The sequence below is a fragment of the Streptomyces sp. CB02400 genome (assembly GCF_001905725.1).
In the GTDB taxonomy this organism is placed as follows: Bacteria; Actinomycetota; Actinomycetes; order Streptomycetales; family Streptomycetaceae; genus Streptomyces; species Streptomyces atrovirens.
Window position 1 is genome coordinate 147575 of record NZ_LIWB01000003.1, and the last position, 56924, is coordinate 204498.

Below are 56924 nucleotides of genomic sequence, written 5' to 3' on the forward strand. Positions count from 1 at the left end.
GGGGCGGTGCCGTTCGGGCCGTGCCGGTTACGGCAGCGCGTGGACGTGCGGGCCCACCGCGTTGGACCAGGCGTTTCCTGCCGTGGCGTCCCAGTTCGTGGACCAGGTCATCGCGCCCCGCAGGTCCGGGTAGGTCCTCGACGGCTTGAAGGAGCCGCAGCTGGTGCCCTTGGTGAGGCAGTCCAGGGCGTTGTTCACGACCGACGGGGAGACGTAGCCGCTGCCCGCGCCCCGCGTCGAGGCGGGCAGGCCCAGGCCGACCTGGGACGGGTCGAGACCACCCTCGAGCTGGATGCAGGCGAGCGCGGTCAGGAAGTCCACCGAGCCCTGGCTGTAGACCTTGCCGTCACAGCCCAGCATGGAACCGCTGTTGTAGTACTGCATGTTGACGACCGTGAGGATGTCCTTCACGTTCAGCGCGGTACGGAAGTACGAGCCGGACGTCGACTGCATGTCGATGGTCTGCGGCGCCATCGTCAGGATCATGTCCGGGCCCGCCTTCGCCGACAGCGAGCGCAGCGCCTGCGTCATGTAGGTCGCGTTGAGGCCGTTCTCCAGGTCGATGTCGACGCCGTCGAAGCCGTACTCCTGCATCAGCGCGTACACCGAGTTGGCGAAGTTCGTCGCGGAGGCGGAGTCGTTCACCGAGACGGTGCCCTTCTCGCCGCCGACCGAGATGATGACCTTCTTCCCGGCCGCCTGCTTGGTCCGGATGTCCGCCTTGAACTGGTCGACGGTGTAGCCGTTCAGGCCCGCCGAGTCCAGGTTGAAGGTGACGGCGCCCGGTGTGCCGGTGGCGTCCGCGAAGGCGACCGCGATGATGTCGTAGGCGTTCTGGACGTCGGAGACGCGCTGCACCGCCGCGCCGTTGTCGAAGTTCTGCCAGTAGCCGGTCACGGCGTGCTTGGGCAGGTCACCGCTCCCGCCGCCGTCGTCCTTCTGCTTCGTGCGGGCCGTCACCGCCGTCGACTTCGGCGACTCGCCCGCCGCGTTGGTCGCGGTGACCTGGAAGGAGTACGAGGTGTCGGCCGCGAGGCCGGTCACCGTCGCCGACGTGCCCGACACGGCCGTCACCTTCGTACCGTCGCGGTAGACGGTGTACCCGGTCGCCCCCGACACCGTGTTCCAGGCCAGCGACACCGACGACGACGTCGTACCGGAGACGGAAAGGCCGCCCGGTGTGCCCGGGACCGTCGGCTCCTCTTCACCGCCGCCGCCCCCGTCGGGGCCGAACACCGACAGGTCGTCCACGTGGTAGGCGGCCTGGCCGTACCAGCCGTGGGTGTAGACCGTCACCGAGGTGGTGGAGGAACCGGTGGAGAAGCTGGTCGAGAGCTGCTTCCAGCTGCCGGAGTCGGGGGTCCAGGTGGACACGTCCGTCGTGCCGGTGCCGGTGACGCCCAGGTAGGCGTACCCGCCCTGCACCCAGCCGCTCAGCCTGTACGTGGAGTTGGGCTGCACCGCGACCGTCTGGGAGCAGCGGGCGTTGTCCTGCCCGGCGGGCGTGGCCTTGAGCGCGGCCGTGCCGCCGTGCACCGGGGAGGAGACGGTCGTGCCGCTGTTCGCCGAACAGGTCCAGTTGCTCAGGCCCGCCTCGAAGCCGGCGTTCTTGGCGTTGTTGACGTCCGCCGCGGACGCCTGGCCCGCGCCGGCGAGGGGAAGGGCGAGGGCGAGGGCGGAGACGAAGGCTCCGGCCCAGAGACGTCTGCTGCGAACGGGCGTTCCTGGTGCGCGGTTCATGGGGCCTCCGGTGGGGGAGAAAGGGGCGGGGGAGAAGGGGAGACGAGGGGAAGAGGGAAGGGGAACGACGGTGGCCACCGTGTGCAGCACAAGGTGGTCCAGACCAATCACGTTGTCAATAGGTCCAGACCAGAATCGACCAGTGAACCGACCCCAGGGCGACGTCCGGCGTCAAGGCGGTGCACGAGATCCACACCTACGGGGCCCGATCGAGACCGGCAAGATGCTCAACGTGTCCCGTTTTGACGCACCTTGTGCACCGGCAGTTGCTGTTCGGCTGCCCAAACGCTGTTCTCCGGCCACAGGCCCGCGGATACAGTGCTGACGTAGTCACGCAGTGAAGTCACCAGGGTGCATCGGAGTGACGCCCGATGGGCCGAGGGGCCTGGGGAGAACGGGGAGCCGCGCGTGCCAACTGCCATTGCCGTGACCGGCGCCGACATGGCGCTGCCGGCCCAGGACGAACGAACCCTGCCCGCCGTGGTGCTGCGGGACATCGACACCCGCCCGCTCGAACAGGTCCTGACCGAACTGCAGTTGATCATCGAGCACCACGGGCACGTCATCGTCGTCTGCTCCCAGGCCACCCCCACCGCCGTCCAGCGACGCCTGCACACCCTGCGCTCCCTGCTGGAGAGCGACCGGATAGCCCTCTTCCGCCCCGACCTCCCACCGCTCGGACTGGCCGTCCTGGCCCGCCAGTTACGGCAGCTCGCCTCCTGCGACCTCAGCCCCGGCGTCCTCGCCTCCGCCGGCCGGCTGCTGATCCACTACATCCACTCCGGGGCCCTGCTCGGCTCCGTCGCCCGCCTCGACCGCGTCCCCGTCGACCTGAGGCAGCACGCCAAGTCCTGGATGCCCGGCAGCCAGTTCGCCGTACTCGCCCACCCGCAGCCGCAACTCGTCCGCCTCGGCCCCGAAGCCTCCCTCGACGGGCCCGAGTTCGGCACCTGGATGCTCGTCGCCAAGGGCCAGCTCCAGTCCGACTGGGTCACCACCACCCTGGCCCCCTCCTGGAAGGTCCAGGGCCTGCGCGAGACACCGCTCCCCGCCGATTCCCCGGACTGGTGGGGAACCGGCAAGCTCGTCGAGTTCTGCACCTACCTGCCCGACCTGTCCGTCCTGTACCAGCTCGTCACCTCCGTACGGCGCGGCGTCTGCCACTGGTGCGGCATCGACGTCATCGGCGACCGGTGCGTGTTCTGCTCCGCCGTACCACCCGCCCCCGAGGGCACGCCGGCCCTCACCCGAGGCCGCACCTGACCCGTTCGTCCACCGCACGCCCCGTCACGACCCCGCCCGATTCCGCTCGACCGATATCCCCGATGAGGTTGCACGGTTCATGAACTCCCGTCAGCGCCGCGGCGTGATACTCCTGCTTCTGTCGGTCCTGTGCGCCCTCGGCGCGTTCGCCGGCGTGCTCTCCGTCATCAGCGACGTGGAGTCCAAGGTCGGCCCCGAGGTCACCGCGTACCGGCTGAAGACGGACGTGGCGCCCTACACCCCCCTCAGCACGGGTCAGTTCGAGAAGATCGAGATGCCCGAGCGGTGGCTGTCGAAGAACGCCGTCACCGACCTGGACGAGATCCGGGGCAAGATCGCCGTGACCGATCTGCAGGAGGGCTCCCTGCTGCAGAGCGACATGATCGTGAACCAGCCCGCCCTGCAGCCGGGACAGCAGGAGGTCGCCATCATGATCGACGCGGCGACCGGCGTCGCCGGCAAGATCACACCGGGCTCCTCGGTCAACGTCTACGCCACCTTCGAGGGCGAGCGCGAGGGCGACCCCGACCAGTCCAGAATCATCGTGACCAACGCCAAGGTCCTCGACGTCGGCAAGCTCACCGCCCTCCAGCCCGACGAGAACGACCGCGGCCGGGAGCCCACCGACGCCGTCCCGATCACCTTCGCGCTGTCCGCCATCGACGCCCAGCGCATCACCTACGCCGAGTCGTTCGCCCAGCGGGTCCGCCTCGCGCTGGTCGCGCCCGGAACCGACAGCACCGTCCCGGACTCGCAGCGGACGTACGAACTCGCGAAGGACAAGTGAGAGGCCCGCATGCCCACGAGGATCCTGCCGGCAGTCGGCGACGCGGACGCGGTCCGGTCCCTCACCACACTGCTCAGCCAGCTCCCGGACGCCGAGCCGGTGGCCCCGGTGGTCGACTCCACCCAGCTCATCGACACCCTCGCCCGCCTGGCCGCCGAGTCCGTCGACGAACTGCCCGAGGTCGTGGTCGTGCACGAGCGGATCGGCCCCGTCCCCGCCCTGGAGCTGATCCGCGAAGTCGCCCTGCGCTTCCCCGCCGTCGGCGTCATCCTCGTCACCTCCGACGCGAGCCCCGGCCTCTTCCAGGCCGCCATGGACTACGGCGCCCGCGGCCTGGTCGCCCTCCCGCTCGGCTACGAGGAACTCGCCAGCCGCGTCCAGGCCGTCGCCCAGTGGTCCGCCGGCGTACGGCGCCACCTCGGCTCCGGCGGTGACGTGTTCACCGGTGTCGGCGGCACCGTCGTCACCGTCAGCGGCGCCAAGGGCGGCGTCGGCGCGACCCTGACCGCCATCCAGCTCGCCCTCGCCGCCCAGGCCTCCGGCCGCACCACCGCCCTCGTCGACATGGACCTCCAGACCGGCGACATCGCCGCCTACCTGGACGTCCAGTTCCGCCGCTCCGTCGTCGACCTCGCCGCCGTCAACGACATCTCCCCGCGCGTCCTCGCCGACGCCGTCTTCCGCCACGACACCGGCCTCGCCCTGCTGCTCGCCCCCGGCGAGGGCGAGCGCGGCGAGGACGTCACCGACCGCGCCACCCGCCAGATCGTCAGCGCCCTGCGCTCCCGCTACGAGGTCGTCGTCATCGACTGCGGCGCCCAGCTCGGCGGCGCCGGCGCGGCGGCCGTGGAGATGGCCGACACGGCCCTGCTGGTCACCACCCCCGACGTGGTCGCCGTACGGGGCGCCAAGCGGGCGGTGCGGATGTGGGACCGGCTGCAGATCCGCAAGGCGGAGGAGACCACCGTGGTCGTCAACCGGCACACCCGGTCCACGGAGATCCAGCCCCCGCTCATCCGGAAGATCACCGGCACCGCGGTCGCGGCCACCGTGATCCCCGCCCACTTCAAGGAACTCCAGGCCGTCGTGGACGCCGGCCGCGTCCACGAACTGGAGAACAAGAGCACGGTGAAGCAGGCCCTGTGGGGCCTGGCCGGCGAACTCGGCCTGGTCAAGGCCGCCGAGGGCGCCCACAAGGGCGGCAGGCCGCGCGGCGACCGGGGGTCGGTGAGCTTCCGGCGGCGCAGGGACGGAGGGGGACGACCATGAAGGCGGCATTACCCGCGCGTGGCCGCGACCGGGGTCAGGTGACCATCGAGTTCCTCGGCATGACCCCCACGATCCTCGTGACGCTGGTGGTGCTGTGGCAGCTCGTACTGGTGGGGTACGCGTTCACGCTCGCGGGGAATGCTGCGGACGAGGCCGTACGGGCGGGCACGGCGGCGGCACCGGGCGCACGCCAGGGCGCCTGCCGGGCGGCAGGGCTGGACAAGCTGTCGGGAGCGTGGGCGGAGGGAGCGACCGTGAACTGCACGACCTCGGGCGGCTTCGTCACCGCCGACGTGAAGCTGAACGTCCCCCTCCTCTTCCCCGGCGCCATCTCCCTCCCCCTCGACGTGGAGGGACACGCGGGCGCGGTCGAGGAGGAGACGGACTGACATGCCGTACAAGCCGCACAGGACGTACAAGCCGCACGGGACGTACAAGCCGCACGGGCCGTACCAGCCGTACAGGCCGCACGGGCCGTACAAGCCGCACAAGACATATAAGCCGCACGGGCCGACCGCACACCGGCTCCGCGACCGCGGCCAGGTCGCCATCGAATACCTCGGCTTCCTCCCGATCCTGCTCATCGTCGCCATGGCCGCCGTACAGCTCGGCCTGGTCGCCTACACCGCCCAGCAGGCCGGCACGGCGGCCCGCGCGGCGGCGCGCAGCGCGTCGCTGGGCGAGGCGTACGGCCACACCTGCAGGGCCGCCATCAGCGACTGGCTCGCCGACGGCACCTCCTGCGAGGGCTATCCGGGAGGCGACGAGGTCACCGTCACCGCCACGGTCGACATCCCCTCGATCGTGCCGGGCTGGGACTTCGGCCCCGCCCGCAAGTCCGCCACGATGCCGCGAGACCACTGAGGAGCGAGCGACCCATGAGCCTGCGGGCACGCATCAACTCCCCCGAGGAGACGGCCGGACGGGGCGAGGACGGCCACCTGGTCGCCTCCTACCGCGCCAAGCTCCTGGAGGAGATCGACCTCGCGGAGATGAGTTCGCTGGCGGCGGCCGAGCGCCGGGCCCGGCTGGAACGCGTCCTCGGCCACATCATCAGCCGCGAGGGCCCGGTCCTGTCGACCGTCGAACGCTCCCAGCTCATCCGCCGGGTCGTCGACGAGGCATTGGGCCTCGGCATCCTGGAACCCCTGCTGGAGGACGCGTCCATCACCGAGATCATGGTGAACGGCCCGGACGCCATCTTCGTGGAGCGCGGCGGCCGCGTGGAACAACTCCCGCTCCGCTTCGCCTCCAACGACCAGCTCATGCAGACGATCGAACGCATCGTCTCCACCGTCAACCGCCGCGTCGACGAGTCGAACCCCATGGTCGACGCCCGCCTCCCCTCCGGCGAGCGCGTCAACGTCATCATCCCGCCGCTCTCCCTGACCGGCGCCACCCTCACCATCCGCCGCTTCCCCCGCTCCTTCACCCTCCAGGAACTGATCGGCCTCGGTTCGCTGGACGACCACATGCTGTACCTGCTGGCCGGCCTGGTGCAGGCGCGCTTCAACGTCATCGTGTCCGGCGCGACGGGCACCGGGAAGACGACCCTCCTGAACGCCCTCTCCGGCCTGATCCCCGAGGGCGAACGCATCATCACCATCGAGGACTCCGCCGAACTCCAGCTCCAGCAGCCGCACGTCATCCGCCTGGAGTCCCGCCCGCCGAACGTCGAGGGCAAGGGCCAGGTCACCATCCGCGACCTGGTCCGCAACTCACTCCGTATGCGCCCCGACCGCATCGTCGTCGGTGAGGTCCGCGGCGGCGAGTCCCTGGACATGCTCCAGGCGATGTCGACGGGTCACGACGGCTCCCTCGCCACGGTCCACGCCAACAGTGCCGAGGACGCGCTGATGCGGCTCCAGACCCTCGCCTCCATGTCGGACGTGGAGATCCCCTTCGTCGCGCTCCACGACCAGATCAACAGCGCTGTCGACGTCATCGTCCAGCTCACCCGCTTCGCCGACGGCGCCCGCCGCATCACCGAGGTCGCCCTGCTGGAGAGCCACGGCTCGGAGCCGTACCGGCTGGCCACGGTCGCCCGCTTCCACGCACAGCCCATGACCGCCGACGGCCGCGTCCACGGCGTCTACGAGCACCACCCCCTCCCGCGCCGTACCGCCGACCGCCTCTACATGGCGAGCCAGCCCGTCCCCCAGGCGTTCGGCATCGCCCAGTCCTACGACCAGCTCGCCACCCGAGAAGCCAGGTAGGAACCGTCCCCATGGATCTGCAGAACCTGATCACGCTGACCACCGGCATCACGCTGCTGACCTGCGTCCTCGCGGTCGTCGGCGTGCACTCGTACGCCACCGGCAGGGCACAGCGGCAGGCGCTGGTGGACCGGCTGTCGGCCACCGGCCAGATCCCCGTCACCGGCCGCCGGCGCCACTTCCCCGCCCTGGACCGCCGCCTGCGCCGCACCGGACTCGGCAAGAAGCTCGAACTGCGCCTGACGGCCACCGGCCTGGACATCACCCCCGGCGAGTTCTTCGTCTACATGCTCGCCACGGTCGCCGGCCTGTGGCTCATCGGCCAGGCGACCCTCGCCCCCTTCTTCGGCCCCATCGCCGGCCTGCTCGGCGTCTGGGTGGCGCTGCAGTTCCTCAACTGGCAGCGGCAGAAACGCATCGAGAAGTTCATCAACCAGCTCCCGGAACTGGCCCGCATCCTCGCCAACGCCACCCAGGCCGGCCTCGCCCTCCGTACGGCCATCGGCATGGCGGCGGAGGAGCTGGAGGCCCCGGCGGGCGAGGAACTGTCCAAGGTGGCCAACCAGTTGGCGGTGGGCGCGTCGATGGACGACGCCCTCGGTGAACTCGCCGACCGCCTCCCGTCCCGCGAGCTGGTCGTCCTGGTCACCACCCTCGTGCTGTCCAACCGGGCGGGCGGCCAGGTGGTGAGCGCCCTGCGGAACCTGACCGAGACGCTGGAGGAGAGAAAAGAGACCCGCCGGGAGGTCCGTACGCAGCTCTCCCAGGTCAGCATGACGTCGTACGCCGTCCCCGTGCTCGGCGTCGGATCCCTCTTCCTGATGAACGGGGTGAAGGACGGAGCCCTGGAGCGCATGACCGGCTCCCCGGCCGGACAGGCCGCGGTGGTCATCGCGTTCGGCCTGTACGCCATCGGCTTCGTCCTCATCCGCCGCCTGTCCCGCATCGACGTCTGAGCGGCGAGGAGGCCGACCGACATGGCACTTCTGCTGGCCCTCCTGATGGGCCTCGCCGTCTACGGCGTCTTCGCCGGCGTCCGCATGTACCGGGCGGAGGCGAAACTCCCCAGCGACCTGGCCCTGGCCCTGGAGGTCGGCTCCACCCGCACGGGCGCGGTCGACTCCCTCGTCGACCGCATGGGCATGCGCTACGCCCCCGCCGTGCTGCGCGTCATGGGCCCCAAGCAGGTCGCCAAGTACCGCCGCAAGATCGACCTGGCGGGCAACCCCGGCGGTCTGACCATCGACCGCTACGCCGCCCGCCGAGCGGTGTACGGGGCGCTCGGCGGGCTGGGCTTCCTGGTGTTCCTGATGCGCGGCCAGCTCTTCATGGCCCTGTTGCTCCTGGCGTTCGGCGCGTTCTGGACGGAGGTCGGCATCTGGTCGGCGATCCGCGTCCGCAGGGACGTCATCGAGCGGACGCTGCCGGACTTCCTGGACGTGCTGGCGGTGGTGGTGAGCGCGGGTCTGGGCTTCCGGCAGGCCCTGGACCGGGTGTCGTCGAAGTACGAGGGTCCGTGGGCGGACGAACTGCGCATCACCCTGCGCCAGATGGACCTGGGCATGAGCCGCCGCCAGGCGTTCGCGGAACTGCGGCGCCGCAACGACTCGGAGCAGGTGGCGATGTTCGTCACGGCGTTGCAGCAGGGCGAGGAACTGGGTGCGCCGATCGTGGACACGCTGGTGTCCCTGGCGAAGGACATGCGCCGTACGGATTCCCAGAACGCCCGCCGCAAGGCGGCCCGCGCGGTTCCGAAGGCCACCATGATGATCACCACGTTCATGGTCCCGGCCACGATGATCCTCCTCGGCGCCGGCCTGATCCTCGGTTCCGGCATCGACTTCGGCGCGGTCACGGGCGAGTAGGGCAGGGGGCAGGGGGCGATGACGACGACCAGGGAACGCACGGGGCTGTTCCGCCGCGCGGCCAGACTGTCGGAGATCACCACCCCACCGGCAGGCACGGTCCTCCCACCCCACGCGAGAACGGGCGCCCCGGACATCCCGGTGACATCGGTGACCCCGGCACTGCCACCGGGCTGGGAACCGGCGGGGGGCACACAGCCGCGACTGCCCGAACCGTCAGCCGCGGAGGCCGCTGGACCCTCGCAGGGCCATGGTGCGTCAGCCGCCGAGGCCGCTGGGCTCCCACGGGACCATGAAGCGTCAGCCGCCGAGGCCGCTGGGCCACCACAGGACCACGGAGTGTCAGCCGCCGACGGTGCCGGGCCCCCACAGGGGCCACCCGTACCCGACAACGAAAGCCGCACGGGTGGTGCGGGTGGGAACCCGCATCCGGCCGAAGGCCGGACGCACCCCCCACAACCCGCACCGCGCCCAGACGTCCAAATCCAGATCAACGCCCTCCAAGCCCTGTGCCGGCAGGCATTCGGCTTCCGCCTGGCGATGATCGCGCTGGCGACCCCCTCCGCCCTCCTCAACGCCGCCCCCGGCTGGAGCACCCGCCTCGTCGCCATAGCGGTAGTGGCCACCTTCATGGCCTCCTACGTCCTCTTCAGGGACTGGGAACGCTTCGGCCCCCTCCTCCTCCGCCACCCCACCCTCCTCGCGGCGGACACCCTCTTCGGAGCCCTGCTCCTGATCTCGGCGGGCCCCGACACCACCCTCGCCTACGTCAGCGTCTGCACCCCCCTCCTCGCGGGCCTGATCTACGGCTGGCGCGGCGCGGCGGTCTTCGCCTCCCTCCAGGGCCTGATCCTCCTCCTGGTCCACGCGGCCCTGGACAACCCCCAGACGGACCCGGCGGAATCACTCCTCCTCCCCGGCCTCTGCGTGATCGCCGGCGCGGTCGGTTCCAGCCTCCGCAACCTCATGCTCCGCCTGGGCACGGCAACCCGGGCCTTGACCACGGTCCAGGCCCGCCTGGCCGTCACGGAAGCAGTCAGCGCCGAACGAGCCCGCCTCGCCCGCGAGATGCACGACTCGGTGGCCAAGACCCTCCACGGAGTGGCCCTGGCGGCGGACGGCCTGGCCGGCACGGCGGGCGCACGGCACATGGACACGGCCCTGGTGAAACAACAGGCGGAACTGGTGGCCCGCTCGGCCCGCAGAGCCGCCGCCGAGTCCCGCGAACTCCTGGCGGACCTGCGCAGGGAGTCGGACCCCGACCAGGGCACGGACGTACTGGTGGAACTGGCCGCCCGCACCCGCGACTTCACCACCCGCACCGGCGTCCCCGCGACCTACCGCCCCACCGGCGAGCACGCGGTCCCGCCCGTCCCGCCCGCCGTGGCCCGCCAACTCCTCACCATCGCCTCGGAGGCCATGGAGAACGCCCACCGCCACGGGAAACCGACCAAGGTCGACGTCCACGCCGGCGTCCACGGCGACCTGCTCCGCATCAGCGTGTACGACGACGGCACCGGCCTCCCGCCCGGCACCGACCTCGAACAACTCCGTCGCGCCGGTCACTTCGGCCTCGTCGGCATGGTCGAGCGGGCGGCCTCGGTCGGCGCCCGCATCCGTATAGGCCGGGGCGCGCACACACAAGGCACCGAAGTCCGCCTGGAACTGCCACTGGCGGCCGTGACGACCCCCACGGAGGCCACCCCATGACGACACCACCGAACCCCTTCGCGAACGTCCCGCCCCCGGCCCCGCTCCGAGTGGTCGTGGCGGACGACAACCCGGTGGTCCGCGCCGGCCTGACCGCCCTCCTCACCGGCCGCGAGGACATCACGGTGGTGGCGGAGGCGGCCGACGGCCGCGAGGCCTACGAGGCGGCCCACACCCACCGCCCCGACGTGGTCCTCCTGGACGTCCGAATGCCCGGCGTGGACGGCATCTCGGCACTCCCGTACCTGGTACGGATCGCCCCTGTGGTGATGCTGACGTACAGCAGGGAGTCGGAGATCGTCGAAGAGGCCCTGCGCAGGGGAGCGGGCGGCTACCTGGTCCACGGCGAGTTCACGGCGGACCAGTTGGTGTCGGCGATCCGGGACATCAAAGAGGGCAGGCCCCACTTCACCCCCACAGCGGCGGGAGCGTTGCTCTCGCAACTACGTCAGGATTCGCGACCGCCCAGGCCGCTACCAGAGGGACTGGGGACTACACGTACAACTAACCCCATCACAAACGGACTCGACCTGCCCCACATCCCGCCCCCACCTACTTCTGCGGAAAACCTTTCGCAACTGCAACCGGATATGGCACGATCGTCGTCTGGGTGGACAGGCGGCCGCCCGGCCGCTCCCGACAGGTCGAGGTACCAACTGAGCGCGAGGGAGGCGGAGATCATGGACCTCATCGCATCCGGCATGAACAACCAGCAGATCGCCGCCACGTGCTTCATCAGCGAGAAGACGGTCAAGAACCACATCAACCGCATCTTCGCGAAGCTCCATAGCACGAGCCGTTCCGAGGCCGCGGCGAAGTGGCTCGGCACGACAGGGGCGGGGTGACCTCCGGTGACGGCAAGGGGGACGAGGAGTTGGGCCCGCGATTGGGCCCGGGATTGGGCCCTGGGGCCCTCTGACGGACAGGTCACCCGCCCGTACGTTGCAGATGCCGAAAGCGGCCCCATGAAGCAGGCCGCTGTTGCGTCAGCCGGAGGGGAACACCATGAGCGACCTGATGATGAAGACCGCCGTCGCGACCAAGGTCCGTGTCAACGGCTGGAAGAACACGACGGTCGAGGCCATGCAGCGCCGCAACGCCGACAAGGGGCAGACCGCGGTCGAGTACCTGGGCATCATCGCGGTGGTCGTGCTGATCGTGCTCGCGATCACCGGCACCAGCATCGGTCAGACCATCCTCACCAAGATCAACGCGCAGATCGCCAAGGTCGCTCCTTGAGGCGATTCCGCCGGTACGGTGACGCAGGGCAGGCCTTCCCCATCTACATCACGGTGGTGGGAGGCCTGCTCTTTCTCGCGTTCGCGTACTTCGCGGTCGGCCAGGCCGCGGCGAATCGGAACGGTGCGCAGACCGCCGCTGACGCGGCGGCACTCGCGGCGGCACAGGACACGCGGGACGCCCTTGCGGACCGGTGGGTTCAGGACCTGCTCGACCCGGCGAAGTGGCAGGCCATCTTCAACGGCAACGTCGACGGCATCGGTCTCACCTGCGGGCGGGCGTACGAGCTTGCCGCGAGGAACGACGCCAGCGTGGTCGGATGCGGTCTGGAGGGCCTCCTCGGTTACAAGGTCGAGGTCGAGACCAACAAGACCGTTGGAGACTCAGTGGTCCCCGGCACGGAAAACCGCCGCTCCAACGCGACCGCCACCGCTGTGATCGAACCCCGCTGCACTTTCCAGCTCCCGTCCGAGGACGCTGGAGAAGACGTACTGCCGCTGCTCACCTGCGAGGGCGAGGAATGGGACCTGGACCCGAAGGGGCCCGTCGAACTCCTCCCCAAGCCCGAGGACCTGTTCGAAGTCCACCTGGCCGACTGACAAGCGAACGACGAGTGATGAAGGAAGCAGAGAGATGAGCATTCGGATCACTGCGCAGGCCCGCAGGGGGATGGTCGCGTTGGCCATCGCGGCCGGACTGGCCGTGGGCGCCGTGGGCTGTGGCGGTGGAGGCGGTGACGACAAGCCGAGCCCTTCGACGTCGGCCTCCAAGGACAGTGGTTCCAAGCCGAGTGCCCAGGAGGGGCAGACGGAGACTCCTCTGGCCGAGCTCAAAGGCACAGACGGGCTGCTCCTTCAGATCACCTCTGCCGTACGGGATTCCGGCGGTTTCGTCACCGTGAGCGGGAATCTCAAGAACGACGGCGCGGAATCGGTGGCCATCCCGGCCCAGACGAGCGGGGACGAGACCGAGGTCGTCAAGCACGGTCAATCGCTGGGCGGGGCGACGCTTGTGGATTCCAAGGGGAAGAAGCGCTACTACGTGCTGCGGGACACGGACGGCCGCCCGCTGACGACGACGGGTCTCACCACCCTCAACGCAGGTCAGACCCTTCCTGTGTTCATGCAGTTCCCCGCCCCACCGGCCGACACGACTGACGTGAGCCTTCAGATGCCGACGTTCTCCAGCGGCACGATCAAGATCTCCGGGTGAGGCCGGCCATGACTCGCACCCCGACCCGCCTGGCGCCGTCGCGCCTGGCCCTGGTCCTCTCGGCCGCCACGGTCATGGTCACCACCAACCTGTACGGCGCGGCGCCGGCCCACGCGGACGACGGCCCCAGCGTTCCACCGGGAACCGAGGCGTCCGCGTCCGCCCCCGTCGAAGTCGACCCGAACGACCCCGACCTCAAGCTCCCGGAGGGCGCCACCCTCACCGAGCCCAAGGTCCTGGACATCAAACAGATCGTGGAGGACAAGAGCGGCGACGAACGCCGTGAGGACACCAACTCCGACGTGACGTTCGCGCTCCAGGCCGAGGTGCTGTTCGGCAAGGACAGCGCGAAGCTCGGCGCGGAGGCGAAGGCCCGTATCGCCACGATCGCGGGCGAGATCAAGACGCAGAACGCGACGAAGGTCCGCGTCTTCGGCTTCACCGACAACCTGGGCTCGTCCGCGCACGGCGACGTCCTGTCCCGTCAGCGCGCCAACGCCGTACAGGCCGTCCTCGGCCAGGAGCTGAGCGACGCGAACATCACCTACGAGGTGCGCGGATACGGCGAGCAGTACCCGATCGCCGACAACTCCACGGAGGCCGGCCGCAAGAAGAACCGCAGGGTCGAGATCACCTTCCCGCGCACGGGGAGCTGAGCCGGAACCGCAGGCACACCAGCGGCGTGTCCTCGTCCACCGGAGTGCCGATGCCTTCCCAGAAGCGCCTGTGTCCGGTCCGCCACTCGTCCAGCGACCGGTCGCCCTCTCCTTCGGCGGTGGCGTGTTCCCACGTGACACCGCCGAAGGAAGTCAGCTCGACGCCGGTGATCTCGATCGTGGCGACGCGGTCTCCGTCGTTCCCGAGAAGCGCCAGGCGCTCACCCTCGAACTCCAGGCCCTCCGTCTCCTCGACGTACTCGGCCAGCAGCCCGGTGGTGGCGGTCTTCCTCCCGGCCAGGACGAGAGCGTTGAGTCGCTCCCGCATCTCACCGATGGTGCCGAGCTCCAGTGCCCGCATGCCGTTCACCCGTGGCCACACGGTTCCACTTCCCTTCCGGCGCCTGTCTCCGCACCGATCATCCCTCAGCTCCCGGAGCAGGTGGTCGGCCCTACCCGCTTTGATCTCCGGGATGAGGGTGCGCAGGGCTTCTCCGCTGTCGGTGAGGGGGTGTCCTCCTGCCCGGCGGCGGCGCCCTAAAGGCCCACTTCCACCCGGGCCCCGACCCGCAGCCCCCACCCCTCCATCGCCCCGGCCTCGGCTTCGAGCACATGCCGTGCCCGGAGCCGGGGCAGACCGAGCCGCCCCGGCGGCATGGTGCGTACGGCGACGACCCGGAGCCGCCGGTCGAGGTAGGCGACGTCGATGGGCATGCGCATACGGAAGGTGTGCACGCTGTTGGCGGGGGAGAGCAGCAGGGCCCCGTCGAGGGAGTCACGCCCGAGCAGCCCTTTGGTGCGGGCCCGGTAGGAGGTGGCGATCTCCAGGGGGACGCGCACCGGCACCCCCGCACCGTCCCCCCGTACGACGGTCAACTCCCCCCGCCCGTCCCGCCAGCGCGCCATCCCGACCGACCCCCTCGACCCCGACCGACGAACCGTCCGCCCCGAACGTATCTCCGCGGTCCCCTCGAAATCAGTGCTTGCGGAGTTGTGCGGCCAGGGCGGCGAGGGTCTGGGCGGTCTCGGACAGGCTCGCGACGGCGGCCTGGAGCTCCGAGGCGACGCGGGGAGCGGCGGGAAGGGCGGCGGACGTGGCGGCGACCGGCGTGCCGCGGTAGCCGATGGGACCCTCGTTCCAGCGCTGGTAGTAGCCGGTGAACGCCTGCCCGGCGGGCGCTTCCGCGAACCGGACCTGGGCGAGCTGGACCTCGGTCCCGCCGGAGTTGCGGGTGATGTCGAGACGGTAGTGGCGGTAGGCCCGGGCGTGGGAGCGGAGGTGGAACTCGCGGGTCTGGAACCGCTCGGTGAACTTCTCACCGCTCCGCGTGTCCAGCGGCGTCCACGTCCGGCCGTCGTGGGAGCCGAGGAGGGTCCAGTCGCGGGGGTCGCGCTCGGCGAAGTCGTTCGCCGACGTCAGGGAGTACGAGGCGACGGCGGTGGGACGGGCGAGGGTGAAGTCGAGGTGGGCGGTCTCCTCGAACGTCAGCCACTTGCTCCGCCGGTCCTCGAGGAGGTTGTCGGCCCCCTCGCCCCCTTCGTCGTACTCGTCGCTCGCCTCGACGTCGGTCACCTCGACCTCGGCGGCGGCGGTGTGCAGCACGGCCACCCCGGAGTTGCCCCGCTGGTCGCGCCAGGTGAACCGCTCGACGGGCGCCCCGCCGTCGTCGACCAGCAGCCGCAGTTCGTGGGAGGTGTGCCAGCGACCGCCCCACCCCTCCTCCGTGCGGAAGCGGTGCAGGGGGGACGCCGAGAGGTTCCGGGTGTCGTCCGAGAACGGCCGGCGGTCGGTGAGCCGCCCCCGGTACTCGTACGCCGTACCGTCCGCGGCGCGGTACACGCCGTGGAAGTCGGACATGTTGGACTGGAAACTGATGGCGGCCTCGGCGCCGTCCTCGCCGCGCCAGCCGAGCTGGGCGGGCAGGGAGTGCTCGTCCCGGTCGATGTGGAAGAGCAGCCGCGGGGCCGCCTGCCAGGAAGCGGAGGAGGAGTGGGCGGGGCGCAGCTCCGTACGGTAGGCGAAGACCGAGTCGCGGGCGGCCTCGGCGGTCCGCGCACGCTCGGAGCGGCCACGCTCCCGGACGGGGTCCAGGGTGATCCGGTAGAGCCAGAGCATGCTGCCGGCCTTGGCCGAGGAACGTATCTCCAGGGTGTTGGTGCCGGGCTTCAGCAGACGCCCCGGCACGGCGAAGACGTTGTCCTGCGGGAGGTCACCGCCGCCGGGCACGGTGAGGTCCTCGGCCACCACCTCACCCTGGACCAGTACGTCCATCGGCGCGTACCCGAGGTCGGAGCCGAGCTTGGAGACGAGGGCCGTGACGGTGAGCGTCACCTGGGGGACGTCCTCCGGGTCCGCCACCTCGAAGTCCAGCGTCACACTCCCGCCCGCGCTCAACGCCAGGTGCGACCCGGCGAACCGGGCCCGCTGATACCTGACATCGGCGTTGGCCAGCCGAGCCGGATCGACGGAGAAGTCGGCGTAGGTGGGCTCAAACCCCATGGCTGCTCCAGAGTGTGACGGTGCGTCAGTAGTCGTCGCCACGCGATGGCGACTGTGATCAGGACCCTAGTGGGCCGGACTGACAACGCCGGGTGGCACGCGTGATGGTTGGGTGCCGCTTTGGGCCCACGGGCCCATGTCCCGACCACCTGACCCTCCCTACCCTCGGGGCCTGCCGCGAACCAAACACGGTTGCGAACCGGGGGACTTGAGGAGGGGCGGTATGGCCTCGAACGGGGGAGGAGCGGGGGCGGGGGTGGCGCGGGGCGCGCCCGGGTACGGGGGAGGGCGGCGGGACATGCCCCGGTCCCTGTCCCGGGCCCTGCTGCTCGTGCACGCGCTGTTCGCGCTCACGGTGCTCGGGGGCCTGGGGCTGTTCCTCACAGCGGCGTCGTTCGACGCGGTGGACGGCACACTGCTCGCCCACGTGGCGTACGCCGCCGCTCCCGGAGTCCTCGGCTGGTGGCTGGCCCGCCGCACCCGGCAGGGCGGAGCCGGCGTCTGGGCCGGGCTGATCGTCGTACAGGCATGGCTGATCCTCGGCTCCGTATCCAACCTCGCCGACGGATCGGCCCGCGGTCTCACCCAGCTCCTCCTCCCCCTCCTGATCCTCTGCCTCCTGACCCGCCCCGAGAGCCGCGACTGGTACCGCCTCGCGGAATCGGACCGGCGTGAGCACCGCCCCTTCTCCCTGCCCCGGATGATCCGGTGGCGCCGGGACGACGGCCAGACGGCGGTGGAGTACGCGGGCCTGGTCGCGGTCGTCGCGGCGATCATCGCCGCGCTGGTCGTCAGCGGCCTGGGCACCCAGATCCTCACCGGCATCCAGGCCCAGGTCTGCCGCGTCACCGGCACGGCGTGTCCGGCACCCGGTGGGACCGACGACCGCCAGGTCACGGCGGAGGGCGACGGCGAGGGCACCGACGGTCCCGGCGGCACGGGGAACCCCGGCACGGGAAACCCCGGCGGCGACCCGGACGGTACGGGGAACCCCGGCGGCGACCCGGACGGCACGGGCCCCGGCCCCCGGGACTCCGACGGCACGCCCGCCGAGCCGGAGGACGCCCCCTCCGTCGTGGACCCGGTGGCCGCCGAGGACGAGATCGACGAGCCACCGTACGAGGACCCGACCACCGAAGACGAGGACGGCGGCGGCGACGGCGGCGACGAGGGCTGCTTCTCCGGCTTCGGCGCCTTCTTCGGCTGTGCCGGCGACCAGCTCGGCCAAGTGGGCGGAGGCCTCTTCGTCGACGGCGTCTGGGGCGACGTCACCGGCATCTGGGACGTCGTCACCAGCCCCGTCGACACCTGGAACGGCCTGATGGACTACGGCGGTTCCCTCGGCGGCGAGTGGTGGGACGACACCGCCGACGCCCGCGAGATGTGGGACGACGGCGACTACCTCGGCGCGATCCTGGACTGGGGCGGCGCCTCGCTCGGCACCGGCGGCACGGTCCTGTTCGACTCGTTCATCGGCGACGACGTCGTGGACCAGTGGAACAGCGGCAACGAGACCCGGGCCGTCACCACCGTCATCTGGAACATCGGCTCCCTCTTCATCCCCGGCTACGGCGAGGCGAAGATAGTCGAGAAGGTCGGCTCGCTCGGCCGGCTCAGCCGGGTCGTCGACGACGCCACCGAGGCCGCCCAGGACGCACGGCGCGCGGCCGAGGCCGGCGACCTCGACGCGCTGGAGGACGCCGCCCGGCGCGCCGACGAGGCGGCGGACGAGGCCGAGGACGCGGCCCGCCGCACCGGCTGCACCATCTCCGCACCGCCCCGCAGGACCCCGTACGGCGAGGTCCCGCACGGCGGACCCGGCACCGGCACCACCGTGCTCGCGGCGGTCGGCAGCCCGTACGTCGTCCTGGCGGAGGGCGGCTGTGACGAGGAAGCCCGCGAACAGGCCGAGGAGGCCCGCGCGGCCGAACGCCAGGCCTACCTGGAACGCAAACGCGCCGAGGAACCGGAACGCGCCCGGCAGGCCCTGGAGAACAGGAAGCAGTGGCCGGACCCCGAGCGCAACGCCACCAGCGACCCGCGCAACTACAACCCGCCGGACTGGGCCGACGACCTCGACAGCCGCACGTACGGCGACGCCGACAAGGGCGACGGCTTCTGGGCGAGCCGCGACCGCAACCCCCAGCCCAACTGGCGCAACGAGTCCTGGCTGCGCTACCAGGAACAGGTCACCGGCACGCAGCGCGGTCACGAGTACGTCGTCCCGCACACCGACCCGGACGTACCGGACGTCGAGTTCGACGGCTGGGACTCCTCCCGCCAGACCTACCTGGAGGCCAAGAACGGCTACGACAGCTTCCTGGGCGCCGACCGCACGGAACTCACCCCGTCGGGCCGGGAACGGCTGCTGACCGAGGCCCGCAGGCAGGTCACGGCGGCGCGGGGCAAGGACATCGAGTGGCACTTCTCCAACGAGGAGGTCGCCGACGCGGCCCGCGACGCCTTCGAGGACGCGGGCCTGGACATCGAGGTCGTCCACACGGCGCCCGAACCGGTCGCGGGCGACCGCCGCCCCGAGGCCTTCGACTGACGGGGCGGCAGACCGCGTACGACCTAGGGTGTGAAGCCGGACACGGGAAGAGAGGGAACGGGACATGCGACGCGTGGTGCGGGGCTTCTGGGGCCCCCGGCAGGAGTCGGCGGAGGAACTCGCCGCACGGTGGAGCACGATGCTGGACCGGTTCGCCCGACTGCTGCCACAGGTGACGGGAACATGGCGCACCGCTCCCGCCTCCGGACCGGCCGAGGTACTCCAGCCGGACGAGTCGTCCCTGCTCACCGCCCTGCGCACGGCCCGGACGGCCGACGACTGGTCGGCGGCGAACGGCACCTCACTCCGACTGCTCGCCGAGAACGCCGCCCCCGGCTGGAAGGTGGAGATCGCCGCACTCGCGGGCGGAACCCCGGAGTACCTGCTCCAGTCACTGGTGGCCACGATCGTGTCCCCCGACGAGGCGTCGGACCTCCCGGACGCCGAACTCCTCGCGGCAGTGGCGGAGTCATGGGTTCCGGACTACGGAGACGTGAGCGACCGGGCGGTGACGTCCGCGCTGAAGAAGGAAGCGGGCTTCAGGATCGGTACGCCGTCGGTCGGCTGGGTGGGCTACCTGTCCGCCGGCCGCGCGGCCCGCACCCCCACCGCCTCATTCCCCGACAGCAGGACACTCCCCACCGGTGGCACACTCCTGACCCTCGCACCCCCCGGAGACACGGCGACCGTGGTCAAGGCGTACCAGGCCCTCAGGGACTCAGGCGCACTGGACCCACTGCCCCACCCCATGACCAGGCCGGCACTGTGACGCCCCGCGCAGACGCCGCCTTCGACCTGCCCTCCGCCGTATCCACCATCGAGACCGCCCTGTCGTCTCCCCTCCCGACCTCCGGCCCCACCACCGACCAGGGCGAACCACTGACCGGCGAATGGACGTCGACGCGCGGCGAAGGCTTCCTGCTCCTCCCTCTTTGGCAGAGCGAAACCCTCACGGGTGTGTACGGCCGCGAATGGAACGAGGCGGAGGCGAGGGCGGAGTCGCACCTGGCCGCACTGACTTCGCACCTGGACGCCCACTGGGGCCCCCACCGCACGCTGAACATGCGAGCCCCCCTGCTCCGACGAGGCTCCGACGAACGGTTCCCCGAACCCTTCCGCACCCTCTTCGCCAAGGACTGCTACGGCGACCTGACGCTCTGGGGCCCGCTGCCCACCCGGCTCCCGTCCCCCCGCTGGGCCGCCCTCGCCCTCAACCAGTCCGACGGCGACGCCCCCTTGATCCTCACGGCCCTGATCACCGACCACCCGCTCACGGAACCGTCGAGCCCCGCAAGTTGACCCCGTTCACTCTGGTGCCTCGACTTACGCACCGGATAGCTTTGACTTCGCTGAAGCCAAGCCTCGCGCCACTGGGAGCCGACTGTGACCCGCCGCCCACCCTGCTCGCAGCGCTCGCGCTGACCGCCACCGCGGCCCTGACGCTGTCCGCATGCGGAAGCGACGACGACAGCCCGACGAAGGACAACGACAAGATCGCGGGCGCGGACACGGGCACCGAGAAGTCGGCCTCCCCGAGCGAATCGGCCCCCGCCTCGGCAGACCGCCCGAAGATCTAGCTGCCGTCCGACCTCAAGCTGACCTTTGAGGATTCCGAGACGGGGGATCCTGTTAAGGACGCGGTCCTGTCCGACAGCGCTGAACGGATGCGCGCTGTCGACGCCGCCATCACGGAAACAGATCCCAAGGGCGAGGCGATCGCCTACTACAACACGGGCAAGGCTCTGGAAGCCGCGCTGAACTGGGTTGCTCAGTTCGAGAAGGCCGGAGCCACCCTGACGGGTGAAGCTCGCTATTACGACCGCGAGGTGACGCTCAAGAGGAAGACCTCCGCCATTCTCATCTTCTGCGCGGATGAGAGTAAGGGGTTCAGCAAGGACAAGAAGACCAACGAGGTACACAAGACCCCGGTCACCAAGAACAGCTACGTGCTGTACAACACCAGGCTCGACAAGAACTCCGAAGGCGTTTGGCAGACATCTCAGATCGTCTCCACCAGGGGGGCTGCTCAGTGCCAGCCGTAACGAGGGTCTGGGCGGGTGCGACATGCATGCCTGCTATTGCGGTGCTGGCCTCCAGTCCGGTAGCACGAGCCGACTTTGTGCCAGGAGGTAAGGGCACGGGATCCGAGACCCAGGTGGAAGGCAGCCAGAGCGATGGGGGAATCTCGGCAACGGCGGGAGCAGTGGTGTTCAACCGGTCCAATAACGGCTCAGGCCCGAAGGCCGGCCCCGTAGCCTCCGCCACCAACTGGACCCCGCCCGCCTGCTATTACGCGCCCAAGTACACCCCGGAGCAATTGCAGAAGCACCTGGAGCCGATCTGGGAGGCCGGGTCCACGGGATATGAGTGGGACGCCGAGCAGCGCGACCGGTATGTCGAGGGCCACCCCTACAAGGACTTCAACAAGGACAAGACCGGCGAAGGCTACTGGTGGGACTCCTATGTCACGCCCGGTCGGGAGGGCGATCCGAGCGCGCTGGATTGTGACAAGCCCACCTTCTGGGTGGACGAGAACGACGATCCGCCGGCCGATATCCCGCAGGCGATCACCGCGGAGGTCCTCGCGCAACTCGCCTACGCGGAGATCCGTGTTCCCACGACGGAAGTGGATCTCGCTCCGAACGGGACAACCAAGGTGAATCTCCCCACCTGGGCGTGGTTGGATGCGGTGGATTTCAAACCGGTGTCGGTCACGGCTTCCGTTCCGCTGCTGGGCATCGAGGCGACTACGACGGCCGAACCGGTGTCCGTTCAGATAGACCCGGGCACGCCGGATGCCGAGACCTACCCCGCTTCCGGAGTCTGTGAGATCCAGAACGGACGCATCGGCGAGCCGTACGCCAAGGGCAAGGCGGACGAGACGCCTCCGTGCGGGGTGAAGTACCTGCGCTCCTCGGGCGGTGACCCGTATCAGCTCGAGGCCACGGTCACCTGGAAAATCCACTGGACGGGTACCGGCGTCGCCGGCGAACAGGGCTTGCCGGACGGCACGTTCGGTGGAGAGCAGGAAGTCGTGGTCCAGGAGATCCAGGCCATCAACCGCTGACCCCGAGCTTCGCCCCGCCGGGAGCCGACTGTGAACCGTCACCCGGCGGGAACGGGACCGGGGGCGCTGCGTACGTTCCGCTCGCCGACGTCCGGCAGGAAACGGGCGACGGTGACGAAATCGGCGTAGTCATGCCGCACGCCCAGACGTTCGAGGTCAAGACCGACTACCCGGCGAATCACGTTTCCCCGCCCACTCCCCGGTGGGTAGGAACACCCCCATGACCACACTTGGCGCAGTCTTCCGCCCCCAGCTCGCCCCCGAGCGTCTCCGTGCCGTTGCCGAGCTCGCCGATGAGGTGGGGCTCGAGGAGCTCTGGTTGTGGGAGGACTGTTTCCGGGAGGGTGGGATTTCGACCGCCGCTGCCGCGTTGGCGTGGACCGAGCGGGTCCGGGTGGGGGTCGGGCTGCTGCCGGTGCCGTTGCGGAACGTCGCCATGACGGCGATGGAGGCCGCCAGTCTGCACCGGATGTTCCCGGGGCGCGCGATCCTCGGTGTCGGGCACGGGGTGCAGGACTGGATGGGGCAGGTCGGGGCGCGGGCCGAGTCGCCGCTCACCCTGCTGCGGGAGCATCTCGTCGCGCTGCGGGCGTTGTTGGGAGGGGAGAGGGTCACCACCGAGGGGCGGTACGTCAGGCTCGACGACGTCGCCCTCGACTGGCCGCCGCAGGGGCCGGTGGAGGTGCTCGCCGGTGCCACCGGGCCCCGTACCGTGCGGCTCACCGGGGAGGCCGCCGACGGGACCGTCCTCACCGCCGACACCTCACCCGAGGGGGTGCGGCGGGCGCGCCGGCTCATCGATGAGGGGCGGGCCGCGGCGGGGCGTACCGGCGAATCCCACCAGGTCGTCGTCTATCTGCTCGCCGCCACGGGGGTCGGGGCCGGTGAGCGGGTGCGGGCCGATCTGGTCGCCGAGGGGGTGGGCGGGGAAGCGGAAGTCGGGGTCGCCGGGGACGCGGGGGCCGTCGCCAAGGCCGTACAGCGGCTCGCCGAGGCCGGGGCCGACTCGGTGATTCTCCAGCCGACCAGTGATGAACCGGACCCGGAGGGCTTCGTGCGGTTCGTGGCGGAGGAGGTGCGGCCGTTGGTGCCGTAAAGCCGGAGGACAGGTGATGGTTCCTTTGTGCATGATCGGTGCATGACGGACAAGGCAGCCCGCCGTACCTTCGACGACCTGATCGCGGAAGGCGCCTCCGTGCCCACCGAGGGGTGGGACTTCTCCTGGTTCGAGGGGCGGGCCAGCGAGGCCCGGCCCTCGTGGGGGTACGCCAAGGCGATGGCCGGCCGGCTGGGCGGGGCCGGTGCCGTGCTCGACATCCAGACCGGGGGAGGGGAGGTCCTGGACTTCGCCCTCGACAACGCTCCCCGGCGGCCCCGGCTCGCCGTCGCCACCGAGGGCTGGCCGCCCAACGTGGCCAAGGCCACCGCCCTGCTCCGGCCGCGCGGTGTCGCCGTCGTCGCCTCGCCCGAGGACGCGCCGCTGCCCTTCGCGGACGGAGCCTTCGACCTCGTCGTCAGCCGGCACCCCGTCGAGGCCCGCTGGGAGGAGATCGCGCGGGTCCTCGAGCCCGGTGGCGTCTACTTCGCCCAGCATGTCGGGCCCGGCAGCGTCCACGAGCTCGTCGAGTACTTCCTCGGGGCGCAGCCGGACGAGCGGCGCAACGTGCGGCATCCGGACCGTGAGCGGCGCGCGGCCGAGGCCGCCGGGTTGGAGATCGTCGAACTGCGGGCCGAACGGCTGCGCGTGGAGTTCTACGACGTCGCCGCCGTCGTTCATTTCCTGCGGAAAGTGATCTGGATGGTCCCCGGATTCACCGTCGAGGCATATCTGCCGCGGCTGCGCGCCCTGCACGAGCGGATCGAGAGCGAGGGGGCCTTCGTGGCCCACAGCACCCGGCATCTCTTCCGCGCCCGCAAGGGCGGAGCCGGCCGCACCTCGCGTCCGTGAGTTTCCTCATCGTTATGGGGTGCGGCTGGTTCGCGGAGCAGGGGATCACATAGGTTCGGACCAAGATGATTCGCGTCGGCAAAGCTGCGCGGGGCGGCGGTACCGCGCAGCGGAGGGGGCTGCGCGGTGCCCGATCCGGCCTTCCCGGGTCGATCCGGCCTCCTCAGGTCAATCCGGCGTCCGCGCCCGGGTCACCCGTCGGAGGGATGGCCGGAAGTGTGGTCATCCTGTCGGCGGGTGGTGTCACATCCGGCACAGGGTCCCCTCACCGCTCGATTTTCGCACGATTTCGCCGGTTTTCAGCCACCTCGGGGCCCTGAACGGAGCCTTCCAGGGCCGTCTGCGCGTTGTCGGGCGGTTTCGGAGAGTAGTTGTGGCGCGCCGATGTACGCAGCATCACTTACGAAGGGTTATGGTGGAAACCCCCCCTCGGGCCGGTCCGTCTCCCCCCCCACGGACCGGCCCGTTTTTTCTTGGCCCCGGCACGGGCGGGGCGAGCGGCCGACGGGACGGTGGTCCGGGACGGCGGTCCGGACGGTGGTCCGGGACGGCGGGCAAACGCAATCACCCCGGAAAACGCAACCACCCGAACTTCAAACCCGGACTTTGGGGGCCTCCGCCCCGGCAGGGGTACGCTTCGCCTTCGGGGACCGCCATACGGACAGGGGTCGCCCGCGGCCGAGACCGGGCCGCTTGCCGCGCCACGCGGCGGGGAGCGCCGCGCCTGTCCGATCCGTACGGAGGGGCTGACGATCACGTGAACCTGCGCGACAAGCTGCGGGGCCTGCTGGTCAGGCTGTACGCACGCCGGGTGGAAGGTCACCTGGACACCGCTCAGGTGCCCAAGCACATCGGCGTCATCATGGATGGCAACCGCCGCTGGGCGAAGGCCGCGGGTTCCAGCACCGTCCACGGCCACCGGGCCGGCGCGGACAAGATCGGGGAGTTCCTCGGCTGGTGCAGCGAGACGGACGTCGAGGTCGTCACCCTCTGGCTGCTGTCGACGGACAACTTCGACCGGCCGAAGGAGGAGCTCGTCCCGCTCCTCGGCATCATCGAGGACGTGGTGCGCACCCTCGCCGCCGACGGACGCTGGCGCGTCCATCACGTCGGCACGCGCGACCTGCTGCCGTCCGGGATGCAGACCACCCTGAAGGAGGCCGAGCAGGCCACCGCGGACGTCGACGGGATAGTGGTCAACGTCGCCATCGGATACGGCGGCCGCCAGGAGATCGCCGACGCGGTGCGGTCCATGCTGCTGGACGCCCACGAGCAGGGCACGTCGATGGACGAGCTCGCCGAGGCCGTCGACATCGACATGATCGGGCGTCACCTCTACACCCGCGCCCAGCCCGACCCGGACCTCGTCATCCGCACCAGCGGTGAGCAGCGGCTGTCCGGATTCATGCTCTGGCAGACCGCGCATTCGGAGTACTACTTCTGCGACGTGTTCTGGCCGGCCTTCCGCAAGGTCGACTTCCTGCGCGCGATGCGCGACTACGCCGCCCGCCACCGGCGCTACGGCGGCTGAGCACCCCGCACATCCTCCGCAGGTCACACGGAGTTCACCGGCACGCCGTCATATGCCGTGGCATGGCGGCGCTCGTTCGAGGGCATAAGCCAGACAGGTCGACACCCGAACCACGGGTGTCGGATCTCAGCGGGCGGCGCGGAGCCGTCCGCCCGGGAGGCCCTTTTGCAGCAGCCCGACCGTGCGGTCACGGCACGGAAGAAGCGGCGGAGGGCCGGTTTCCGGCCCGCTGCGCATGAGGGCCGTCGACCGGTCCAGTCTCGCCTCGTCGCTCCCCGACCTCATCCGAGGGGGTACGTCCTTCCGTGGTGACCAGCGCAAAGCGCCACAAGCCCGACCGGCGCACCTATGTTCTCGACACCAGTGTCCTGCTGGCCGATCCCAACGCCCTGAGCCGCTTCGACGAGCACGAGGTCGTGCTCCCCGTCGTCGTGGTGACAGAGCTGGAGGCCAAGCGGAACCATCCCGAACTCGGCTATTTCGCCCGGCAGGCGCTGCGCCTGCTGGACGACTACCGGGTGCGGTACGGCCGTCTCGACGCCCCCATTCCGACCGGGGACCTCGGCGGGACCGTGCGGGTCGAGCTCAACCACTCGGACCCCAGCGTGCTGCCCAGTGGCTACCGCCTGGGGGACAACGACTCCCGCATCCTCGCGGTCGCCCGCAATCTGCAGGCCGAGGGGTTCGACGTCACCGTCGTGTCGAAGGACCTTCCGCTCAGGATCAAGGCGTCCTCCGTGGGCCTCCTCGCCGAGGAGTACCGCGCGGAGCTCGCCATCACGGACTCCTCCGGCTGGACCGGAATGTCCGAACTGACCCTGCCCGGAGAGCAGGTGGACGTCCTCTTCGAAGAGGGGCACGTGTATGTGCCCGAGGCCTCCCGCCTGCCCGTGCACACGGGGCTGACCATCCAGTCGGAGCGCGGCAAGGCGCTGGGGCGGGTCACGCCCGAGGGCAACGTCCGGCTGGTGCGCGGCGACCGGGAGGCGTTCGGCATCAAGGGCCGCAGCGCCGAGCAGCGGATCGCGCTCGACCTGCTGCTCGACCCGGACGTCGGGATCGTCTCCATGGGCGGTCGGGCCGGCACCGGCAAGTCGGCGCTGGCCCTGTGCGCCGGCCTGGAGGCGGTGCTGGAGCGCCGTCAGCACCAGAAGGTGATGGTCTTCCGCCCGCTGTACGCGGTGGGCGGGCAGGAGCTCGGCTATCTGCCGGGTTCCGAGGCGGAGAAGATGAGCCCCTGGGCGCAGGCGGTGTTCGACACGCTGTCGGCGGTCACCAGCCGGGAGGTCATCGAGGAGGTCACCGCGCGCGGCATGCTGGAGGTCCTGCCGCTCACCCACATCCGGGGCCGCTCGCTGCACGACGCGTTCGTGATCGTGGACGAGGCCCAGTCGCTGGAACGGAACGTGCTGCTGACCGTTCTGTCCCGTATCGGCGCCAACTCGCGGGTCGTTCTGACCCATGATGTCGCCCAGCGGGACAATCTGAGGGTCGGTCGGTACGACGGTGTGGTCGCCGTCGTCGAGAAGCTGAAGGGGCATCCGCTGTTCGCGCACGTCACCCTGACGCGGTCCGAGAGGTCCCAGATCGCCGCGCTTGTGACCGAAATGCTCGAAGACGGGCAGATCTGACCCACACGCTCCAACAAGGGTCGGTTACCCAGTAGTTGGCGCCGTCCGGAAAGGCGTAGAGCCTAGCCGGGCGGCGTCGGCGTGTGTGCGGATTTCCGGGATTCCCCGGGGCCAAACGGGATGTGAGCTTTCACACGCAACGGAGAATTGCCTTGCGGCGTCGGGTTACGGCAGAGTCTCACTCCTGTCAGGCCCCGCATACGACACACCTGTATCCCCAGCGGTGCAGAACCCCAGTCTTAACTCCATAGCGTCGTCGTATGCCGCCCGAAGCACCACGCGGCGCTCCTTCCGTAGGAGTTGCCCACCGGGCCCGTGCCTCCCGTGACCCGTAGTTGGGGAGGCCAGTGCCAGGGGCACGATTGCGTCCGCGAGGGTCACCGAAGCGGGCGATGCTGGAAGGAAACCGTGTGAGCCGGATCTCGGTCCGGGGATTCGCAGTGGCCTCGGCCACGGCGGTCACCGCTGTCGGAAGTGTCGTCGGCGTTGCCTCGGGCAGCACCGCGCAGAACAACGACGCCGAAGCGACGGCAAGCGGCACCACGCTGCTCGCGGACATCCCCGCGGGCCAGCAGGCCCAGGTGCAGACCGCGTCCCTGACGCAGCAGGCCGAAACGATGGCCATCGCGGCGGACGCGAGCGCCAAGAAGGACGCCGAGGAGGCCGCCCGCAAGGCCGCCGCCGCGACCGCGGTCGCGAAGAAGGAAGCGGCCGAGAAGGCGGAGCAGGAGGCCAAGGAGGAGCGCGCGGAGGCCAAGGCCGCCGCCAGCCGCTCCGCGACCCGCGACGCGTCCAGCTTCCCGGTCCAGTCGTCCTACACGATCGCCGAAGTGCAGGCGATGGCCCGGCAGATCGTCCCGGCGGACCAGTTCCAGTGCTTCAGCACCATCGTGCAGCGCGAGTCGAGCTGGAACTACATGGCCGACAATCCGACCTCCGACGCCTACGGCCTGATGCAGGCGCTCCCGGGCTCCAAGATGTCCTCCGCCGGAGCCGACTGGGCGACGAACCCGGCCACCCAGATCAAGTGGGGTCTGGGCTACATGAACGAACGCTACGGCAGCCCGTGCGAGGCCTGGACGTTCTGGCAGGCCAACCACTACTACTAGAAGCACCGGGCGACCGTCGCCCCGGCCCCGCTCAACCACGGCACAGCCCCACACCGTCCTACGGTGCGGGGCTTTCGCCATGTACGGTCTGACCGACGACTCCAGGGGTGAGTGGTGGGGAGAAACGGGGGAAGAGGACGGATCATGTCGCGAGTGCCAGGATGGCTCGGCCGGGTCGGAGCCGGGCTGACCGAGGTCAGCAAGCGGTTGGAGGAGCGCCGCGCCGAGGTGGAGCGGGACCGTCCGTCGGACGCCGACCCCGACCCCGAGCCCGGACGGGTGAAGACCCCGAACCCCGCCCCCGAGCCGCCGCTCGAGTTCACGGCCGCCGTCGTCCCGGCCCGCCCCGACCCGGCGCAGGCCGTGCCCTGGGGGGTACGGGTCGCGGCCGAGGCCGGCTGGCGGCTGCTGGTGCTGGCCGGCACGGTCTGGGTGCTCATGCGGGTCATCAGCGCCGTACAGCTCGTGGTGCTGGCGTTCGTGGCCTCGCTGCTGATCACCGCGCTGCTGCAGCCTACGGTGGCGCGGCTGAAGCGGATCGGTGTGCCGCGCGGGCCGGCCACCGCGCTGACGGCGCTGTTCGGGTTCGTCGTGATCGGCCTCATCGGCTGGTTCGTGACCTGGCAGGTCATGGAGAACATCGACCACCTCTCCGACCAGATCCAGGACGGCATCGACGAGCTGCGCAACTGGCTGCTGAACAGTCCCTTCCACGTCACCGACAAGCAGATCAACGAGATCGCCAAGAACCTGCGGGAGGCGGTCGGCGCCAACACCGAGCAGATCACCTCGGCGGGCCTGGAGGGCGTGACCGTCGTGGTCGAGGCGCTCACCGGCATCCTGCTGGCGGTCTTCTCGACGCTGTTCCTGCTCTACGACGGCAAGCGGATCTGGCAGTGGTCGCTGAAGCTCGTTCCGGCCGCGGCCCGTCCGGGTGTCGCCGGGGCGGGTCCTGCGGCGTGGCGGACGCTGACGGCGTATGTGCGCGGCACGGTGATAGTGGCTCTGATCGACGCGATCTTCATCGGTCTCGGGATCTACTTCCTCGATGTGCCGATGGCGGTGCCGCTCGCCGTGTTCATCTTCCTGTTCTCGTTCATCCCGCTCGTGGGTGCGGTGGTGTCGGGAGCGCTCGCGGTGGTCGTCGCGCTCGTCACCCAGGGGGTGTTCACGGGCGTCATGACGCTGGTGGTGGTGCTGGCGGTGCAGCAGATCGAGGGGCACATCCTCCAGCCGTTCATCCTGGGGCGCGCGGTCCGGGTCCATCCGCTCGCGGTGGTGCTGGCGGTCGCCTCGGGCGGGATGGTGGCCGGTATCGGGGGAGCGGTGGTGGCTGTGCCGCTGGTCGCGGTCACCAATACCGTCGTCGGCTATCTGCGTGCGTACACGCACGAGACGGCCGTGGTCCAGGCTCCCCGGCCGCGGGGGGCGACGGCGATGTCCGAACCGGACGCCCCGCTGCCGGCGGTGTCGGAGGCCCGGCCTCCGACACCGGATACGGAGAGGCGGCCGGGGGGTGCCGACGAGGAGTAGGCGCGGCTGCACGCGGTGGGCGGGGTGCGCGGAACGTGGGGTGTCGGGTGTGCCGGGCACGTGGGGTGTATGGGTCGGGCCCGGCCACCGGGTGGGGTGGGCGGGCCCGAGAGGTGGGGGCGGAGTCAGTCCGCGAGGGCCGCTTCCGCGTCCAGCGTCGCGGCGACCGCCTGGATCACCGCGGCGATCTTGAACGCCTCCTGGACGACCTCACGCTCCACGCCGGCCTTGCGCAGCACCTGCTCGTGCGAGTCGAGGCACATGCCGCAGCCGTTGATCGCGGAGACCGCGAAGGACCAGAACTCGAAGTCGACCTTGTCGACGCCCGGGTTGCCGATGACGTTCATCCGCAGGCCGGCGCGCAGGTTGCCGTACTCGTGGTCCGACAGCAGATGACGCGTCCGGTAGAAGACGTTGTTCATCGCCATCACCGCGGCGGCGGCCTTCGCGGCCGTGTACGCCTCCGGCGACAGGTTCGCCTTCGCCTCCGGCTCCAGCTCGCGCAGCACGATGGCCGAGCGCGAGGCGATCGCCGTCGACAGCACCGTGCCCCAGAGCTGCTGGGCCGGCAGGTCGGAGTTGCCGATGACCGAGCCCAGGTTGAGCTTCAGGTCCTTGGCGTAGTCCGGTATGCGGGACTTCAGGGAGTCGAGGGACATGTCAGCTCACTCCCCGGACAGCAGCGCGACCGGGTCCAGGGTCTCGTCGCCCTTGGACCAGTTGCACGGGCAGAGCTCGTCGGTCTGCAGGGCGTCCAGGACCCGCAGGACCTCCTTGGGGTTACGGCCGACGGAGCCGGCGGTCACCATGGAGAACTGGATCTCGTTGTTCTGGTCCACGATGAACACGGCGCGCTTGGCGAAGCCGTCCTCGCCCTCGATGCCGAGGTCGCGCATCAGCTCGTGCTTGGAGTCCGCCATCATCGGGAACGGCAGGTCGCGCAGGTCGTCGTGGTCCTTGCGCCAGGCGTGGTGGACGAACTCGGAGTCGCCGGAGAAGCCGAGGACCTGGGCGTCACGGTCGGCGAACTCGTCGTTCAGCTTGCCGAAGGCGGCGATCTCGGTCGGGCACACGAAGGTGAAGTCCTTGGGCCACGCGAACACGATCTTCCACTTGCCCTCGTAGGTCTTGTGGTCGATCGTCTCGAACTCCTTGCCCTTCTCCAGCGAGACGCAGGCGGTCAGTTCGAAATCGGGGAACTTGTCACCGACAGTGAGCACAGGCTCTCCTTGCAGCGAGGAAACGCCCGGATTACGGGCATTTCCCATGGGTTGGACCTTGTTGATGTTGGCACATCGCGCATTGATTAGTGAAATAGCTACACTCGGTCGTGTTGATCGGAGGTAGCTATCAGTGACCGTGGGCAAGAGGCGCAGGCAGCCCAGTTTCGCTCAGCTCCGCGCGTTCGCCGCGGTGGCCGAGCATCTGCACTTCCGGGACGCCGCCTCGGCGATCGGGATGAGCCAGCCGGCGCTGTCGGGCGCCGTGTCGACGCTGGAGGAGACGCTCGGTGTCACCCTCGTGGAGCGTACGACGCGCAAGGTGCTGCTCTCACCGGCCGGTGAGCGGCTCGCCGCCCGCGCCAAGGCCGTACTCGGGGAAGTCGACGCGCTGATGGAGGAGGCGGACGCGCTGCGGGCGCCGTTCACCGGGGTGCTGCGGCTCGGCGTCATCCCGACCGTCGCGCCCTATCTGCTGCCGACGATCCTGCGGCTGGTCCGCGGCCGCTATCCGCTCCTCGACCTCCAGGTGCACGAGGAGCAGACCGCGAACCTGCTGGACGGACTGGCCGGCGGCCGGCTCGACCTGCTGCTGCTCGCGGTGCCCCTCGGTGTCCCCGGCGTGACCGAGATCCCCCTCTTCGACGAGGACTTCGTGCTGGTCACCCCGCTCGGCCACCGGCTCGGCGGCCGGGAGGGCATCCCCCGCGCGGTGCTGCGCGAGCTGAACCTGCTGCTGCTCGACGAGGGTCACTGCCTGCGCGACCAGGCCCTGGACATCTGCCGGGAGGCCGGGCGGGCCGACGTCCCGGCCACGACGACGGCGGCCGGACTGGCCACACTCGTCCAGCTGGTCGCGGGCGGCCTCGGGGTGACCCTGCTGCCGCGCACCGCCGTCCAGGTCGAGACCGCCCGCTCCAACCGGCTGCTCACCGCCCGCTTCACCGATCCGGCTCCCAGCCGCCGCATCGCCCTCGCCATGCGCACGGGCACGGTGAGGGCGGCGGAGCACAAGGAACTGGCGGCGGCCCTGCGCGCGGCGATGCGGGACCTTCCGGTGCGGATAGTGGGGAACTGAGCGCCCCCGCGGCCCGTACGGTTCGCTCACTCCGTCCGGAGGCCGTCCGGGCGCATCATGCGCAGCAGCGGGGGCAGGCTCAGCAGCGTCACCGCGAGGACCACGCCCGCGCCCATGCCGGTCATCCGCAACACGCTCGGCCAGTCCACACCGACCGGTGTCGAGGTCATCTTCAGCAGCACCGTGCCCAGGGCCACGCCCACCACCGAGGCCAGCAGCAGACCCAGGCCGATCGGGATCGCCGTCTGCCACAGCACCGACAGGCTCAGCGTGCGGCGCCGGGTGCCGAAGGCGACCAGGGCCGACAGCAGCTTGCGGCGTTCCCGCAACTGCTCAAGCTGGGAGACCAGCAGACTCGCCCCGATCAGCGCCAGTACGGCGGCGGCGCCGACGAACAGGCCCGTACGGATGGAGTCGTAGCGCTCGGAACGCTCGACGGAGTTCCACGTCATCGGATAGGCCAGCGGGTCGACCGCGGCCGCCGTGTTGCGTATGTACTCGTCGGCGTACGGCACCGAGTCGTCGACCGACAGATACAGCTGGCCGGTGACCGCCTCCGCCATGTCCGCGGGCACCGCGGCCGGGGTCACGAGGAAGCCGCCGCGCCTGGTCCCGGTCGGATCCTCGACGGAGTCGGCCTGCTTCAGGCCCTCGGGGAGGGTCCAGACGACGTTCTCCCTGCTGCTGTCGCTGATGGACTTCTCCAGGTACAGCTTCTGGCCCGGCCTGCTCAGCGACGGGGTGTCGGTGTCGTACTCGCCGCCCCGGACCGCGAACACGTCGCCGTCCGCGCACGAGGGCAGCTTCGCCACCTCGCGCAGGGTCGCGCAGTCACCGATGGTCAGCTGGGCGGTGCGCTGCGGATCCTTGTTCCAGGGCCGGTCGCCGAAGTACCCCTCGGACAGCGGGTAGACCTTGCGGACGCCCTTGGTCTCCTCGAACTTCGCGGTGGCCGCGGCGAGTTCGGAGCCCTCCGGCACCCGTACCTGCATCTGCGCCAGCGACATGTCGTAGCCGGTCTCCTCGGTGTAGTCGCCCTCCACCCCGGCGAACAGCATCTGCAGCGCGATCGCGCCGGCCACGGCCACCGCGATGCCGTTGACCATGCGGGCCGCCGCACCGCTGCTCAACTGAAGGCGGCGCACCGCCAGTTGCCAGGAGACGCTGCCCGGTCCGAGCCGGGCGACGACCGTCTCCACGATCCACGGCAGCAGCGCGGTGACCCCGACGAGCAGACAGATGACACCGCCGGTGACCAGGTACTGGTTGAAGTCCCCGTTCTCCCGGCCCTGGCCGAGCATGGGGAACAGCATGCCGATCCCGGCCAGCGGCAGCAGCAGCCGCCACCACAGCCGGCGGCGGGCGGGCCGCGCCGTGCGCACCACGCCCAGCGGTTCGATGACCACCCCGCGCAGCGCCAGCAGCGTCACCAGCACCGCGGCCCCCGGAACCGCCACCGCGACCAGCAGCGCCAGCAGCGGCGAGGGGTTCAGGTAGCTCGGGAAGACACTGATGTGGAACACCTCGACGGACGCCGCGAACTCGCGCCCCGCCAGGAAGAACCCGGCGCCGAACACCAGCCCGAGCAGTGCCCCGGCGAGCGCCTCGCCCGCGGCGATCCGCCGGGTCATGCCACCGTCGGAGCCGACCAGCCGCAGCGCGGCCAGCCTGCGGTCGCGCCGCTCGCCGCCGAACCGTACGGCCGCGGCGATGAACACGGCGACCGGCATCAGCAGCACCACGAAGACGACCAGGACCAGCAGCATGAGGACCGGGTCCATCTCCTCGACCACCGGGTCGGGGTTCCCGAAGGAGTCGATACGGCCCACCATCCCGTCGCCGGCCCGCCCCGCGAGGCCCTCGGCGCCCGCGTAGTAGGCGAGCTCCTGCGAGCCGATCAGCCCCTGCTCACCGATCGTCCCCACGATGTCGTACGACAGCCGCTCCCGCAGCAGCTCGCCGCCGTCCGAGTCGAGGAGTTCCCTCAGCGCGGGGGAGACCACCATGTCGCCCGGCGCCGGGAACTCCCGCAGGCCGGGCGGCAGCGGGGCCTTGTCGCCCTCCGGCTCCAGCAGCCGGCCGCGGACGTCCCGGCCGTCGAACTCGGTGTCGGTGTCCGCGGTCATCAGGGTGTCGTCGGCGCGCTCGATCTGCTCGCCGAAGGTGTAGTTGAGCCGTGCCTCCTCCCGCCGGTCCCGCTCCGCCAGCGCGCCGGGCAGGGCGGTGGTGAGCAGCAGCAGCGCCACCCCCAGCCCGACGCCGACGGCGGTGAGCAGAGCCCGGATCCACCCCTCGCGTCCGCCGGCGAAGGCGAACCGGGTTCCCATGGTCAGATCGCGGGCCCACTGCTTGGCGGTACTCATACGACGCGCTCCATGTCCCGGGACTTCCCGTCGCGCACGACGACCTCGCGGTCGGAGTACGCGGCCACCCGCGCCTCGTGCGTGACCAGGACGACGGCGGCGTTGGTGGACCGGGCGGCGTCGGTGAGCAGCTCCATCACCCGCTCGCCGTTGAGGGAGTCCAGCGCGCCGGTCGGCTCGTCGGCGAACAGCACCCGCGGGCCGGTGACCAGCGACCGGGCCACGGCGACCCGCTGCCCCTGACCGCCGGACACCTCGCCGGGCCGCTTCTTGCGGACGTCGTCCACCTCGAGCCGCTCCATCCAGGTCAGCGCGGCCCGCTCGGCCTCCTTGCGGGACGTGCCGTTCAGCCGCAGCGGCAGGGCGACGTTCTCCACACAGGTGAGCTCCGGGACGAGCTGCCCGAACTGGAAGACGAAGCCGAACTCCGAGCGCCTGAGCGCACTGCGCTCGGCGTCGCTCATGGCGGTCAGCTCGCGCCCGTCGTACGTGATCGACCCGGAGTCGGGGGTGACGATCCCGGCGAGGCAGTGCAGCAGCGTCGACTTGCCCGACCCGGAGGGCCCCATCACGGCGACGACCTCGCCGGGGTGGATGGAGAAGGCGGCGCCGTCGAGCGCGGTGGTGGGGCCGTAGGCCTTGCGCAGGTCCTGGGCGGTGAGCAGCGAACCGGGAGGAACGGGCGCGGTCATCGGGTCACCGCCGCACGGAGCTTGTCGAGACGCGCCGCGGTCAGCTCCAGCCAGCGCAGATCGGCCTCGAGGTGGAACAGGGCGTGGTCGCAGATGAGCTGGTCGGCGAGGTCGCCCTTGCGCTTGCGGTCGGTGAGGATCCGCATGCCGCGCAGATGCTCCGAGCGCTGGGTGTCGAGGATGTCGGCGGCGTCCCGGCTGGTGAGGAGAGCGAGGACGACCTTGGTGTAGAGCGTCGACTGGAGGTACGGCTCCGGCTTCTCCGGCGTGGCGAGCCAGCGCTCGACATCGGTGATGCCGGCCTCGGTGATCGCGTACCGCTTCCGCTCGGGGCCGCCGCCGGCCTCGATGCCGTCGACCTCGACGAGCCCGTTCTTCAGCAGCCGGGACATCGTCGAATAGACCTGGCCGTAGTGCAGCGGCCGATCGTGACCGAACTTCTCGTCGAAGGCCCGCTTCAGGTCGTAACCGTGACGCGGACCGGACTCCAGGAGCCCCAGGAGGGTGTGACCGATGGACATGCGGAGCACTCTACACACGGTGTATACGCGGTATGTATACACGGAGTGTGCAGGTCGTGCCGGGGCGTACGGAGACGCAGGTGGGGGCCGATTGTCACGGTTCTGCTACCAGCCAGCCCGTCTGGGGGCGCCCCCTCCGGGAGGGTTTGAGGACGAGGCCGTTCAGGCCGACGGGGGTCTGGGGGCGGAGCCCCCGGGCGGCCGACCACGACGAGGCAGAGGCCCCGCCTCACCGGGCAACCGCCCCGCCTCCGCGAGAGCACGTCGCAGCAGAAACTCGATCTGCGCATTGGCCGAGCGCAGCTCATCGTTCGCCCACCGCGCCAGCGCCTCGTACACCGACGGGTCCAGCCGCAGCAGCACCTGCTTGCGCTGCGGCCGGCCCTGGGGGGCCGGGCCCCCGGACGGAGTCGTCACTGGTAGAGCGTCCCGGTGTTGAGGACCGGCTGCGCGGAGCGGTCACCGCACAGCACCACCATCAGGTTGGACACCATCGCCGCCTTCCGTTCGGGGTCCAGCTCCACGATGTCCTGCTCGGCGATCCGGGCCAGCGCCGACTCCACCATGCCCACGGCACCCTCCACGATCTTCTGCCGAGCCGCCACGACGGCACCCGCCTGCTGCCGCTGGAGCATCGCCGAGGCGATCTCGGGAGCGTACGCGAGGTGCGTGAACCGGGACTCGATGATCTGCACCCCGGCCGCCTCCACGCGCGCGTGCAGTTCGACGGCGAGCTTCTCGGTGATCTCCTCGGCGTTGCCGCGCAGCGAGAGGCCGTCCTCGTCGTGGGCGTCGTAGGGGTACTCGATGGCGATGTGCCGCACGGCCGCCTCGGTCTGGGTGGAGACGAACTCGATGTAGTCGTCGACCTCGAAGGTGGCCTGGGCGGTGTCCTCCACCCGCCACACCACGACCGCGGCCAGCTCGATCGGGTTGCCGTAGGCGTCGTTCACCTTCAGGACGGCGGTCTCGTGGTTGCGTACCCGCGTCGAGATCTTGGTGCGTGAGGTGAGGGGGTTCACCCAGCGCAGTCCGTCCTGCCGGATCGTGCCCCGGTAGCGGCCGAAGAGCTGCACCACCCGCGCCTCGCCCGGCGCCACCATGTTCAGCCCGCACATCGCGAGGAACGCGGCGATGGCGACCAGGATGCCGCCGATGATCAGTACGGCCTTGGCCCCGGCCCCGCTGACCGCCGTGGCGACGACGATCATCCCAATGCCGACCAGCAGGCCGACGAGGCCGAGCAGCAGCGCCAGTCCGCCGCCGATGCTGTGCGCCGCGAACTCCCGCACGCGCGGGGCCGGCATCTCGGGCACATCGGCCGTGACCTGCGTGTCGTGTGTGGACATGGGTGATCCCCCGTTTCTCCGGGCGCCCGCCGAGCGGCTAGCGCCTGTCTAGCTAAGTGATATCACTTTACCCCGCCCCGGCAACCTCACACCCCTCTCGAACGTCGGTTCCGTTGGAGCGGGTGCTGATTGTCACGCCCGTAAAGGCCGGATCGGCGGCTCTTTGTCATAGCTCCCGGTGTTAGCTTTCTGAGCTGACCCGAGCGGCGAACTGGTGTGGCTGAAGAGCACACACGAACGAAGCGGAGCGGAACGGACGCATGGGACGAGCGGAAGAAAGACGCGCACGACAGCGCGGTGGGCGCCGTGCGGCACCCAAGGGCCGCCGTTCGTCGGGCGCGGCCGGACGCGGCGGCATACGCCGCCTCTTCACCTGGAAGAAGATCCTCGGCACGTTCTTCGGCCTCTGCCTGCTCGGCATGGGCGCCTTCATCGTGCTGTACATGGTGATCGACATCCCCGAGGGGAACGCCGACGCCGAACTGCAGGGCAACGTCTACGAGTACAGCGACGGCTCGATCATGGCCCGCCGGGGCTACAACCGTGAGATCGTCGACCTCGCCAAGGTGCCCAAGGACGTCCAGCGCACCTTCGTCGCCGCCGAGAACAAGTCCTTCTACAAGGACTCCGGCGTCGACCTCAAGGGCACCGCGCGCGGTCTGCTCAACACGGTCTCCGGCAAGGGCGCGCAGGGCGGTTCGACGATCACCCAGCAGTACGTCAAGAACTACTACCTGACCCAGGAACAGACGGTCACCCGCAAGCTGAAGGAACTGGTCATCTCCCTGAAGCTGGACCGGGAGAAGTCCAAGGACTACATCCTCGCCGGCTACATCAACACCAGCTACTACGGCCGCGGCGCCTACGGGATCCAGGCCGCCGCGCAGGCCTACTACCGCGTCGACGCCGAGGACCTCACCGTCGAGCAGGGCGCGTACCTCGCCGCGCTGCTCCAGGCGCCGAACCAGTACGACTGGGCGATCGCCAGCGACACCGGCAAGAAGCTCGCCCAGGAGCGCTGGAACTACGTCCTGGACAACATGGTCGAGGAGAAGTGGCTGGACCGGGCCGACCGCCAGGGCATGAAGTTCCCGGTCCCCAAGGAACCCAAGGCCGTTCCCGGGATGGAGGGCCAGACCGGGTACCTGGTCGAGGCGGCCAACGCCGCGCTCAAGCAGCAGCTCGTCGCCCAGGGCGTCGCCGAGGACACGAAGCAGGCCGACGCCATGCTGGACCTCGGCGGCTACACCATCACGCTGAACATCGACAAGAAGAAGCAGAAGGCGCTGGAAGAGGCGGTCAAGACCAAGCTCACCAGCAGGCTCGACCCCGACAAGCGCGAGGTCGACGCCGACGTCCAGGCCGGAGCCGCCTCCGTCGACCCGAAGACGGGCGCGGTCCTGGCGATGTACGGCGGCGTGGACTACGTGAAGCACTTCAGGAACAACGCCACCCGCGACGACTACCAGGCCGCCTCCACCTTCAAGCCGGTGATCCTCGCCGCGGCCGTGGACCAGGACGCCGAGACCCAGGACGGCGTGCCGATCACGGCGAACACCATCTACGACGGCACGAGCGAGCGCCCCGTGATGGACGGCGACAAGGAGGTCGGCTTCGCGCCGCCCAACGAGGACGACCGGAGTTACGGCGACATCACCGTCCAGGAGGCGATGAACAAGTCCGTCAACTCGGTCTTCGCGCAGATGGGCATCGACGTCGGCATGACCGAGGTGGTCGAGACCGCGGGCGAACTCGGCATGGAGACCGAGGGCATGGACCCCGTGCCCGCGCAGACGCTGGGCAGTATGGGCGCGAGCCCGCTGGAGATGTCCGGCGTCTACGCCACCCTCGCCAACCACGGCAAGAAGGTCACCCCGGCGATCGTGAAGTCGGTCGAGCACAAGGACCGCGCGGTCGAGTTCCCGGACCCGATCGGTGAGCAGGTCATCAGCCGCGAGGCCGCCGACACGGTGACCTCCGTGCTCACCGGCGTGGTCGACGACGGTACGGCCCGGGTGTCCGTGAAGGAGAACCCGCTGCGCGACGGCCAGGACGTCGCCGGCAAGACGGGTACGTCCGACAACAACAAGTCGGCCTGGTTCACCGGGTTCACCCCCGAGCTGGTCACCTCGGTCGGCCTGTTCGGCGAGGACGACAAGAGCGGCAAGCAGGTCCCGATGTACCGGGCGGCCGGCGTCGACTACCGCGTCAACGGCGGTGGCCCCCCGGCGGAGATCTGGGCCGCGTACACCTTCGGCGTCATGGACGAGGTCACCGAGTTCGACCTGGACACCAAGCAGGGCAACGCGGTGAAGAAGCCGAGCAGCTCGCCGTCGGTCTCGCAGTCGCCCTCGCAGAGCCCGAGCGACGAGCCGACGAGCGAGGCGCCGACCACCGAGGCGCCGCCGGAGACCTCCGCGCCGCCGTCGTCCGCGCCGCCGAGCAGCCGGCCGCCGACGTCGGAGCCGCCGACGCTCCCGACCACCTCCACATCGCCGACGTTCGAGCTTCCGGGGGGCCCGGAGGACCCGGGAGGCGACGAGGAGCAGCAGTAGACGGAGAACAGAGGGGCGCCCGGTGACCGCACCGGGCGCCCCTCGTCATGTCGTACGACGGTTCAACTGCGGTTCAGTTCGAACCACACCACCTTGCCGGTGCTCAGCCGGGTCGCGCCCCAGCGCCGGGCCAGCCGGTTCACCAGGTACAGCCCGCGCCCGCCCTCGTCGGTGGCCCGCGCCTGCCGCAGCCGCGGGAGCTGCGGCACGTCGTCACCGACCTCGCAGCGCAGCACGTCGGTGCGCAGCAGCCGCAGGGTGACCGGCCGCGTGGCATAGCGCACGGCGTTGGTCACCACCTCGCTGACCAGCAGCTCGACGGAGTCGCTCAGCTCCTCCATGCCCCAGCGGGACAGCGCCCGCCGGGCCAGCCGGCGGGCCCGGCCGGGGGCCGCGTCCTCCGGCTCCAGGAACCAGTACGCCACGTCGCTCGGCGCGATCCCGTCGAAGCGGGCGGCGAGCAGCGCGATGTCGTCGTCCCGGTCGCCCGGGCCGAGCATGTCCAGCACCTCGTCGCAGAGCGCCTCCAGCGGCGGCGGATGGTCAGGACCGGTGAGCTGCGCGGTCGCGGCGAGCTTCTCCCGCAGCTGCTCGATGCCGGTCCACACGTCCCGCAGCCGGGACTCCACCAGGCCGTCGGTGTACAGCAGGAGGGTCGCCCCGGCGGGTGCGTCCAGCTCGACGGCCTCGAAGTCCACCCCGCCCACGCCGATCGGGGCGCCGGCCGGCACCCGCAGCACCTCGGCGCGTCCGCCCAGCTCCAGCAGGACGGGCGGCGGGTGGCCGGCGTTGGCGATGGTGATGCGGTGCGCCACCGGGTCGTACACCGCGTAGAGGCAGGTCGCCATGCGGTCCACGCCGAGCCGCTGGGCCTGCTCGTCGAGGTGGTGCAGCACCTCCTGCGGGGGCAGGTCGAGCCCGGCGAGGGTCTGCGCGGTGGTACGGAGCTGGCCCATGATCGCCGCCGAGGTCATGGAGTGGCCCATGACGTCACCGACGACCAGCGCGACCCGGCTGCCGGGCAGCGGGATGGCGTCGTACCAGTCACCGCCGACCCGCGCGGTCTCCGCGGCCGGGAGGTAACGCGAGGCGAGCCGTACGCCGGTGCAGCGCGGCAGGTTCTCCGGCAGCATCGTGCGCTGCAGCTCGTCGGCGATGTACGCCTCCCGCCCGTACAGCACCGCCTTGTCGATGCCGAGGGCGCTGTGCGTGGCGAGCTGGGCTGCGACCAGCAGGTCGTCGGCCTCGAACGGGATGCGTTCCGGGCGGCGCAGGAACAGGGCCGCGCCGATCACCCGCCGTCGGCCGCGCAGCGGCGCGAGGACCGCCCGCTGCCCGTCCGGTACGGCCGACGCGCCCTCCTCGCCGAGGAGTTCGGGCAGCGCGGCGCGGGCCGCCGGCGCGTCCGTGAACACCGGCCGTACGCCGCGCAGCACCTCGGCGAGCGCGCTGCCGGGCCGTACGGTGCACAGCTCCGCGCCGACCGAGTCCAGCTCGGACGGCTCCGGCGGGGCGACCGGGGTGAACCCGCCCTCGGTGTCCCGCTCGGCCGGGATCCGGTCGGTGCGGCGCAGCCGCAGCACCAGCGGGCCGGTGGGCCGCTCGTCGCCGACCGGCAGGGGATCGCGCAGATAGACCAGGATCGCGTCGGAGAAGGTGGGCACGGTGGCCCGGCACAGCCCCATCACGATCTCGTCCAGGTCGATGCCGCGGGCGATCCGCCGGGTCGCGGCACCGACGAACCGCAGCCGGTCGCCGTCCCTGCGCATCGGCGTGGGCCGTCCGGGCTGCGCCTGCTGCCCGGTACGGCGCTCCGTGCCGTCGGGCCCCTGGACCGGCCGGCCGTGGTCCGCGGCCGGCTGCACCGGGATGCCCTCGGGCGCGGGACGCGGCCGGTGCGTGTCCGGCTCGGCGACCTGCCCGGCACCCGGCTGGGAGTGCTCGGAGCCGGACCCGGCGGCCGGGTCCTGGCCGGTGCCGTCCGGCGTCACCGTGCTGCCCGGCGACGTGGCTTCCGACGCTCCCGGGGACGCGGCCCCGGACGCGGGAGGCTCACCGCCGGAGCGGCTCTGTACGGGTAAGGCGGCCCCCGTGCCCGGCACACGCGCCGGTGGCGGGGTACGCAGGAGCGCCCCGCGGGGATCCGCGGGGTCGACGCCCGGCTGCGGGCGTTCGAAGGAGGTCGGCTGCTCCGTCACGCGTGTCGAGTCCATCCGTCCGGCGCACGCCGTGCGCGCGGTTCGTCCCGCCGAAACTCCGATACCCGGAATACGTGCCCCCGGAACGGATTTCCCGCGTGGTCAGAGGTTGTTCCTGTGCCGCAGGCCGGCCGTTCCCGGCCGGTGCCGGTGTTTCCGTACCCCTCGCTCACGTCCTGCCGCCCCTCGGTGACGATCGGTCAAGCCCGGCGCGTACTCCGGTGGTTGCTGCCCCGCGCCCTTGCGGAGGACGATCCTACGTTTCCCGACCGGGGGCGCAGCAAGGGTCTCACGAGGACAGATGCGCGGGAGTGCGGTCCCAGTCCTGTGGCAGTGACGGTACCGTCCACGACGGATCGGGGCGCCAGTTCTCCCACCCGTCCGCGAACGGCGATCCCCAGGCCTCGATCACCTCCACCGCGGCCCGCCCGGCCCCCCGCACCCTCTTGGCCAGCGCGGAGTCCACCAGACCGTCCCGCCGGGCCTGTGCGAACTCGTCCTCGTCCCGCCAGTACCAGGTGCGGTCCGGGTGCACGGAGATGTCCAGGAAGTGATCCTCGGAGTCCACCCCGCCGGCCCAGCGGGCCAGCGGCTCCTCCAGGTTCACGTACCAGTTCTTGAACCGCCAGCCCGGATCCCAGAACAGCCACACCGACCAGGGTTCGCCGGGCCGGGCGAGCTTCAGCACACCGGTGCCGAACCAGTGGTCCCGCTGCACCGTGCGCGGCCTGGTGTACCGGGTGCCGAGCGGCTCCTGGTGCACGGGCGTGCCGTCGGCGAGCACCGGCTTCACGCACTCGGTACCGGGCGCCATCCACACCGCGAGCAGCTCCGGGTCGTCGCGTACGACCGTGACGGGGCGCGCGATGTGGATGCGCGCGCCGCCGTTCTCCCGGTACCGCCACAGGACCCGTGTCCCGGGCGCCCAGTGTCCGGCCGTCCCGCCCGCTTCCTCGCGCATCGTCGCTCCGCCCTCCGCCATGGCCAGATATGAGAGTGTCATGGGCATACGACGCCGCGGCCCCCGGTACGGTTCACGCTCCCGGCGCGATGTCCTGCGGCCGTGTCGTCACGGCCTTGTCATCCGCAGGACGTCCAGCGCCGCGTCGAGCTGCTCGACGGTGAGGTCGCCGCGCTCGACGTAACCGCCCTCCAGCACGACCTCCCGGATGGTCTTCCGCTCGGCCAGGGACCTCTTGGCGACCTTGGCGGCCTCCTCGTAGCCGATGTACTTGTTGAGCGGGGTGACCACGGACGGCGAGGACTCGGCGTACTCGCGGGCCCGTTCGCGGTGGGCGACGATCCCGTCGACCGTGCGGTCGGCGAGCAGCCGGGAGACGTTCGCGAGCAGCCGCACCGACTCCAGGACGTTCTTCGCGATGACCGGCAGCATGACGTTGAGCTCGAAGTTGCCGGAGGCGCCGGCGGTGGCGACGGTCGCGTCGTTGCCGGTGACCTGCGCGCACACCATGAGCACGGCCTCCGGGATCACCGGGTTGACCTTGCCGGGCATGATCGAGGAGCCGGGCTGGAGGTCGGGCAGGCTGATCTCCGCGAGGCCGGTACGGGGGCCCGACGCCATCCACCGCAGATCGTTCGCGATCTTCGTCAGTCCGACGGCGATGGTCCGCAGCTGCCCGCTGGTCTCCACGATGCCGTCGCGGGCGCCCTGTGCCTCGAAGTGGTCGCGCGCCTCGGTCAGCGGCAGTCCGGTCGCGCGGGCTACCTCCTCGATGACGGCGGCGGAGAAACCGGGCGGGGTGTTGATGCCGGTGCCGACGGCGGTCCCGCCCAGCGGCAGCTCGGCCAGGCGCGGCAGGGAGGCGTTCAGCCGCTCGATGCCGTACCGCACCTGGGCCGCGTACCCGCCGAACTCCTGGCCCAGCGTCACCGGCGTGGCGTCCATCAGGTGCGTCCGCCCGGACTTCACCACGTCGGCGAACTCATCGGCCTTGCGCTCCAGGGCGGTGGCGAGGTGGTCGAGCGCCGGGACCAGATCGCGGGTGACGGCGGCCGTGGCGGCGATGTGGATCGACGACGGGAAGACGTCGTTGGACGACTGCGAGGCGTTGACGTGGTCGTTGGGGTGCACGTCCCGCCCCAGCCGCTCGCCGGCGAGCGTGGCGACGACCTCGTTGGTGTTCATGTTGGAGGAGGTCCCGGACCCGGTCTGGAACACGTCCACCGGGAAGTGCTCGTCCCACCGTCCCTCGGCGACCTCGTCGGCCGCCTCCTGGATCGCCTCGGCGATGTCCTCGTCCAGCACCCCGAGCCGGGCGTTCACCTTGGCCGCGGCGCCCTTGATCCGGGCCAGCGCCTCGATGTGGGCGCGCTCCAGCCGCTGCCCGGAGACCGGGAAGTTCTCCACGGCGCGCTGGGTCTGGGCGCGCCACTTGGCGTCGGCCGGTACCTTCACCTCCCCCATGGAGTCGTGCTCGATGCGGTAGTGCCGGTCGTCGTCCGTGGTCGTCATCGTCGTACCTCCGAGCATGCACAGCAGCGGTGTCCGACGAGCGTATTCCCGTGAACGGCCTCCGCCCCGCCGCAGAAGGAGCGCGGCAGGGCGGAGTACCCGTGGGGGGTGGTCTCAGTCGCTCAGCAGGGTCACGTCGTCCACGACGAAGCTCGTCTGCAGCGAGGAGTCCTCACTTCCGGTGAACGTCAGGGTCACCGTCTGCCCCGCGTACGCCGACAGGTCGACCGAGCGCTGCACGTAGCCGCTGCCGGCGTCGGCGTTGGACAGCGTGGCGAGCGTGGTGCCGCCGGCCTTCACCGTGAACCGGTCGTACGGCGTCGAGCCGGACTCGTCGGTGTCGATGTGCAGCCAGTAGCTCAGCGCGGCCCGGGTGCACCCGGCCGGCACGGTCACCGACTGGCTGATCGACTCGGTGCGGGTGGAGCCGTACCCCGACAGCCAGGCGAACCGGGTGCCGGTGTGGGCGGACCGGCCCGAGTGGGCGCCGATGGTCCCGGTGTTCCCGGTCCACGGCGAGGTGCCGCTCTCGAACCCGCCGTTGGCGACGACGCCGGTGGTGTCGCAGTCGCCGCCGTCGTCGCCGGTGTCCACGGCCCGCTGCCAGATCGTGTACGCGATGCCGTCGGACGCGCGGTCCAGGCCGGTGGTGTTGATGTTGGTGAGGGTGTCGCAGGAGGAGTGGTAACAGGGGTCGTACGCCCTGCTCGCGGTGCCGCCCCACTTGGCGGCCTGCGCGGAGGTCTTGCGGGCGCTGGCGCCCATCGCGTAGCCGGAGGTGGGGATGGAGTACTGCTCGAAGGAGTAGTCGTCGCTGCGCCCCGCGCCCTCGGTGTTCTCCTCCGGCTGGAGTCCGAGCGAGTCCCAGTACGCCTTCATCGGGGCGGCGGCCGAGGAGGTGATGTGGTTGATGAAGTAGCCGCCGTTGACGGAGGCGACCATGTCGAAGTTGTAGTACGCCTTGATCCTCGCGCGCTCGGTCGACGACAGGGAACGCACGTAGAAGTCGGACCCGTTGAGGCCCTGCTCCTCGTCGGTCCACCAGGCGAAGCGGACCCGGTTGCGCATGGTGGGGTTCTGCTGGGCGAGCGTCAGGGCGTTCTCGAGGAGGGCGGCGGAGCCGGAGCCGTTGTCGTTCATGCCGGGTCCGGCCGAGACGCCGTCCAGGTGGGCGCCGAACATGTACACGTTGTTGGCGTCGCCCTTGGGCCACTCGGCGATCAGGTTGGGCCCGGCCCCGCTGGAGCAGCCGGAGGTGCACGGCTGCTCGGTGACGGTGTATCCGGCGGCCTGGAGCCTGCCCTTCACATAGGCGACGGAGTCGTCGTAACCCTGGCCGGTGGAGCGGCGGTTGCCGCCGTTCCGGCCGGCGATGGCGCTGAACTCGTTCAGATGCGCCTTCACCTTGGTCACGTCGACGTCGGGTGCGGCGCTGAGGGTGGTGTCCGCGGTGGGTACGGAGTCGGCGGCCACGGCGGGGAGTGTTCCGCAGCCGAGCACGACGGCGAGCGAGATACCCGCCACGGCGAATCTTCGTTTCACCTTGTCTCCTCCGGGAGGTGGCTGTGGGGTGAGCCACACAGGATTGACATGGCATGAGCATGTCGGAGTGGCGAGAAGACTCACAGTGATGGTTGAGCCAGTCAACGGAACGGGCAGGGCTGAGGCTTGATTGTCCGAAAGAAGTACGCAGGGTCCGCTATCCGGACGGCAATGATCCGCCCCCGCCACCCCTTCCCGTCCCGACCCCGGGGGGCGCTGCCCCCGGACCCCCGCTCCTCAAACGCCGGACGGGCCGACTCGGCCCGTCCGGCGTTTGAGGACGAGGCCCGTTCAGGGCCGAAAGGGGGTCTGGGGGCGCAGCCCCCAGGGATGGGGCGGGAAGGGGCGTCGGGGGCGAAAACCCACTCACGCCGCACCGGAGGGGCTACGCCAGCCCGGGCCCCCGCACCGGAATCGACGTGAACGTCGGCTGCTGCGGCGAAGGATCCTGGAAGAAGTCATTCCCCTTGTCGTCGACGACGATGAACGCCGGGAAGTCCTCCACCTCGATCTTCCACACCGCCTCCATCCCGAGCTCCTCGTACTCGACGACCTCGACCTTCTTGATGCAGTCCTGCGCGAGCCGCGCCGCCGGCCCACCGATGGACCCGAGATAGAACCCACCGTGCGCGTCACACGCGTCGGTGACCTGCTTCGACCGGTTCCCCTTCGCCAGCATCACCTTCGACCCGCCCGCAGCCTGGAACTGCTCCACGTACGAGTCCATGCGCCCGGCCGTCGTAGGCCCGAACGACCCCGACGCATACCCCTCCGGCGTCTTCGCGGGCCCGGCGTAGTACACCGGGTGGTCCTTCAGGTACTGCGGCATCTCCTCACCCGCGTCCAGCCTCTCCTTGATCTTGGCGTGCGCGATGTCGCGCGCCACGACCAGCGGACCGGTCAGGGAGAGCCGGGTCTTGACCGGGTGCTTGGTCAGCTCGGCGAGGATGTCGTCCATCGGCTGGTTGAGGTCGACCTTGACGACGTCGCCCTCGGACTCCAGCTGCTCGTCCGTCGTCTCCGGCAGGAACCGCGCCGGATCCGTCTCCAGCTGCTCCAGGAACACACCCTCAGCGGTGATCTTCGCGACGGCCTGCCGGTCGGCGGAGCAGGACACGGCGATCGCGACCGGACACGACGCCCCGTGCCGCGGCAGCCGCACCACCCGCACGTCGTGGCAGAAGTACTTGCCCCCGAACTGCGCCCCGATCCCGATCTTCTGCGTCAGCTCGAAGACCTTCTCCTCCAGCTCCTTGTCCCGGAAGCCGTGCCCGAGCGCCGACCCCTCGGAGGGGATCTCGTCCAGGTAGTGCGCGGAGGCGTACTTCGCGGTCTTCAGCGCGTACTCGGCCGACGTACCGCCGACGACGATCGCCAGGTGGTACGGCGGACAGGCGGCCGTACCCAGCGAACGGATCTTCTCCTCCAGGAACTTCATCATGGAGGCCTCGTTCAGGACGGCCTTGGTCTCCTGGTAGAGGAACGACTTGTTGGCCGAGCCGCCGCCCTTGGCCATGAACAGGAACTTGTACGCGCCGCCGTCCGTCGCGTACAGCTCGATCTGCGCCGGGAGGTTCGAACCGGTGTTCTTCTCCTCCCACATGGTGAGCGGAGCCATCTGCGAGTAGCGCAGGTTCAGGTTCTTGTAGGCGTCGTAGATGCCCTTGCTCAGGGCCTCCTCGTCACGCCCCGACGTCAGCACGTTCTGCCCGCGCTTGCCCATGACGATCGCCGTACCGGTGTCCTGGCACATCGGCAGCACGCCCGCCGCCGCGATGTTCGCGTTCTTCAGCAGGTCCAGCGCGACGAACTTGTCGTTGCCCGACGCCTCGGGGTCGTCGATGATGCGGCGCAGCTGCGCCAGGTGGGCGGGGCGCAGATAGTGCTGGATGTCGTGAACGGCCTCCTCGGCGAGCCTGCGCAGCGCCTCCGGCTCCACCTTGAGGAACGTCCGCCCGTCGGCCTCGAAGGTGGAGACACCTTCGGAGGTCACCAGCCGGTAGGGGGTGGTGTCCTCTCCCATGGGGAGCAGATCGGCGTACTCGAACTCAGGCATCTCGCCCATTCCTCACTCGACAGGAAGTCTTCCGGGGCGGCTCGCCTTCGGCTCGCTCGCCGGCCGCCCGCCGACGTCGGCGGGCGCTCACCAGCGTAGGACCTGCTCCTCGTGGCGAGCCTGTGAGGTTGTCCTCAGTTGTTCCCGTCAGGGGGTAGTCGCGATCTATCGCGTTTCGGTACGCTGCTGCCGTGGACCTTCAGAAGCACGCCCAGCAGCCGGACACGGCACCGCGGACGGCCGAGCTGCGCGCCTCCGACGCCGACCGGGACCGTACCGCCGACCTCCTGCGCGAGGCCCTCGCCGAGGGCCGCCTCACCGCCGACGAGCACGCGGAGCGCGTCGAGGGCGTGCTGGCCGCCAAGACGGTCGGGGAGCTGGAGGTGTTCATCCAGGACCTGCCGATAGCCCACCAGCGGCGCGCGGCACACGCCTCCGCCCCCAGCCGCCCCACCACCGGCGCGATCCCGATGGACCCCGATGACAACGTGGTCGCGGTGTTCAGCGCCGCCGCCCGCAAGGGCCGCTGGCGCACCGGCCGCCGCATCCACGCCTACGCGATCTTCGGGAGCGTGGAGATCGACCTCAGCGAGGCGCTGTTCGACCACCAGCAGGTCATGATCAAGGCGTTCTCCGTCTTCGGCAGCGTCGAGATCAGCGTCCCGGAGAACGTGTCGCTGCGCGGCATGGGCGGCGGCGTGCTCGGCGCCTTCGAGGTGGACACGCTCGACGCGACCGACGACGAGGCCCCGGTGGTCTACGTCGACGGCTGGGCGGTGCTGGGCAGCGTCGAGGCGCGGCCCAAGCGCGGCAAGCTCGTGGCGGACATCCTCGACCGGGTGCAGCGCAAGGTCGACAGGAGCATGCGCAGGCACCTGGGCCACTGACGGGCTGCCGGGCGGTTCGGAACTCAGTGCATAGGCTCGCGCACATCGGGTAAGCCTTGCTGCATCGTGTCTCGCTTGCGAAGCCGTCGTCAGGAGTAGACCGTGCTGCAACCGCCGCATTCGTCCCTGCAGATAGCCGCTGTCCCGGCCCAGCGAGCGGCAGCGCGGGACAGGGACCAGGACGCCCCCTGGCACACCGAGGCGGTGTGCCGGCGCGACGAGGCGGGGCTGTTCTTCGCACCCTCGAAGGAACCCACCGCCGCCCGGCTCTCCCGCGAGGAGGCGGCCAAGCGCGTCTGCGCCCGCTGCCCGGTGATGGTCGAGTGCCGCGAGCACGCCCTGCTCCAGCCCGAGCCCTACGGCGTCTGGGGCGGCCTCACCGCCGCCGAACGCCGAGTGGTCCTGGCCCGCCGCAGGCGCCGCGAAATGGAACTGAAGAAGACCCCCCGCCCGGGCCGCATCGCGGCAGCGGGCTGAAACCCGCACAAGCAATAAGAAAGGGCGCCCCCTCCGCACAGGGGGCGCCCTTTCACGCGCCGGGCAGGACTACACGCTCAGGAGCCGCGGGGCTGTGACACGTGCGGCTCCGCCGCGTGGGCGCTCCCTTCGCACAGGGGGCGCCCTTTCACGCCGGGCAGGGCAGCTCACCCAGGGGCGCGGGGCTGTGACATGTGCGGCTCCGCCGCGTGGGCGCTCCCTTCGCACAGGGGGCGCCTTTTCACGCCGGGCAGGGCAGCTCACCCAGGGGCGCGGGGCTGTGACATGTGCGGCTCCGCCGCGTGGGCGCTCCCTTCGCACAGGGGGCGCCTTTTCACGCCGGGCAGGGCAGCTCACCCAGGGGCGCGGGGAACTGCGCGATCAACCACCACGCACCCGCACTCGCCCACGCGCCGCGGGCAGCCCCACGCACCGGCGTTTCACTTGGCGCGATCAAAGTCAATCGCGCTATAGGCCCGCAGCTTCGAGAGCCGGTGCTCGGAGTCGATCCGACGAACCGTCCCCGACTTCGACCGCATCACGATCGAATCGGTCGTGGCCGTCTCCGGCCGGTACCGCACCCCGCGCAGCAACTCACCGTCGGTGATCCCGGTCGCCACGAAGAACACGTTCTCCCCGGCGACGAGGTCGTCGGTCGTCAGCACCCGGTCCAGATCGTGCCCCGCGTCGACCGCCCGCTGCCGCTCCTCGTCGTCCTTGGGCCACAGCTTGCCCTGAATGGTCCCGCCCAGGCACTTCACCGCGCACGCCGAGATGATGCCCTCGGGGGTACCGCCGACGCCGAGCAGCAGATCGATGCCCGTGCCCTCGCGCAGCGCGAGGATCGAGCCGGCCACGTCGCCGTCGGAGATCAGCTTGATGCGCGCCCCGGTCTCCCGGATCTCCTTGATGATGCCCTCGTGCCGCGGCCGGTCGAGGATCACCACGGTGACGTCCTCGGGGGTGACCCGCTTGGCCTTGGCGACCCGCCGGATGTTCACGCTCACCGGCGCGTTGATGTCGACGAAGTCGGCGGCCTCCGGCCCGGTGACCAGCTTGTCCATGTAGAACACGGCCGACGGGTCGAACATCGAGCCGCGCTCGGCGGCGGCCAGCACCGCGATGGCGTTCGTCATGCCCTTGGCGGTCAACGTCGTACCGTCGATCGGGTCGACGGCGATGTCGCACTCCGGGCCGGTCCCGTCGCCCACGCGCTCCCCGTTGAAGAGCATCGGGGCCTCGTCCTTCTCGCCCTCGCCGATGACGACGACGCCGTTCATCGAGACGGTGGAGACGAGGGTGCGCATGGCGCGCACCGCGGCGCCGTCGGCGCCGTTCTTGTCACCGCGCCCTACCCAGCGGCCGGCGGCCATGGCCGCGGCCTCGGTCACCCGTACGAGCTCCAGGGCGAGGTTGCGGTCGGGGGCCTCGGACGGGACATCGAGCTCGGACGGCAAGTGATGGTGTTCGGTCATCGGAGCGCACCTTTCTGTACGACGACGGCCGGATGAGGGTGTGGGGCACGACTCTATCGTCAGTCCGACAAAATGAGCAGGGCCCCCCACGGATGAGCGCACCGGGCACCTGCGACGATAGGGGGCGTGGCAGGAACGAAGAGCGTGCAGAAAACGGCCCGGGACATGATCCTTTCCCTGGCCCTCATCATGCTCGTGGCGGGAGTGGTCTGGCTGTTCATCCCGCACGAGGACGGTGAACCCGACCTCAAGCGGGTCGACTACCGGGTCGACCTGCTCACGGCCCGCCGGGCCGCCTCCTACCCCGTCGCCGCGCCGGAGGGCCTGTCCGAGGCGTGGAAGCCCACCTCCGTCCGCTACCGGGGCACCGAGTCCGAGGCCTGGCACCTCGGCTTCCGCGCCCCCGACGGGGAGTACGTGGCGGTCGAGCAGTCCACGGGCAAGCGGTCGGAGTTCATCGAGGACAGGACGCAGGGTGCCGCGAAGACGGAGACCACGCGGCAGATCGACGGCAGGACCTGGACGCGCTACGAGGGCGACCACTACGACGCGCTGGTGCTGGAGGAGACCGAGGGCTCGACCACGGTGGTGACCGGCACGGCGTCGTTCGGCCAGCTGGAGAAGATGGCCGGGGCGCTGCGCACGGAGTGAGCGGGACGTGGATGTGCACGGGGCGGGGCCCTGCCGGATCGGCCGATCCGGCAGGGCCCCGCCCCGTGCACGCCGTACTGATGCTCAGACGGTGGTGACGACCTGCTCGTACTCCAGCCGCGGGGAGCGCGGGAACCACGCGTCCGGCCCGGGGCGGCCGATGTTGACGACCATCAGCGGGGTGTGGTCGTCGTCCAGGAACTCCTTGCGGAGGCCCTCGAAGTCGAGGCCGGTCATCGGGCCGGCGGCCAGGCCCGCGGCGCGCACGCCGACGATGAAGTAGGCGGCCTGGAGGGCGGCGTTCACCGCGGCGGAGCCCTCGCGCACCGGGCGCTCGCTGAAGAAGGCGTCCTTGGCCTGCGGGAAGTGCGGGAGCAGGGCGGGGAGCTCCTCGTGGAACTCGTTGTCCGCGGACAGGATGGCGACCAGCGGGGCGGCGGCCGTCTTCGCCTGGTTGCCTTCCGCCATGTGCCGGACGAGACGCTCGCGGGCCTCGGGGGAGCGGACCAGGGTGACGCGCAGGGGGCTCTGGTTGAAGGCGGTGGGGCCGTACTTGACCAGGTCGTAGATCGCCCGCACCTGCTCGTCGGTCACCGGTTCGTCGGTGAACGTGTTGGCGGTGCGCGCCTCACGGAACAGCAGGTCCTGGGCGGCGGGGTCAAGGGCGAGTGACATGCGTGAACCTTCTCGGGGGGTACGTCGGCCCGTCTGTCCGTGTGGGAACCACGGATGTCCGTGCAGGAACCACGGACCGGTTGACGGGTTCGACCGTACGCCTGTGAAGTTCAACGCTCAACTAAATCCGGAGCCCGGTGATCCACTTCACACCTCAGACCTCCCCGGAGTCCTCCGCCCCGCCCTCCTCCTTCTGCTCCTCCTCCGCGAGCGCCGCGTCCAGCCGGGCCCGCGCCCCCTCCAGCCGGCTCCGGCACACCCCGGCCAGCTCCTCGCCCCGCTCCCAGAGCGCGAGGGACTCCTCCAGCGTCGTACCGCCCGCCTCCAGCCGTCGTACGACCTCGATCAGCTCGTCCCGCGCCTGCTCGTACCCGAGCGCCTCGGCCGTCGCCGCCGCCGTCTGCTCCGTCTTGCCGGTCATCCGTCCACCCTCTGTGTATCGACTCGAACTGTGAACTCGCCCTCGGACACCCGCGCCCGCAGGGTCTCACCGGCCTCCACCTCGGCCGGATCCCGCACCGCGTGCCCGTCCGCCCGCTGGAGCACGGCGTACCCGCGCTTCAGTGTCGCGGCGGGGGACAGGGCCACCACGCGCGCGTGCGTGTGCGTCAGCTCGGAGTCGGCCCGGTCCAGCCGGTACCGCAGACTGCGCCGGCTCCGCTCCAGCAGCGCCGTGACCTCCTCCGCGCGCGCGTCGACCATCCGGTGCGGATCCTGCAGCGAGGGGCGGGCCAGCGCGTGCGCCAGCCCGCGCTCCTCCCGGTCCAGCAGCGCCCGGACGGAGCGCCGCGCGCGGTCGCGCAGCATCCGTACCCGCTCGTACTCCTCGCCCACGTCCGGCACCACCTTCTTGGCGGCGTCGGTCGGCGTGGAGGCGCGCAGGTCGGCCACGTGGTCGAGCAGCGGGTTGTCCGGCTCGTGCCCGATCGCGGAGACGACCGGCGTACGGCACGCCGCCACCGCCCGCACCAGCTGCTCGTCGGAGAACGGCAGCAGGTCCTCCACGCTGCCGCCGCCCCGCGCCACGATGATCACGTCCACGTCGTCGACCGCGTCCAGCTCCTTCACGGCCTGGACGACCTGGGGCACCGCGTGCACCCCCTGCACGGGCACATTGCGCACCTCGAAACGGACGGCCGGCCACCGCAGCCGCGCGTTCTCCAGCACGTCCCGCTCGGCCGCCGAGGCGCGCCCGCACACCAGCCCGATCAGCCGCGGCAGGAACGGCAGCGGCTTCTTCCGCTCCGGCGCGAACAGCCCCTCCCGCGCGAGCGACTTCTTCAGCTGCTCAAGGCGCGCCAGCAGCTCACCCACCCCCACCGGCTTGATCTCGGCGGCCCTGAGCGACAACTGCCCGCGCGGCGCGTACCACTCCGGCTTGCAGTGCACCACCACCCGCGCGCCCTCGCCCACCACGTCCGCGACGGCGTCGAACACCTGCCGGTAGCAGGTCACGCCCACCGAGATGTCGTGCGACGGGTCGCGCAGCGTCAGGAACACCACCCCGGCGCCCGGCCGCCGCGACAACTGGGTGATCTGCCCCTCGACCCACACCGCGCCGAGCCGGTCGATCCACCCCCCGATCAGCCGCGACACCTCACCGACGGGCAACGGCGCTTCCGCAGACGTGTTGAGAGCCATGTCCGCGAGAGTAGTGCGCCCCACCGACAACGCACCGTGACCGCGCCCCCGAGCGCGGCCTTACGATGGGACGCATGACCGCTTCGCCTGGCCGCCGTGTCCTGCTCGCCGCCCCCCGTGGCTACTGCGCGGGGGTGGACCGCGCCGTGATCGCCGTCGAGAAGGCCCTGGAGCAGTACGGGGCCCCCGTCTACGTCCGGCACGAGATCGTGCACAACAAGTACGTCGTGCAGACCCTGGAGAAGAAGGGCGCGATCTTCGTCGAACGGACGGAGGAGGTGCCCCCGGGCAACATCGTCATGTTCTCCGCGCACGGCGTCGCCCCCGTCGTCCACGAGGAGGCCGAGCGCGGCCGGCTCGCCACCATCGACGCCACCTGCCCGCTGGTCACCAAGGTCCACAAGGAAGCCGTCCGCTTCGCAGGCGACGACTACGACATCCTCCTGATCGGCCACGAGGGCCACGAGGAGGTCATCGGCACCTCCGGCGAGGCCCCCGACCACATCCAGCTCGTCGACGGGCCGGGCGACGTCGCGAAGGTCGAGGTCCGCGACCCCTCCAAGGTCGTCTGGCTCTCCCAGACCACGTTGAGCGTCGACGAGACCATGGAGACCGTCGACGCCCTCAAGGAGAAGTTCCCCCAGCTGATCTCCCCGCCCAGCGACGACATCTGCTACGCCACGCAGAACCGCCAGCTCGCGGTCAAGCAGATGGGCGCCGAGGCGGACCTGGTGATCGTGGTCGGCTCGCGCAACTCCTCCAACTCCAAGCGGCTGGTGGAGGTCGCCAAGCTGGCCGGCGCCCGCGCGGCGTACCTGGTGGACTTCGCCGACGAGATCGACGAGGCCTGGCTGGAGGGCGTGACCACGGTCGGCGTCACCTCGGGCGCCTCGGTGCCGGAGATCCTGGTCGAGCAGGTCCTCGAATGGCTGTCGGGGCGCGGCTTCGAGGACGTCGAGCTCGTCAAGGCGGCCGAGGAGTCCATCATCTTCTCCCTGCCGAAGGAGCTCCGCCGCGACCTGCGCGAGGAGGCGGCGGCCCTGGTGGCCGAGCGCGGCGGCTCCGGGGCGGACTCCGCGCGGTGACGGCGGAACGGGGGTGACGGTCACGGAGGCCGGCTGACGTGACTGTCCGTCGTACGTCGTAACGTAGGGCCATGCAGATCTTCGGCGTGGACATCGGCGGTTCCGGGATCAAGGGTGCCCCGGTCGACCTGGACAAGGGGGACCTGGCGCAGGAGCGCTGCAAGGTCCTCACCCCGCACCCGGCCACACCGGACGCGGTGGCCGACGGCGTGAAGCAGGTCGTCGACCACTTCGGCTGGACCGGACCGGTCGGGGTCACCTTCCCGGGTGTCGTCACCGGCGGCACCACGATCCGTACGGCGGCCAACGTCGACAAGAGCTGGATCGACACCGACGCGCGCGTGCTGCTCGGCGACCGCCTGGGCGGCCTGCCGGTGACGGTGGTCAACGACGCGGACGCGGCCGGCGTCGCCGAGATGCACTTCGGCGCCGGACGCCACCACCGGGGCACGGTGATCCTGCTGACCTTCGGCACCGGCATCGGCAGCGCCCTGTTCGTGGACGGCGTCCTCGTCCCCAACACCGAGCTGGGCCACCTGGAGCTGCACGGCCACGACGCGGAGAAGCGGGCCTCCAGCAAGGCCAAGGAGGACCACGACCTGTCGTGGGAGGACTGGGCGCACCGGGTGCAGAAGTACCTGGCCCACGTGGAGATGCTGTTCTCGCCCGAGCTGTTCATCATCGGCGGCGGCGTCAGCCGCAAGTCCCACAAGTTCCTGGACCGCATCCAGGGCATCAAGGCGGAGATCGTCCCGGCCCAGCTCCAGAACAACGCGGGCATCGTGGGAGCGGCGATGCGGGCGGCGACGGGCGCCTGAGGGACATCAGGGGCGGGGGCGGTTCCGCGCGGCGCGCCGGTTGATCCCGCGCACCCGGCGCACCCTGCGGCCGAGCACGAGCAGGCTCGCGACCAGCGTCCCGCCGTAGAGCCACCCGGCCTGGGTGGCGAGGCCCGTCACCATCCCCATCAGCCGGTCGGCGGTGCCGCCGCCACCCTCGTCGGCGAGCGGGACCAGCCCCACGGCGAAGGCGATCGGCACCACGACGGGCGCGATGAGCAGGTCCCCCTCGCGCACCCACAGCGCGGTCAGCACGCACACCGGCAGGAAGAGCACGCCGTACACGGTCCCTGACGCCCCGAACAGCGCCTCGGCCAGCAGACCGAGTACGAGCATCACCAGCCCGCAGAACAGGGTCGAGCCCAGCCCGGTGAGCCGCGGGTTGGGCAGCCGCCGGACCGCGGGCGGGGGAGCGGGCCGGCCCTCCGGCGCACGGGCGGGCCGCGCGACCTTTCCTCCCGAGGCCCGCCCCGCCTGCGGAGGCAGCGGCGGCTCGGCCGGCCCGGCAGGCCTGTCACGTCGCGGTCCGTACCGTCCGTACCGCGCGGGTCGCGTCCTGTGTTGCTCCACTGCACCAACGTAGGTCGTTTTATGTGCCGAACCGCCCGTCAGACACGCCGGGATCGCGGTCCGGCCGGACGTTCGACATGTCGCCGGGTCGCGGGCGGGCACGCCGTAGACTGGTGGATCGGCCCGCACAGCCCAGTCGGCCGGTCCTCGCCCCTCATCCTCACGTACGGGAAGTCGCAACGTGTCGCTCACGATCGGAATCGTCGGTCTGCCGAATGTCGGCAAGTCGACCCTGTTCAACGCCCTGACCAAGAACGACGTGCTGGCGGCCAACTACCCGTTCGCCACGATCGAGCCGAACGTCGGCGTCGTCGGCGTCCCCGACCCCCGCCTCACCAAGCTGGCGGAGATCTTCGGCTCCCAGCGGATCCTCCCGGCCACCGTCGACTTCGTCGACATCGCCGGCATCGTGCGCGGCGCGTCGGAGGGCGAGGGCCTCGGCAACAAGTTCCTCGCGAACATCCGCGAGTCCGACGCGATCTGCCAGGTCATCCGCGCCTTCAAGGACGAGAACGTCGTGCACGTCGACGGCAAGGTCTCGCCGAAGGACGACATCGAGACGATCAACACCGAGCTGATCCTCGCCGACCTCCAGACCATCGAGAAGGTCCTTCCCCGCCTCCAGAAGGAGTCGCGGATCAAGAAGGACATCGCGCCGAAGGTCAAGGCGGTCGAGGAGGCCAAGGAGATCCTGGAGAAGGGCGACACCCTCTTCTCCCAGGGCATCGTCCAGGGCAGCGAGCGCGCGGA

General features: G+C 70.6%; 53 protein-coding genes and 1 pseudogene (1 of these 54 cut by a window edge). 33 read left to right on the forward strand and 21 right to left on the reverse strand.

Annotation, left to right across the window (positions count from 1 at the left end):
- Positions 1 to 27: 27 nt before the first annotated feature.
- Positions 28 to 1740 (reverse strand): chitinase, encoded by a 1713-nt coding sequence (locus tag AMK33_RS08770; protein ID WP_073932208.1) that lies wholly within the window; start codon positions 1738 to 1740, stop codon positions 28 to 30.
- A gap of 426 nt (positions 1741 to 2166) precedes the next feature.
- On the opposite strand from AMK33_RS08770, the gene AMK33_RS08775 reads away from it, so the two are divergent.
- From AMK33_RS08775 to AMK33_RS08840, 14 genes are all read left to right on the forward strand, one after another.
- Complete coding sequence (locus AMK33_RS08775) at positions 2167 to 3003, forward strand: hypothetical protein (RefSeq protein ID WP_073932209.1); 837 nt, start codon at positions 2167 to 2169, stop codon at positions 3001 to 3003.
- A 79-nt stretch (positions 3004 to 3082) separates the two neighbouring features.
- Positions 3083 to 3790, forward strand: coding sequence for a Flp pilus assembly protein CpaB (cpaB, locus tag AMK33_RS08780; protein WP_073932210.1), 708 nt, complete (start codon positions 3083 to 3085; stop codon positions 3788 to 3790).
- A gap of 9 nt (positions 3791 to 3799) precedes the next feature.
- Positions 3800 to 5059 carry an AAA family ATPase gene (locus AMK33_RS08785; protein ID WP_073932211.1) on the forward strand — a complete coding sequence of 420 codons (1260 nt, stop codon included), beginning with the start codon at positions 3800 to 3802 and terminating at the stop codon, positions 5057 to 5059.
- Complete coding sequence (locus AMK33_RS08790) at positions 5056 to 5448, forward strand: septum formation initiator (RefSeq protein ID WP_073932212.1); 393 nt, start codon at positions 5056 to 5058, stop codon at positions 5446 to 5448. Before AMK33_RS08785 ends, AMK33_RS08790 begins: the two co-directional genes overlap by 4 nt.
- A 160-nt stretch (positions 5449 to 5608) precedes the next feature.
- The gene (locus AMK33_RS08795) at positions 5609 to 5923 is read left to right on the forward strand and encodes a TadE/TadG family type IV pilus assembly protein (protein ID WP_107425077.1); all 315 of its coding nucleotides are present in this window, start codon (positions 5609 to 5611) and stop codon (positions 5921 to 5923) included.
- Between the two features lie 14 nt (positions 5924 to 5937).
- Positions 5938 to 7275 (forward strand): CpaF family protein, encoded by a 1338-nt coding sequence (locus tag AMK33_RS08800; RefSeq protein WP_073932214.1) that lies wholly within the window; start codon positions 5938 to 5940, stop codon positions 7273 to 7275.
- Between the two features lie 11 nt (positions 7276 to 7286).
- Complete coding sequence (locus AMK33_RS08805; protein ID WP_073932215.1) at positions 7287 to 8231, forward strand: type II secretion system F family protein; 945 nt, start codon at positions 7287 to 7289, stop codon at positions 8229 to 8231.
- Between the two features lie 21 nt (positions 8232 to 8252).
- On the forward strand, positions 8253 to 9140 hold the full coding sequence (locus AMK33_RS08810; RefSeq protein WP_073932216.1) for a DUF5936 domain-containing protein: 888 nt from the start codon (positions 8253 to 8255) through the stop codon (positions 9138 to 9140).
- Positions 9141 to 9158: 18 nt separating this feature from the next.
- Positions 9159 to 10850 carry a sensor histidine kinase gene (locus AMK33_RS08815; RefSeq protein WP_235618025.1) on the forward strand — a complete coding sequence of 564 codons (1692 nt, stop codon included), beginning with the start codon at positions 9159 to 9161 and terminating at the stop codon, positions 10848 to 10850.
- Positions 10847 to 11695 (forward strand): response regulator transcription factor, encoded by an 849-nt coding sequence (locus AMK33_RS08820; RefSeq protein WP_073932217.1) that lies wholly within the window; start codon positions 10847 to 10849, stop codon positions 11693 to 11695. Before AMK33_RS08815 ends, AMK33_RS08820 begins: the two co-directional genes overlap by 4 nt.
- Before the next feature lie 160 nt (positions 11696 to 11855).
- A complete protein-coding gene (locus AMK33_RS08825; RefSeq protein WP_073932218.1) occupies positions 11856 to 12089 on the forward strand; it encodes a hypothetical protein in 234 nt (77 codons plus the stop codon).
- A complete protein-coding gene (locus tag AMK33_RS08830; protein WP_073932219.1) occupies positions 12086 to 12688 on the forward strand; it encodes a pilus assembly protein TadG-related protein in 603 nt (200 codons plus the stop codon). The genes AMK33_RS08825 and AMK33_RS08830 overlap by 4 nt, the downstream gene beginning before the upstream one ends.
- A gap of 34 nt (positions 12689 to 12722) precedes the next feature.
- Positions 12723 to 13301, forward strand: coding sequence for a hypothetical protein (locus AMK33_RS08835; protein ID WP_073932220.1), 579 nt, complete (start codon positions 12723 to 12725; stop codon positions 13299 to 13301).
- Between the two features lie 8 nt (positions 13302 to 13309).
- A complete protein-coding gene (locus AMK33_RS08840; RefSeq protein WP_073932221.1) occupies positions 13310 to 13957 on the forward strand; it encodes an OmpA family protein in 648 nt (215 codons plus the stop codon).
- Here the strand turns inward: AMK33_RS08840 and AMK33_RS08845 are convergent.
- From AMK33_RS08845 to AMK33_RS08855, 3 genes are all read right to left on the reverse strand, one after another.
- Entirely contained in the window at positions 13932 to 14318 is a 387-nt protein-coding gene (locus AMK33_RS08845) for an ASCH domain-containing protein (protein ID WP_201262990.1), read from the reverse strand. The two genes, AMK33_RS08840 and AMK33_RS08845, sit on opposite strands and share 26 nt — an antisense overlap.
- Positions 14319 to 14494: 176 nt before the next feature.
- Complete coding sequence (locus AMK33_RS08850; RefSeq protein WP_073932223.1) at positions 14495 to 14863, reverse strand: DUF192 domain-containing protein; 369 nt, start codon at positions 14861 to 14863, stop codon at positions 14495 to 14497.
- A gap of 70 nt (positions 14864 to 14933) precedes the next feature.
- On the reverse strand, positions 14934 to 16457 hold the full coding sequence (locus AMK33_RS08855; protein ID WP_073932224.1) for a discoidin domain-containing protein: 1524 nt from the start codon (positions 16455 to 16457) through the stop codon (positions 14934 to 14936).
- A gap of 298 nt (positions 16458 to 16755) precedes the next feature.
- Between AMK33_RS08855 and AMK33_RS08860 the strand changes: the two genes are divergently transcribed.
- From AMK33_RS08860 to AMK33_RS08910, 11 genes and pseudogenes are all read left to right on the forward strand, one after another.
- Positions 16756 to 19008 carry a Tox-REase-5 domain-containing protein gene (locus AMK33_RS08860; protein WP_235618026.1) on the forward strand — a complete coding sequence of 751 codons (2253 nt, stop codon included), beginning with the start codon at positions 16756 to 16758 and terminating at the stop codon, positions 19006 to 19008.
- Between the two features lie 64 nt (positions 19009 to 19072).
- Positions 19073 to 19777, forward strand: a complete 705-nt coding sequence (locus AMK33_RS08865) for an Imm52 family immunity protein (protein ID WP_073932226.1) — start codon at positions 19073 to 19075, stop codon at positions 19775 to 19777.
- On the forward strand, positions 19774 to 20307 hold the full coding sequence (locus tag AMK33_RS08870) for a hypothetical protein (RefSeq protein WP_073932227.1): 534 nt from the start codon (positions 19774 to 19776) through the stop codon (positions 20305 to 20307). The genes AMK33_RS08865 and AMK33_RS08870 overlap by 4 nt, the downstream gene beginning before the upstream one ends.
- Positions 20308 to 20378: 71 nt before the next feature.
- A pseudogene (locus AMK33_RS08875) lies at positions 20379 to 21050 on the forward strand (hypothetical protein).
- Between the two features lie 26 nt (positions 21051 to 21076).
- Positions 21077 to 22075, forward strand: a complete 999-nt coding sequence (locus AMK33_RS08880) for a hypothetical protein (RefSeq protein ID WP_107425061.1) — start codon at positions 21077 to 21079, stop codon at positions 22073 to 22075.
- 220 nt (positions 22076 to 22295) lie between these two features.
- Positions 22296 to 23171: an LLM class flavin-dependent oxidoreductase gene (locus AMK33_RS08885; protein WP_073932229.1), complete on the forward strand. Its 876-nt coding sequence runs from the start codon at positions 22296 to 22298 to the stop codon at positions 23169 to 23171.
- A gap of 42 nt (positions 23172 to 23213) precedes the next feature.
- Positions 23214 to 24023 (forward strand): class I SAM-dependent methyltransferase, encoded by an 810-nt coding sequence (locus tag AMK33_RS08890; protein WP_073932230.1) that lies wholly within the window; start codon positions 23214 to 23216, stop codon positions 24021 to 24023.
- Positions 24024 to 24780: 757 nt separating this feature from the next.
- Positions 24781 to 25554 (forward strand): isoprenyl transferase, encoded by a 774-nt coding sequence (locus AMK33_RS08895; RefSeq protein ID WP_073932231.1) that lies wholly within the window; start codon positions 24781 to 24783, stop codon positions 25552 to 25554.
- Between the two features lie 305 nt (positions 25555 to 25859).
- On the forward strand, positions 25860 to 27185 hold the full coding sequence (locus AMK33_RS08900) for a PhoH family protein (protein WP_073932232.1): 1326 nt from the start codon (positions 25860 to 25862) through the stop codon (positions 27183 to 27185).
- Between the two features lie 410 nt (positions 27186 to 27595).
- The gene (locus tag AMK33_RS08905; RefSeq protein ID WP_079194793.1) at positions 27596 to 28294 is read left to right on the forward strand and encodes a transglycosylase SLT domain-containing protein; all 699 of its coding nucleotides are present in this window, start codon (positions 27596 to 27598) and stop codon (positions 28292 to 28294) included.
- Positions 28295 to 28438: 144 nt separating this feature from the next.
- Positions 28439 to 29827, forward strand: coding sequence for an AI-2E family transporter (locus AMK33_RS08910; protein ID WP_073932234.1), 1389 nt, complete (start codon positions 28439 to 28441; stop codon positions 29825 to 29827).
- 125 nt (positions 29828 to 29952) lie between these two features.
- On the opposite strand, the gene AMK33_RS08915 is transcribed toward AMK33_RS08910, so the two are convergent.
- Positions 29953 to 30486 carry an alkyl hydroperoxide reductase gene (locus tag AMK33_RS08915; protein WP_073932235.1) on the reverse strand — a complete coding sequence of 178 codons (534 nt, stop codon included), beginning with the start codon at positions 30484 to 30486 and terminating at the stop codon, positions 29953 to 29955.
- Between the two features lie 6 nt (positions 30487 to 30492).
- Positions 30493 to 31047: a peroxiredoxin gene (locus AMK33_RS08920; RefSeq protein WP_073932236.1), complete on the reverse strand. Its 555-nt coding sequence runs from the start codon at positions 31045 to 31047 to the stop codon at positions 30493 to 30495.
- 133 nt (positions 31048 to 31180) lie between these two features.
- Here AMK33_RS08920 and AMK33_RS08925 point away from each other — a divergent pair, with 133 nt between their 5' ends.
- Positions 31181 to 32125: a LysR substrate-binding domain-containing protein gene (locus AMK33_RS08925; RefSeq protein WP_073932237.1), complete on the forward strand. Its 945-nt coding sequence runs from the start codon at positions 31181 to 31183 to the stop codon at positions 32123 to 32125.
- A gap of 26 nt (positions 32126 to 32151) precedes the next feature.
- On the opposite strand, the gene AMK33_RS08930 is transcribed toward AMK33_RS08925, so the two are convergent.
- From AMK33_RS08930 to AMK33_RS08950, 5 genes are all read right to left on the reverse strand, one after another.
- Complete coding sequence (locus AMK33_RS08930) at positions 32152 to 34488, reverse strand: ABC transporter permease (protein ID WP_073932238.1); 2337 nt, start codon at positions 34486 to 34488, stop codon at positions 32152 to 32154.
- Positions 34485 to 35180, reverse strand: coding sequence for an ABC transporter ATP-binding protein (locus tag AMK33_RS08935; RefSeq protein WP_073932239.1), 696 nt, complete (start codon positions 35178 to 35180; stop codon positions 34485 to 34487). Before AMK33_RS08935 ends, AMK33_RS08930 begins: the two co-directional genes overlap by 4 nt.
- The gene (locus tag AMK33_RS08940) at positions 35177 to 35701 is read right to left on the reverse strand and encodes a PadR family transcriptional regulator (protein ID WP_037939462.1); all 525 of its coding nucleotides are present in this window, start codon (positions 35699 to 35701) and stop codon (positions 35177 to 35179) included. Before AMK33_RS08940 ends, AMK33_RS08935 begins: the two co-directional genes overlap by 4 nt.
- Positions 35702 to 35863: 162 nt before the next feature.
- The gene (locus AMK33_RS45150) at positions 35864 to 36118 is read right to left on the reverse strand and encodes a hypothetical protein (protein ID WP_073932240.1); all 255 of its coding nucleotides are present in this window, start codon (positions 36116 to 36118) and stop codon (positions 35864 to 35866) included.
- The gene (locus tag AMK33_RS08950) at positions 36115 to 37050 is read right to left on the reverse strand and encodes an SPFH domain-containing protein (RefSeq protein ID WP_073932241.1); all 936 of its coding nucleotides are present in this window, start codon (positions 37048 to 37050) and stop codon (positions 36115 to 36117) included. Before AMK33_RS08950 ends, AMK33_RS45150 begins: the two co-directional genes overlap by 4 nt.
- Positions 37051 to 37310: 260 nt before the next feature.
- Between AMK33_RS08950 and AMK33_RS08955 the strand changes: the two genes are divergently transcribed.
- Positions 37311 to 39605 (forward strand): transglycosylase domain-containing protein, encoded by a 2295-nt coding sequence (locus AMK33_RS08955; RefSeq protein WP_073932242.1) that lies wholly within the window; start codon positions 37311 to 37313, stop codon positions 39603 to 39605.
- A gap of 62 nt (positions 39606 to 39667) precedes the next feature.
- Here AMK33_RS08955 and AMK33_RS08960 read toward each other — a convergent pair whose 3' ends face one another.
- The 5 genes from AMK33_RS08960 to AMK33_RS08980 all read right to left on the reverse strand — a co-directional run bounded on the left by AMK33_RS08960 (position 39668) and on the right by AMK33_RS08980 (position 47883).
- Positions 39668 to 41818, reverse strand: coding sequence for an ATP-binding SpoIIE family protein phosphatase (locus tag AMK33_RS08960; protein ID WP_073932243.1), 2151 nt, complete (start codon positions 41816 to 41818; stop codon positions 39668 to 39670).
- 274 nt (positions 41819 to 42092) lie between these two features.
- Positions 42093 to 42785 carry a cytidylyl-2-hydroxypropylphosphonate hydrolase gene (gene fomD / locus AMK33_RS08965; protein WP_073932244.1) on the reverse strand — a complete coding sequence of 231 codons (693 nt, stop codon included), beginning with the start codon at positions 42783 to 42785 and terminating at the stop codon, positions 42093 to 42095.
- A gap of 87 nt (positions 42786 to 42872) precedes the next feature.
- On the reverse strand, positions 42873 to 44276 hold the full coding sequence (locus AMK33_RS08970) for a class II fumarate hydratase (RefSeq protein ID WP_073932245.1): 1404 nt from the start codon (positions 44274 to 44276) through the stop codon (positions 42873 to 42875).
- Between the two features lie 114 nt (positions 44277 to 44390).
- Positions 44391 to 45818: a M20/M25/M40 family metallo-hydrolase gene (locus AMK33_RS08975; protein WP_079194794.1), complete on the reverse strand. Its 1428-nt coding sequence runs from the start codon at positions 45816 to 45818 to the stop codon at positions 44391 to 44393.
- Positions 45819 to 46203: 385 nt separating this feature from the next.
- Complete coding sequence (locus AMK33_RS08980) at positions 46204 to 47883, reverse strand: fumarate hydratase (RefSeq protein ID WP_073932247.1); 1680 nt, start codon at positions 47881 to 47883, stop codon at positions 46204 to 46206.
- Positions 47884 to 48065: 182 nt separating this feature from the next.
- Between AMK33_RS08980 and AMK33_RS08985 the strand changes: the two genes are divergently transcribed.
- Positions 48066 to 48761 (forward strand): DUF1707 SHOCT-like domain-containing protein, encoded by a 696-nt coding sequence (locus AMK33_RS08985; protein ID WP_073932248.1) that lies wholly within the window; start codon positions 48066 to 48068, stop codon positions 48759 to 48761.
- Positions 48762 to 48863: 102 nt separating this feature from the next.
- The gene (locus tag AMK33_RS08990; protein WP_073932249.1) at positions 48864 to 49238 is read left to right on the forward strand and encodes a WhiB family transcriptional regulator; all 375 of its coding nucleotides are present in this window, start codon (positions 48864 to 48866) and stop codon (positions 49236 to 49238) included.
- Positions 49239 to 49678: 440 nt separating this feature from the next.
- Here AMK33_RS08990 and glpX read toward each other — a convergent pair whose 3' ends face one another.
- Positions 49679 to 50713, reverse strand: a complete 1035-nt coding sequence (gene glpX, locus AMK33_RS08995) for a class II fructose-bisphosphatase (protein ID WP_073932250.1) — start codon at positions 50711 to 50713, stop codon at positions 49679 to 49681.
- Between the two features lie 126 nt (positions 50714 to 50839).
- On the opposite strand from glpX, the gene AMK33_RS09000 reads away from it, so the two are divergent.
- Positions 50840 to 51364 carry a DUF4245 domain-containing protein gene (locus AMK33_RS09000; protein ID WP_073932251.1) on the forward strand — a complete coding sequence of 175 codons (525 nt, stop codon included), beginning with the start codon at positions 50840 to 50842 and terminating at the stop codon, positions 51362 to 51364.
- A gap of 84 nt (positions 51365 to 51448) precedes the next feature.
- On the opposite strand, the gene AMK33_RS09005 is transcribed toward AMK33_RS09000, so the two are convergent.
- The 3 genes from AMK33_RS09005 to xseA form a co-directional block, all read right to left on the reverse strand.
- Complete coding sequence (locus tag AMK33_RS09005) at positions 51449 to 52039, reverse strand: malonic semialdehyde reductase (protein WP_073932252.1); 591 nt, start codon at positions 52037 to 52039, stop codon at positions 51449 to 51451.
- A 154-nt stretch (positions 52040 to 52193) separates the two neighbouring features.
- A complete protein-coding gene (locus tag AMK33_RS09010; protein WP_073932253.1) occupies positions 52194 to 52460 on the reverse strand; it encodes an exodeoxyribonuclease VII small subunit in 267 nt (88 codons plus the stop codon).
- Positions 52457 to 53680 (reverse strand): exodeoxyribonuclease VII large subunit, encoded by a 1224-nt coding sequence (xseA, locus tag AMK33_RS09015; protein ID WP_073932254.1) that lies wholly within the window; start codon positions 53678 to 53680, stop codon positions 52457 to 52459. Before xseA ends, AMK33_RS09010 begins: the two co-directional genes overlap by 4 nt.
- A 65-nt stretch (positions 53681 to 53745) precedes the next feature.
- Here xseA and AMK33_RS09020 point away from each other — a divergent pair, with 65 nt between their 5' ends.
- A complete protein-coding gene (locus AMK33_RS09020; protein ID WP_073932255.1) occupies positions 53746 to 54765 on the forward strand; it encodes a 4-hydroxy-3-methylbut-2-enyl diphosphate reductase in 1020 nt (339 codons plus the stop codon).
- Positions 54766 to 54836: 71 nt separating this feature from the next.
- On the forward strand, positions 54837 to 55583 hold the full coding sequence (gene ppgK, locus AMK33_RS09025) for a polyphosphate--glucose phosphotransferase (RefSeq protein ID WP_073932256.1): 747 nt from the start codon (positions 54837 to 54839) through the stop codon (positions 55581 to 55583).
- Positions 55584 to 55589: 6 nt separating this feature from the next.
- Here ppgK and AMK33_RS09030 read toward each other — a convergent pair whose 3' ends face one another.
- On the reverse strand, positions 55590 to 56174 hold the full coding sequence (locus tag AMK33_RS09030) for a DUF6542 domain-containing protein (RefSeq protein ID WP_073932257.1): 585 nt from the start codon (positions 56172 to 56174) through the stop codon (positions 55590 to 55592).
- A gap of 181 nt (positions 56175 to 56355) precedes the next feature.
- Here AMK33_RS09030 and ychF point away from each other — a divergent pair, with 181 nt between their 5' ends.
- Positions 56356 to 56924, forward strand: the 5' portion of a protein-coding gene (gene ychF / locus AMK33_RS09035; RefSeq protein ID WP_073932258.1) for a redox-regulated ATPase YchF. The gene runs 520 nt beyond the window's last position; 569 of the gene's 1089 nt are visible here — the first part of the coding sequence; its start codon is at positions 56356 to 56358; the stop codon falls past the right edge of the window.

Excerpts from the sequence above, each read along its gene's own strand:
- AMK33_RS08940 (WP_037939462.1), bottom strand. The coding sequence starts at position 35,701 with ATGTCCATCGGTCACACCCTCCTGGGGCTCCTGGAGTCCGGTCCGCGT.
- AMK33_RS08950 (WP_073932241.1), bottom strand. The coding sequence starts at position 37,050 with ATGTCCACACACGACACGCAGGTCACGGCCGATGTGCCCGAGATGCCG.
- AMK33_RS08970 (WP_073932245.1), bottom strand. The coding sequence starts at position 44,276 with ATGACGACCACGGACGACGACCGGCACTACCGCATCGAGCACGACTCC.
- AMK33_RS08890 (WP_073932230.1), top strand. The coding sequence starts at position 23,214 with ATGACGGACAAGGCAGCCCGCCGTACCTTCGACGACCTGATCGCGGAA.
- AMK33_RS08935 (WP_073932239.1), bottom strand. The coding sequence starts at position 35,180 with ATGACCGCGCCCGTTCCTCCCGGTTCGCTGCTCACCGCCCAGGACCTG.
- AMK33_RS08865 (WP_073932226.1), top strand. The coding sequence starts at position 19,073 with ATGCGACGCGTGGTGCGGGGCTTCTGGGGCCCCCGGCAGGAGTCGGCG.
- AMK33_RS08770 (WP_073932208.1), bottom strand. The coding sequence starts at position 1,740 with ATGAACCGCGCACCAGGAACGCCCGTTCGCAGCAGACGTCTCTGGGCC.
- AMK33_RS08850 (WP_073932223.1), bottom strand. The coding sequence starts at position 14,863 with ATGGCGCGCTGGCGGGACGGGCGGGGGGAGTTGACCGTCGTACGGGGG.
- fomD (WP_073932244.1), bottom strand. The coding sequence starts at position 42,785 with ATGGCGGAGGGCGGAGCGACGATGCGCGAGGAAGCGGGCGGGACGGCC.
- AMK33_RS08815 (WP_235618025.1), top strand. The coding sequence starts at position 9,159 with ATGACGACGACCAGGGAACGCACGGGGCTGTTCCGCCGCGCGGCCAGA.
- AMK33_RS08840 (WP_073932221.1), top strand. The coding sequence starts at position 13,310 with ATGACTCGCACCCCGACCCGCCTGGCGCCGTCGCGCCTGGCCCTGGTC.
- AMK33_RS08845 (WP_201262990.1), bottom strand. The coding sequence starts at position 14,318 with ATGCGGGCACTGGAGCTCGGCACCATCGGTGAGATGCGGGAGCGACTC.
- AMK33_RS08825 (WP_073932218.1), top strand. The coding sequence starts at position 11,856 with ATGAGCGACCTGATGATGAAGACCGCCGTCGCGACCAAGGTCCGTGTC.
- ppgK (WP_073932256.1), top strand. The coding sequence starts at position 54,837 with ATGCAGATCTTCGGCGTGGACATCGGCGGTTCCGGGATCAAGGGTGCC.
- AMK33_RS08860 (WP_235618026.1), top strand. The coding sequence starts at position 16,756 with ATGCCCCGGTCCCTGTCCCGGGCCCTGCTGCTCGTGCACGCGCTGTTC.
- AMK33_RS08805 (WP_073932215.1), top strand. The coding sequence starts at position 7,287 with ATGGATCTGCAGAACCTGATCACGCTGACCACCGGCATCACGCTGCTG.
- AMK33_RS08880 (WP_107425061.1), top strand. The coding sequence starts at position 21,077 with ATGCCTGCTATTGCGGTGCTGGCCTCCAGTCCGGTAGCACGAGCCGAC.
- AMK33_RS08885 (WP_073932229.1), top strand. The coding sequence starts at position 22,296 with ATGACCACACTTGGCGCAGTCTTCCGCCCCCAGCTCGCCCCCGAGCGT.
- AMK33_RS08930 (WP_073932238.1), bottom strand. The coding sequence starts at position 34,488 with ATGAGTACCGCCAAGCAGTGGGCCCGCGATCTGACCATGGGAACCCGG.
- cpaB (WP_073932210.1), top strand. The coding sequence starts at position 3,083 with ATGAACTCCCGTCAGCGCCGCGGCGTGATACTCCTGCTTCTGTCGGTC.
- AMK33_RS08915 (WP_073932235.1), bottom strand. The coding sequence starts at position 30,486 with ATGTCCCTCGACTCCCTGAAGTCCCGCATACCGGACTACGCCAAGGAC.
- AMK33_RS08785 (WP_073932211.1), top strand. The coding sequence starts at position 3,800 with ATGCCCACGAGGATCCTGCCGGCAGTCGGCGACGCGGACGCGGTCCGG.
- AMK33_RS08810 (WP_073932216.1), top strand. The coding sequence starts at position 8,253 with ATGGCACTTCTGCTGGCCCTCCTGATGGGCCTCGCCGTCTACGGCGTC.
- AMK33_RS08910 (WP_073932234.1), top strand. The coding sequence starts at position 28,439 with ATGTCGCGAGTGCCAGGATGGCTCGGCCGGGTCGGAGCCGGGCTGACC.
- xseA (WP_073932254.1), bottom strand. The coding sequence starts at position 53,680 with ATGGCTCTCAACACGTCTGCGGAAGCGCCGTTGCCCGTCGGTGAGGTG.
- AMK33_RS09005 (WP_073932252.1), bottom strand. The coding sequence starts at position 52,039 with ATGTCACTCGCCCTTGACCCCGCCGCCCAGGACCTGCTGTTCCGTGAG.
- AMK33_RS09020 (WP_073932255.1), top strand. The coding sequence starts at position 53,746 with ATGGGACGCATGACCGCTTCGCCTGGCCGCCGTGTCCTGCTCGCCGCC.
- AMK33_RS08955 (WP_073932242.1), top strand. The coding sequence starts at position 37,311 with ATGGGACGAGCGGAAGAAAGACGCGCACGACAGCGCGGTGGGCGCCGT.
- glpX (WP_073932250.1), bottom strand. The coding sequence starts at position 50,713 with ATGACCGAACACCATCACTTGCCGTCCGAGCTCGATGTCCCGTCCGAG.
- AMK33_RS08980 (WP_073932247.1), bottom strand. The coding sequence starts at position 47,883 with ATGGGCGAGATGCCTGAGTTCGAGTACGCCGATCTGCTCCCCATGGGA.
- AMK33_RS08820 (WP_073932217.1), top strand. The coding sequence starts at position 10,847 with ATGACGACACCACCGAACCCCTTCGCGAACGTCCCGCCCCCGGCCCCG.
- AMK33_RS08960 (WP_073932243.1), bottom strand. The coding sequence starts at position 41,818 with ATGGACTCGACACGCGTGACGGAGCAGCCGACCTCCTTCGAACGCCCG.
- AMK33_RS08790 (WP_073932212.1), top strand. The coding sequence starts at position 5,056 with ATGAAGGCGGCATTACCCGCGCGTGGCCGCGACCGGGGTCAGGTGACC.
- AMK33_RS08855 (WP_073932224.1), bottom strand. The coding sequence starts at position 16,457 with ATGGGGTTTGAGCCCACCTACGCCGACTTCTCCGTCGATCCGGCTCGG.
- AMK33_RS08835 (WP_073932220.1), top strand. The coding sequence starts at position 12,723 with ATGAGCATTCGGATCACTGCGCAGGCCCGCAGGGGGATGGTCGCGTTG.
- AMK33_RS09010 (WP_073932253.1), bottom strand. The coding sequence starts at position 52,460 with ATGACCGGCAAGACGGAGCAGACGGCGGCGGCGACGGCCGAGGCGCTC.
- AMK33_RS08800 (WP_073932214.1), top strand. The coding sequence starts at position 5,938 with ATGAGCCTGCGGGCACGCATCAACTCCCCCGAGGAGACGGCCGGACGG.